The organism is Roseibium sp. RKSG952 (genome assembly GCF_009711355.1).
In genome coordinates this window covers 1-57,076 of record NZ_SMMF01000948.1, presented here as the reverse complement: position 1 = coordinate 57,076, position 57,076 = coordinate 1, and the positions used below count along the sequence as shown (strand labels likewise).

Sequence of the window (57,076 nt, the reverse complement as noted above, 5' to 3'; positions counted from 1 at the left end):
TGTAGCCGTATTCGAGTGTAAAGCTCTCGGAACCGCTTGTATCGGTCATGTACATGCTGGTGTAGGACCTAAGAATACCGAATTCTGTTTGGGTCCGTGAATCGAGATAGAGATAACCGCGGGCCCGGAATTCAACCCCGTCGTCGTCCCGCTCCGACCAGTCATTCGGGGCATCGCCAAAGTTCTTGAAGCGAAAGTCCGCCCGGACCCGTCCGCCGACGCGTAAGCAGGTATCGGTGCCTGGAATGTAATAGAACCGGTTCCCATAGACGTCGCAGATCCGGACATAGTCGGCCGGTTCGGGGGCAACTGGAAGATCGGCGGCAAATGCGGGCGCACTCAGCGCTGCAGAGCCAATCGTGGCCAAGGCAAGAATATGTGCACGCATGCGCTTGCTCCAGATATCACAGCGCCGTCCGCTGAACGGCACCTCCAATGGTTGCGCTCACGGTAGGTCTGGAGTTGTGACGTTTCTATTGCAGAAGGTGTCTCGCCGGGAGAGATGCACGAGCTGGCCGGGCGTTGTTGCGCCTAGGCAACATAAATCGCATTTATGACAATGTTAAAAATACAATTTCTTGAATGAGCCGAACTGGGAATTGCGGCATATCCTCCTGAGCCCAAAACGCTTCAACGCCGGTCTTTGAAAAAATCCTTGAGCAACTCGGCGGATGGTCTGTCGCAAATCCCTGCATAGGTCTCGGGCGCGTGGTGACAGGTTGGCTGGCAAAAGAACCGTGGCCCATGGTCGACCGCGCCCCCCTTTTCGTCTCCCGCCCCGTAATAGAGGCGCCGGATACGGGCAAAGGAAATGGCCGCTGCGCACATCCCGCAGGGCTCAAGCGTTACATAGAGGTCGCAGTCGGGCAGCCGCTGGCTCGAGAGTTTGCCGCAGGCTTCCCGGATTACCAATATTTCGGCATGGGCGGTCGGGTCGTTGAGTTCCAGTGTCCGGTTGCCATTCCGCGCAATGACTGCGCCGCGATGCACAATCACGGCTCCGACCGGGACTTCCCGGCGCTGACCGGCCTTCTCGGCTTCGGCCATCGCAAGTTCCATGAAAGTTTCCTTTTTTGCAGTCATGAAAATCCGGAAGTCCTTGTGTTTTAACCTTCAGAGCGCCAATCACACCGCATAAACCAGTTTTGTTCGACAGCAAATCCGTCCGATCCTGTGTTTAAAGATTTTCCCAAAGGCCGGCATCTGCTATGAGGCGGTCATGGCATCAGATAAAATCTTCAAAAAGGGCACTTCCAAACGGGTGCCGACCGGACCGCGTGTGAAAACTGCGGACAAGCGCCACAAGGCGAAACCTGCGACCGCGCGCAAACCGGCGCCGCAACCCGATATCGGGCCTGGCCGGGACGGAGAACGCATCGCCAAGGTGATGGCGCGCGCCGGATTGTGTTCGCGCCGGGACGCGGAAACATGGATTCTGGCGGGCCGTGTGGAAGTCAACGGAAAGACGCTGGATACGCCGGCGGTCAATGTCGGAGAACGGGACCAAGTCGTTGTGGACGGCGAACCGCTGCCGATGCGCGAAAGAACCCGGCTTTGGCTCTACCACAAGCCGCGCGGGCTTGTGTCCACGAACAAGGACCCTGAAGGACGCCCGACGGTTTTTGACAAGTTGCCGAAGGATCTTCCGCGGGTTCTGACGGTAGGCCGGCTCGACATCAATACCGAGGGGTTGTTGCTGCTGACCAATGATGGCGGTCTGTCGCGTGTGCTGGAGCTGCCGACAACAGGCTGGCTGCGCCGGTATCGCGTCCGGGCCTTTGGCCAGGTAACCCAGGAACAGCTGGATGCGCTTGCGGACGGCGTTGCGATCGAGGGGGTGCTGTACGGTGCCATCGAGGCATCGCTCGACAAGATCCAGGGCGACAATGTCTGGCTGACGGTCGGGTTGCGCGAAGGCAAGAACCGGGAGGTCAAGCGGGTGCTGGAGCATCTGGGGCTTTCGGTGAACCGCCTGATCCGTATCTCCTTTGGTCCGTTCCAGCTTCTTGACCTTGATGACGGCGACGTTCGGGAAATCCGAGGCCGGGTCTTGCGGGACCAGCTCGGTGAAAAACTGGCAGAAGAAGCAGGCTGCGACTTTGACGCGCCGATCCTGAATGCAGCACCGGAAAAACCCGCTCAACCGGAGAAAAAGGCGCAACGGCCGGGCGGCCGCGGGCAGCCCAAAAAGCGCGACGGAGCAGGCAAGGGTCATTGGTTGACGTCAAAGGAAGGACGTGAAGGGACCCGGCCGAAGGGCGGCGGCAAGGCGGGCTTCAAGGACCGCAAACCGGCACGTTTTTCAGGTCCGCGTGAAGACAGTGCGCCGAAACGGCCCGCACGGCGAATCTGGGGGGAAGACGGCCTGATTGAAGACAAGCGCCAGGGACAAGATCAGCCCATGCGCGGAAACGACGATCGGTCACGTCCATCCGATACCAAGCCGCGCGGGAGACGCGGGTGAGGATTGTTGCCGGCCGGTTCAAGGGAACCGCAATCGCCGCGCCGAAGACGGACAAGACCAGACCGACCAGTGATCGGCTGCGTGAAACCATCTTCAACATTCTGGCTCACGGACTGGGTGTCGAGCTGGAAGGCGCGCGCATTCTGGACCTGTTTGCCGGAAGCGGCGCTCTCGGGTTTGAGGCGGTCAGCCGGGGCGCGCGGCATGCGACCTTTATCGAGGAAACCACAGCTGCCCGCGGCGTGATCCGGCAAAACCTTGAAACACTGGGCCTAAACGGGGCTTGCAAGATCTTTCGAAGGGATGCCACCCGCCTGGGCAGTGCCGGAACGATCGAGCCATTCGACATCCTGTTTGCCGATCCGCCCTATGGCAAGGGCCTTGGCGAACAGGCGCTGGCGTCGGCACTTGCGGGCGGCTGGTTGAAAGAGACAGCCGTTTGCGTTCTGGAAGAACGGGCCGGAGCAGCGATTGAGTTGCCGCAGGGCTTTCGCGAGCTGGACCGCAGATCTGCAGGCGACAGTCAGGTTCTGTTTTGTGAGAGGGTGTCGTCGGGCTGACGCCTTCTGCTGCCTAGCCGCCGGTCGGTTGCATGACGTACACCGTTTTTGCTGTCGGGAGCCGGTCACGTCTGGAAATCAGCAAGGGATCCGTTGCCAGTTCGATCTGGTATCCCGCAATACTGGCGCGTGATGTGAAAGCCTCCAGAGAACCGAAAAAGTGAAAATGCATCGGGATGACCAGTGACGGCCCGATATCCTCCAGGACTTGCATCAGGCTTTCCAGCCGCAAGGTTGAGGAATTGTCAACCGCCGCGAACACGATGTCGATCTGCCCCAATCGCAGAAGGTCCTCTTCTGTTAGCCGATGATGCAGATGGCCAAGATGAGCGATGCACAGGTCGGCAATCTCGAAGACAAAAATCGAATTGCCAAGCCGCCTGGTCTCGCCGTCCCAACCACGAATATTTGTTTGAATATTCCGGATGCGGACGTCGTCAATGATCACATCGTGGTCGATCGGTCCCCCCGCAAGGTTCCAGCCCATCAGGACATGCTCGATTTCCGGCTCGGGATTGAGCGTGTAGTGTGTGCTATGGGCGCCATTCATGGTCGCAACCGTTGGGGGAACGCGCGGTTTGACGCTGTCATTGTAGTCGGTTGCGATCCGGACGCCTTTTGGGGTTTCGATCTCGAATGTGGAATGGCCGATATATCGGATCTGGACTTCATTTGGGGCAAGTGCGGCCTTGATCACGCGCGGGGCAAATGGATCACCGGCCACCAATTGGCAGACAGCGAAGGCCTGGGACGATAGCAGGACAGCGAACAGGAAACCCGCGGCCGCCCAAAATATGTCCCGCAAACGAATGGTCTTCGCAACACGTAATGCAACCATGGTGCCGTCCCCTCCGAACCAAACCTGACACCTAGTGTCATCAGCGAGACTGGCAAGAATTCGAGGGCATGAACAGGACAAAAGCAGGACAAAAGAAAGTGGCAGCCAGTTCCGAGCTTGATCAGGTCATGAACAGGGCTGCCAGTTGGGGGCTGGCGGGAGGAAGAACCTGCCCCTTAAACAAATGCCCGCCGATTGTTACGTCTGGGGACGTTCCATGCTGGTTCTCAGGATTACAGGTCCCGGATAGGAATTGGCCCGGCGAATCCGGATGCCACAACTGCAGCATCTGTCAATTCAATCTGAGTATCGCACAGTTTGTCCGGAATGTGCGGCGTAAAATAAACATGATTGTATTAAGTAATAAAGTCATTGGTATTCGGGGGAGGGGAGTTTTTTCCTTTCCAGAACACTCAGGGCATGATCGATTTTTCTTTTCGCAATGTCACGCAACGGTTCGGCCTTGGAAATGATCTCCTCGGTTTTCATAAAATCCAGAACGCCGATGCTGTCCTTGATTGGTTGAAGCAGAATGTCCGGCCGTCTGCGCTTGAGTTTTTCCTGCATGATGGATTGCATGAGGATCTGCGTTGATCCGAAGATGGCGTCCATCCTCGTCGGTATGTTGCGGCCTGATCTGGGAACCGGCTTGCCGACCACATCGACCGCCACAACAAAATCGCAGTCCGAAGGCAACCGGTCGAAGGGAAGCGGATTGGCAACGCCGCCATCGACCATGACACGGTCGTTCAGCTTGACCGGCCGGAAAATGGCCGGAATGGCGATGGACGCGGCAACTGCCGGGTGCAAGGCCCCTGCGTTTATGTCTATTTCCGCGCAGGCATAAAAATCCGTGACCAGCACGGTCATGGGGATCTCGAGCATGTCAAAGTCTGCCGGTAAATGATCGCCAACGAACACCTCCAGCACTTTTAGAGGGTCGAACTGGACCGGATCGCCGGTGAACAGCTCCTGAAACCGTTTGGGGCGCAATTTCCACATCCTCCCGAGAACAGAGTTCCGGTCGGCAAATGTTTCAATCGCGATCTGCTTGATTTCGGAGCCGGTCTTTCCCGACGCATAGGCCGAGCCGATGATCGCCCCGATGGACGCCCCGGCAATCGCCGATGGCCGTAGCCCGAGGTCGTCGAACGCTTCAAGGACCGGAATATGCGACATGCCTCTTGCGCCGCCGCCACCCAGTGCCAAGCCGATTTTTGGTCCGGACATGTTTCCCTCGACAACCCTTCGCTACCAACACAGCCCTCGGACTATGTGGCGATTCATGGCCGGACAACAACTCTGATCGTGCGAATTGTTCAAAGTACGGAATATATGTCTGCAGGAGCGGAGGACAGCCAGTCCGTCATTTCGTCAAAGGGCATCGGTCTGGCAATCAGATATCCCTGCACGGAGAAATTCCCCATCATGCGCAGGCGTTCAAACTGGGCCCGCGTTTCGACCCCCTCGCACACCACGTTGATGTTAAGCGACCGTGCCAGGTGCACCAACTGATTGACAACAACCTCCTTTTTGCTGTCCTTCAAGAGCTTATCTGTAAACGACCGGTCGACTTTGAGGCCGTTGATCGGCAAGTCGGCGACGTGAGACAGCGAAGCAAATCCGGTCCCGAAGTCATCGAGTTCGATGTGCATCCCGAGGCGGTGCAGTGCTTCCAGTGTTTTGGTGTTTTCAGCTTTTTCGTCATCGAGAAACACTGATTCAAGTACTTCGGCCGTAATCCGTTCCGGCCCGACGTCGTGTTTCTTCATGGCTTCCGAAAAATCGCTGAGCAACGTTCCCGACACGAGATGCAGGGGTGAAAGGTTTATGGCGATTCGGCCGAAATCGAGGTTCATGTCCATCCATTTGCGCGCGGCGGACAGCGCCTTGTTGATGACCACTTCCCCGACAAGCAGTGCAAGGTTCGATTTTTCCGCAACCGGAAGGAAAGCTGCGGGCAAAAGCACACCGCGGTCAACGTGTTGCCAGCGCAACAGCGTCTCAACTCCGGTGACTTCGCCCGTTCTAAGGTTGACTTGCGGCTGAAAAACCAGAAACAGCTCGTTGCGGTGGAGTGCGGAGCGCAATTCCTGCTCCAGGCGTGTCTCGGCCTGGCTCTTGTTTTTCAGTTCTTCCGTATAAAAGAACCAACGATCCTTGCCTTCCTCCTTGGATTTGTAGAGGGCAAGGTCGGCATGCGCGAGCAGGGTCTCAAACGTTTCTCCATCTTGCGGGCACTTGGCAATTCCCATACTGACGGACGGCCAGACTTGGTTGCCTTCGAATTCCATGGGTGCGCGCATGATCAGGTTGAGGCGTTCGCACAGCTCTTCGGGTTCAATCCTGGAGTTTTTGACGACAATAACGAATTCGTCGCCGCCCCATCGGTAGACCCGGCCCATGTCGGTGCAACAAATCCGCAGCCGCTCGCCCGCTTCCTCAAGACAACCATCACCGGCCACATGGCCATAGGTGTCGTTGATCCTCTTGAAGTTGTCGATGTCGAGATGGATGATGAAGTCGGGTTTGTCTTTTGCATCAGACGCAAACAGGTGCTTGGCATCGCGTTGGCAGGCTGCGCGATTGGGCAGTTGGGTCAGGGCATCAAAATAGGCCATCCGCTCGGCTTCTTCCTTGGAAGCCCGGATTTCCAGTTCGCGTGCGGTTCGCTCGGTCAGGTCATTTGCAATTGCGATCATCAGTGTCTTGCTGCGATCCTTGTGCAGCTGGAAGCGGACTTCGACCGGATAGGTCGACCCGTCCTTCCGGCGCTGCAATCCTTCCACATTCAACAGGGGAACGGTCCCGTCAAAAGCGGGTTCGATCATCTCGCGAAACGAGCGTTCCGTGTGTCTGGGGCTGATTTCCCAAGCCTGGAGCTGGCTCAACTCCTGTGCCGGGTAGCCAAGATTCTTTCTTGCGCATTCATTGGCATATTCGATCCGGAACGTGCTCGCGTTCAGGATGTATATTTCGTTGAGCGAGGCTTCCAGAATGTTTGCAAGCATCTGGTTTTGCTGCTGGGCTTTCTGGCGGTCGGTGATGTCGTGAACCGTTCCGAACAGGGTCTTGGCCTTGCCGGTTTCATCGGCAACAACGTATCCTCTCAAATGAACAAAGCGTGATGCTCCGTCTTCGGCCAGGATCTGATGCTCGAAATCGAAGTCTGAAAGCGTGTCGACCGCTTGCTGGATGGCCTGTTCCACCATAGTTCTCTCGGCCGGGGGTATCATCCGGTAAAGCGCTTTTCTGGCGCTGACCGGATCTGTGTCCATGGGAATGCCAACGATCCGGTAAAGCTCCTTCGACCAGAAAAGTTCGCCTGTCTGCAAGTTGCGTTCGAAGCTTCCGACCGAGGTGATCCTCTGGGCTTCCTGGAGGAGGTTCCGGTGATATTCGAGGTCGGCTGTGTCCTCTGCGACTTCCCTTTCAAGCTTTTCCTGGACAGCGATTACCCTGGTTTCGACCGATCTGATCAATGTCCTGAAACAGAACCATCCAAGGCCGGCAAGAACCAACGCACCGAATAAAGACAACCCGGCGCTCCAGACGAATCCGCGGAAAGGTTCGGTGATATCCTGCAGAAAATAGATCGAAGTCGCCTGCGTTCCGTCGGATAGGTTGACCGGCAGCGCATGAAGATATTCAACGCGGCCCTGTTGAAAAAATACCCGGTCAAGGATGCCCGGTTTTTCCGGCTGGTGTTTGATTGTCTCCAGCGCCGCTTCCGGTATCGGGTTCCCTTCCGCAGATTGAACAAGAAAGCGGCCAGCCGGGATCCAGTCTGTGGTGTTGGAGAGGCTTGTGTCGTGTGCTGCAAGCGAGCTTGCGTCGATAACCTTGATGACGTCTGTATTCAGGATCGGGCCGAGTGCAGTCAACGGGTATGTGATATCAAGGTCAAGTTGGAGATAACCGATTGGAGATCCTTCAATGAACCAGGGTTTGACGACCGTGATCGCAGGCATGGCATTGCCGCCGTATTCCAGACCGTGAACCGTTCGTCCGAGAGATTTTGCGCGTTTTGCGAGATATGAACTCGCAGACGGGGTATTGGGTTCCTCGACATTGCCGGAATAGCGGACCGAAAGGTCCTTGTCATAGAGTGTGAACCGTGTGGTATCGTCTTGTTGCAAGGCCGGAAATGTCGCGGTCAGGATCCTTTGCAGATCCTCGCGATTGTTTCCGGCCATGGCGATGGCTGCAGCCTCGTTGACCGAAAGGGCATTCAGGGTTCTTTCCAGATTCTGTGAAATGGAAGCTCCTTGGAGTCTCAGGTAGTGGTCGGCCTCCGGCACCGTGCTGTCCACCGAGGCACGAAGATGCCAATACTCGTTGAAACTGTTTTGCGTACTCAGCGCGGCAAGGCCGACTGCCAGGAACAATAAAAAGATTGCTTGTACGGGTTTGGAGAACCGGCGGCCGTTTTCGCCCCACAATCCCAAAAACGCATTCAGTTTTGAGTTTGAAGGCATGTTTTCTGGTTGTTTTTTATCTGAGCTTCGTTCACCGGGGCTCAAAGCACTCTCCCAAAACCGCGCCGCTAGCCCTTGGTGCCGTTGTCAAATCCGGCATGCGGCCGCGTCATGATTGTTCGGCTTATGTCTTGCCTGTTCTTGATGCACTCTTTCTGCGTGTGAGGAAAATTACATGCAAGTGTATCAGTAGGGAACGGCGAATCTCATGAAGCGCCAAAAATATTTTCCGGTGAGATGGCTTAAAAAGTAACTATAAGGCAATTTTACAATATAAGATCGTTTTGCAGTCTCTTGATTTTTGCCAAGAAATAAATTTTGGAAAATTTTCGGGGTTGTTAACTAATATTTGTTGTAGGGAATATTCTGTATTTTCAGGATTTAGGCGCTTTTCAGAAACGGTAGTAGATGTTCCAGAGTCTGATCAGGATTTTCTTCTGCCAGGAAATGGCCGCCTGCCAACGCATGTCCTGTCACCTTGGTGCACCAGTTCTGCCAGATCTGGAGAGGGCTTTCGGTCCCCTGTGCAATCCCCGCCTGTCCCCATAGGACCAGGGTCGGCGCAGCTATCCGTTGGGCATTGTCCATTGAAGTCCGGTCGTGATTCTCGTCGATGGTGGCTCCGGCCCGGTAGTCCTCACAGGTCGCAGCGATTCTGCCCGGTTCCTGAAAGAATGCTTCATAATGCTTGAGCGCGTCCTTTGAGAACGCCCCGAGGCTTTTGTCGCCGGTCCAGCTTGAAAGCTTGTGGTGAAGAAATCCGATCGGGTCCTTGGATATCATGTCTTCCGGAAAAGGGGCCGGTTGCGCCAAAAACAACCAATGATAAATCTTCAGGCCAAAAACGCGATCGAGTTTGGCCCAGTAGTCGAGTGTTGGAACTATATCGAGCACCGCGAGAGCCGAAACCTTTTCGGGGTGATCGAGGGCCATCCGGTAGGCGACACGCCCGCCGCGGTCATGCCCGGCAACCGAGAACCGTTCGTGGCCCAGGGCGTCCATCACCTGGCAAAGTGCGGCGGCCATGCTGCGCTTGCTGTAAGGCGCGTGATCGTCAGTCAGGGGTGGGATTGTGGACTGGCCGTAGCCGGGCAGATCAACCAGAACAACCCGATGGCTCTCGGCAATGCTGGGGGCGACACGGTGCCAAATTGCATGGGTTTGCGGATAGCCATGGATCAAGAGCACTGGTGGACCTTCGCCGCCGGTCCGGCAATAGATCTCGCCGAGAGAGGATGAAATCCTGGACACATCGAACGCGGGATACAGTTCGGGAAGGTTTTTTCGCATTTGGTTCTCCACGCCGCCGGGCCTCTCGCGTCCCGGCGGCTGGATATTTCATGCGCTGAGGCTTGACCGCCGGGCGGTTACTTTGCCCCGGTTGCAATTGCGCGCCAACCGATATCTGTGCGGTAAAATCCTTCAGGCCAGCGGATCTTGTCGATGGCTGCATAGGCGCGCTGCTGCGCTTCTTCGACTGTCGTGCCGAGTGTGGTGACATTCAGTACGCGTCCGCCATTGGCGAGAATGGCGCCATCCTGTTCCCTCGTCCCTGCGTGAAATATCTCGACATGCGGAGAGGCTGCCGCATCCTCCAATCCGGCGATATGGGTGCCCTTGTCATATGTGCCAGGATACCCCTTTGCCGCCATGACCACCGTGAGGGCGGCCTCATCACGCCAGCGCGCACTGACCTTGTCGAGCGTGCCGTCGACGCTTGCCAGCATCAATGTGACGATATCGTCCTTCAGGCGCATCATCAGGACCTGGCATTCCGGGTCACCAAAACGTGTGTTGTATTCGATCAGTTTCGGCCCGTCTGCCGTGATCATCAGTCCGGCAAAAAGAACGCCCTTGAACGGCGTTCCCCGATCTTTCAGAGCTTTGATCGTCGGGAAAATGATGTCCTGCATCGTTTGCTCAACAATCGTATCGGTCATGACCGGCGCTGGTGAATAGGCGCCCATGCCACCGGTGTTGGGTCCCTCGTCGCCATCAAATGCCCGTTTGTGGTCCTGAGCGGTGGCGAGTGGCAAGGCATGGTCGCCGTCTGAAAGAACAAAGAAGCTGGCTTCTTCGCCGGTCAGAAACTCCTCAATCACCACGGCGGCTCCGGCAGATCCGAATTTGCCGTCGAAACAGGCATCCACCGCGTTCATTGCCGTCTCAACGGTCTCGGCAACGACGACGCCCTTGCCGGCAGCCAGACCATCTGCCTTGACCACGATCGGAGCACCTTGCTGTTCAATGTAGACCTTTGCATCGGCTGCATTTTCAAACCGTTGATAGGCTGCGGTCGGGATTGAGGCCTCGTCGCAAACGGCCTTGGTGAAGCCTTTCGATCCTTCAAGCTGCGCGGCCGCCTTGCCGGGGCCGAAGGCCTTGATGCCGGCCTGCGCGAGATCATCGACCAGTCCGTCTACCAAGGGCCCTTCGGGTCCAACCACCACAAGGCCAATGTCATTGTTTTTGCAAAAGCCGATCACAGCGCCATGGTCAGACGCGTCCAAATCGACGAGTTCGGCAAGGGATGCAATGCCCGCATTGCCCGGGGCAGCAAAGAGTTTGGTCAGAAGCGGAGAGTTGGAAATGGCCCATGCCAGGGCATGTTCGCGACCACCTAAGCCGATGAGGAGAATGTTCATGGGACGTCCGATTTCTGGGGCACCGGGCAAGGTGCAAAAGGGCGATGCTGTTCCGGGGGGGGGGACCCCCGCGCGGGCGGCTTAGCATCGGCTGGATGTGGCGGCAACCGTTGATCCTTGATGCGGTGAGATTTGGCAAGGGGAACGCTTTTGAAGACGGAACTGATCCTGGCAGGGCCGGCCTATCGGCGTCATGCTCAAGCCCTGCTTGAAAAGGCTTTTGCGTCCGCCGGTGTTGCTTTCACCAAGAGACACAGGTCGGCGTTCAATCTCCTTTGTGTGGATGCGCCAAGGGGCCGTGTGTTTCTGCTCGGCCGGGGAATGCGGATGTTTGGCGTTCTCGTCGTGACGTTTTCACAATCCGTGCTGCACGGGGGACAGATTGGCGTACTTGAGGTGCAGTATCTTGATCCGGCTGGTGCCGATCCGGCAAGCGCGGCGGATGAGGCTTTCCAGCTGTTGATTGAGGAGCTGCAGGCCATAGGGTTGTCGCCCTTGTGGTGCGGCAGTCTCCATTCGCACCCGGCGGCGCGTTTCTCAAACGTCAAAACATGAACGTGGCAACGCGGCTGGAGTTCATTCGGGAAATACCGCCCCCAAAGCCCCCGGAGGACGAGGGGGGCTTGAGAATTGGTCTGAAGCGGCTGTTTGACTGATCGGAACATGCCCTCTGGGACAGTCTGCAAGGCTCGCCCCGGACAGGCGGCCGGCAGAGTTGCCGCCTTGCCATGGACGCTTTGTGCCTTTGGACACGGAAAACAGACCTATTCCGGCGGCGGAGGGGGAGGTGCGCCGGGTTCAAAGGCAGCAGGAGGCACTTCACCTGCGGGCAGTGGAGCGCCGGGTTCCAGAAGTGGTGCGCGATCAGGTTGAAGCGGTGCACCGGGTTCAGCAAGACGCGGCTCGCCTGCTTCCGGCGGTCCGGGAGGTGCGGGACGAGGTGGTGCACTGGCTGACGAAGCGGATTCCCCAAGAGCCGGTGTTCCAACCGGTGCCGGGTTGACGGCCTTGGGACCCACCGGAGCCATCAGATCTGTCGCGGCTGCAGGCATTGGGAGTGTCATACTGGTGCCAAGAGCGGTTGCCCCGAGTACAAGGCCGGTCAGAAGAGCGGCTGTATACTTGCGGGGACGGATGGGACGCCGTTGAATGGTTGCAATGCGAAAAACCATGAAGACCTCGCCGAAAGCAGGGGCACGTGATTGCGGCTCGTGGCCAGATCGAACCTCGATGCAAACGCTATCAGGTTAGGTCGATCCGATACACACTGGCATTTTAGGCATGGCAAAGGTTAAAAGCCGAAAGGAGATTGAGATCGACAACGTCTTGGCGTTTCAGGGGGCACATGTTTTTTTCCACGAAGGATACCGGTCCGGTCGCGGATGCGGTCAAACAGCATTGGGTTGATACCCGGCTGCCGGTCTGGGCTCGTCCCTATGCGCGCCTGGCGCGGTGGGAGCGTCCGATCGGATGGTGGCTGTTGTTGTGGCCTTGCTGGTGGTCGGCGGGGCTTGCAGCAATTGCCGCAGGCAATCCCTATCCCGATCCCTACCATCTGGTGCTCTTCTTTGTTGGTGCGGTGGCGATGCGCGGAGCAGGCTGCACCTACAATGATCTTGTTGATGTCGATATCGACGCGCAGGTCGAGCGGACCCGGTCGCGGCCAATTCCGGCCGGGCAGGTGACAAAGACACAGGCCAGGATCTTTCTGGTGTTGCAAGCCCTTGTGGGGCTTGTTGTCCTGCTTCAGTTCAACGCGTTTTCGATTTTCCTGGGGTTGGCTGCCCTCATTCCGGTGGCTGTTTATCCATTTATGAAACGGGTAACGGATTGGCCGCAGCTTTTCCTCGGGTTGGCCTTTTCCTGGGGAGCGTTGATGGGATGGTCCGCCGAATTCGAGTCCCTCGGATGGGCTCCGGTCTTGCTTTATATTGGCGGGGTTTGCTGGACCATCGGCTACGATACAATCTACGCGCATCAGGACAAGGAGGACGACGCTCTCGTTGGCGTCCGGTCGACGGCCTTGCTGTTCGGCGACTGGACCCGCTTGGCCATGATCGGTCTCTACGCGCTCACCACGGTGCTGTTTGCCCTGGCGGCTGCCATCGCGGATGCGGGACCCGCCGCCTTTATCGGAATTGGCGCAGGTGCATTGCATCTCGCCTGGCAAGCGATCCGGCTTGATATCGATGATCCTATGGAGTGTCTGAAACTGTTTCGTTCCAACACCACATATGGCTGGATCGTTTTTGCAGGATTTGTTGCCGATGCCTTTATTGGGTGGTTGTAAGACGGGATTACGTTTCCATACCAGTGCGCGCGAAACACATGCGAAGTGAGTGGTGTGGTCCGGGCCGGGTTCACGAACGCGCGATAATCTCTCGCCCGCCACAATGCGAGCCGGGCCTGGAGGAGAGGTGGCCGGTGCGGCGGGCAACAAGAAATCTTGGCCGGCGGCCGGTAATCAGCCGCAGCTTGCGCCTCGGTGCGGGTGCGCCAGATGCCTTTGCGCTGAACGCGTCTATCGGTTTGATCCTGCTGCCGTCCGTACAAACGAGCATCGGTAACTCCAGCGCGCGGGCCCATGCAGACCAGATGTGGGCGAGTTCTTCCGGCCGCTCGGATTTTGAAAGCAGGATCGAGAGTGTGTCGTCTCGATGTTTGAGCACCAGCTGTGCCGTGACGTTCTTGCGTTCGCTCTCCCGTGTCAGCTTGACCAGAATTCCTTCGAACATTTCCAGGGGGATCATCCGATCTTCCTCGTGCGCCATCAAATTGGCGCGAATACAGATGCGATCGCGCTCGAAGGTGATCGATTTTTCACTGAATGCGCCTTCTTCATTGAATCGGATACTTGTTACAACATTTTTTGGAAGACTTGTTGGTGGCAAATCTTGAAAAAAACTTGGTGTTTGTTCGTGGTTTCTGAAAGGATCAGCTTGACGTCTCAAGTTATCACTCCGTTAATCCCGTGTGACTGTTCTTGGATCTCGAGAATGAGGTGAATTTAGGGGGGGAGTGTGTTCATTGGTTTAACGATTACAGTTAACAAATTCTAATCATTAACAGGGTTACTTGAGTCTGACTCGCCGTTTCAGGGATTGTTAACTATGCGGTCCGGTTCGAAGAACTGCTGGACCGCTTGCCGCCGGGCCGTGCGGGCCTTAAACAGGTCGCAGAAATGAAAGGCGGAACTCATGTCGGACCAGCTCGATCAGTCGAAACTCGAAAACCAGGCCGCGCTTTTGGTCGAAGCGGCCACACGCGCTGGCGCGGATGCCTGCGATGCCGTGGCTGTCACCGGGGTGTCGATCGGGTCCTCCATTCGCAATGGCAAGGTCGAGGAGACGGAACGGTCCGAGGGAGAAGATTTCAGCCTGCGTGTGTTTGTCGGCAACCGCACGGCAGTTGTCTCCGCCAACCAGATCTCCGATCCGGACACTCTTGCACAACGGGCCGTTGCCATGGCCCGGGTTGCGCCCGAAGATCGTTTCGCCGGGCTTGCCGACAGTCACAGACTGCTTCATGAAATCCCGACCCTGGAACTTCTGGACGATACCCGGCCGACAGCGCAACAACTGACCGACATGGCAATGGCCGCGGAAGAGGCCGGGCTCCAGGTCGAGGGCGTGACCAAATCCGGTGGGGCGAACGCATCCTGGCGCGTTGCAGGCATGGTTCTGGCAACGTCACATGGGTTTACGGGATCCTATCAGTCCTCCCGGTTCGGTCTTGACATGACGGCGATTGCCGGCGACGGCACCTCGATGGAGCGGGATTACGATTTCGACTACCGGACATTCCTGGAAGATCTGGACAATCCGGAAGCAGTCGGCACCCGGGCCGGTCAACGCGCCGTGAAGCGGATCAATCCGGAAAAAATCTCTACGCGAACGACAAATGTAGTCTACGAAGCACGCGCGGCGCGAAGTCTGGTGGGGCATTTTGTCGGGGCGATCAACGGTGCGTCGATCGCCCGGGGCACCAGTTTTTTAAAGGACGCCATGGATACGCAGGTCTTTGATCCGTCGATCCGGATTACCGACGATCCCTTCAAGCGCCGGGGGGCGGCGACACGTCCATTCGACGGGGAGGGAACAGCGTCTCCGGTGCTGGATCTGATCGATCAGGGAAGGCTGACGAGCTGGCTGCTCGACGGTGCGACTGCGCGCGAACTTGGGCTGGAGCCCAATGGCCGCGCCCGCAGGGCAGGGGGCGGCACCAGTCCGGGAAGCACCAATCTGACCATGCACCCTGGTGAAAAAACGCCTGAAGACATGATGGCAGAGGTTGGCACCGGGCTGTTGGTTACGGATCTGATCGGTCATGGCGTGAATGGTGTGACGGGTGATTATTCGCGCGGGGCCTCGGGCTTCTGGTTCGAGAATGGTGAAATCGTCGGGCCTGTCAGCGAAATCACCATTGCGGGCAACCTGAAGGACATGTTTGCACGGATGGTTCCCGCCAACGACCTCGATGCCCGGTATTCGGTTGCAACGCCCTCCATTCTGATCGAAGGATTGACCCTTGCCGGAAATTGACGCGGTTCGGGACACCCCGGATCGGGACCTTCTGGAACAGGCTGCGCGTGAAGCAGGCGCACTTGCGCTGACCTATTTTGGGAAGGAGCCGGAGACCTGGCTCAAGAACAACACGTCCCCGGTTTCGGAAGCGGATCTGGCGGTCGACCGGTTTTTAGAGGATGCGCTTGGCAACGCGCGTCCGGACTATGGCTGGTTGTCCGAGGAATCGACAGACCAGCCGCATCGGCTGGACAAGGAGCGGGTGTTCATTGTTGACCCGATCGACGGGACGCGCGCGTTTCTGGCAGGTGGGGATGAATGGACGGTCGCGATTGCGGTGGTCGAAGGTGGTGTACCGCAAGCGGCTGCCGTCTTTTGTCCGGTCCGCGGCGAGATGTATACGGCGGTGTCCGGGGGGGGCGCATTTCTGAATGGCCAGAAGCTTCAGGCATCCGGCAGGGCAGCCATCAACGGGGCACTTTTGTCCGGGCCGCATTCGATTTCGGCCAATCGGGAGGTGCTGGCGGCGGGTTTTGTGCGCACCGGGTACATCCGCTCGCTGGCCTATCGTTTTGCACAGGTTGCCTCTGGTGCGGTGGATGTTGCGGTCGCGCGCAAGGGGCCAAGCGATTGGGATCTTGCAGCCGCAGACCTTTTGGTGCAGGAAGCAGGCGGGCAGATTCGCGGTCTTGACGGAGCGCCGGTGGTCTACAACAAACCGGAAACACGCCATCCAGCCTTGATCGCTGCGCCAATCCCGTTGATCGGGGAGGCGGCACGCTTGATATCGCGGGTTGCCGGATCCTGACGGCGAAGCGGAAGCGAGGCAAGACCAATGAGTGACACACAACCGGCGAAGCAGCTGCTTCATCTCGTCTTTGGTGGTGAACTGGAGAGCCCGGAAGGGCTGACCTTCCGCGATCTGGAGGATCTCGACATTGTCGGTATCTATCCGAATTACGCGGAAGCCTATAAGGCGTGGAAAGCAAAGGCACAGGCGACAGTTGATAACGCCCATATGCGTTATTTCATCGTCCATATGCACAAGCTGCTGGATCCGGACGCAACAGCCTGAGGCGAAACCTTTCGCCGGGCGTTATGGACTATTGATAAATGATAAAAAACCTGGGACGGCACCCGTTGGTTGTTCAGGGCGCCGGATCTTTTTTGGCGGGATACCTCAAGCTGGTTCACGTGACCAACCGTATTGTCATTGATCCGCCTGGCATCTACCAGCAGCTGCCCGATGATTTGCCGATCATTGTCGCGATGTGGCATGGCCAGCACTTCATGATGCCGTTTACCCGGCCCGCGGGCTGGCCGGTTGACGTGATGATCTCCCGGTCGGCAGATGGTGAGATCAATGCCATTGCGGCGCAAAAACTCGGTCTTGGCCTCATCCGCGCCTCCGGAAGCCAAAAGGCCCATCAGATTTCGAAGCGCGGTGGCATGCGCGGCTTTGTCGAGGCGATGCGGGCGCTGAAATCCGGCCGGAGTGTCGCGATGACGGCGGATGTTCCCAAAGGCCCCGCGCGTGTTTCGGGGCTCGGGATCGTCCAGCTGGCAAAACATTCCGGACGGCCGATCGTGCCGTTTGCGGTTGCGACCAGCCGGTCCATCGAGTTGAATTCCTGGGACAAGGCAAGCATCAACCTTCCGTTCGGCAAAGCTTCCATAACCGTGGGAGGCATGATCAATGTGTCGAAGGACGTTGATGATAATGGACTGGAGACGGCGCGCATGGCGGTGGAAAACGGTCTGAACGAAACCACCCGGCGTGCCTACGAGCTGGTCGGCAGACCCGATGGGTGAGCGAAAGCCCCTGTTGTTGTCGTGTTATGCCCGGGCGGCGCGGTTGGCCCTTCCGTTCCTCCGGGTGTATTCATATCTCCGCATCCGGTCGGGCAAGGATGACCGTGAGCGTGCGGGTGAGCGTTTCGGCCGAACGCAAGAACTGCGTCCGGAAGTCCCCTTGGCATGGATCCATGCAGCCAGTGTCGGCGAAACGGCGTCGATCCTGCCGCTGATCGAGCGTCTGACCGAGGCCGGTTGGGGCGTGCTTTTGACCACTGTGACGAGAACCTCGGCCGAATTGGCGGCCAAGCGGCTGCCGTCAGGGGCGGTCCACCAGTTCGGCATCTACGATTCCCCCTCGGTCATTTCCCGGTTCCTGGATCATTGGCGGCCAGACCTTGCCATGACCGTTGAATCTGAAATCTGGCCGGCAACATTCCTGGCGGTCAAACAGCGCGGGATCCCGCTTGTGCTTTTGAACGGGCGCATGTCCGACAAGTCCTTCGGGTCCTGGAAGAAGTTGGGGGCGTCTGCAAAGGGGCTGTTTGGCTGTTTCGACCTTGTGCTGGCACAAAGCCCGGGCGATGCGGAGCGGTTTGACGAACTTGGTTGCCGGCTGGTCGAAACATCCGGAAACCTGAAATTCGATGCCCGTCTTGCGCCGCCAAACGAGGCCGAACTTGCCAAGCTGGAGCAGGACATTGGACAACGTTCCGTTTGGTTGGCAGCCCTGACCCATCCGGGGGAGGACGGCTACGTGCTTCAGGCGCATCGCAAGCTGCTTGAAGTCTATCCTGACCTTCTTCTGATCCTTGTGCCGCGTCATCCGGAACGGGCTGACAGCATCTTGTCACAAGCTTTGGCGCAAGGCCTTGCCAGCACAAAAAGGACGGAGGTGGCGTCTGTAGAGCGGTCTATACAGGCCTATCTGGCAGATACGGTTGGTGAGATGGCCTTGTTTTATGCGGTCGCGCCTTTTGCATTCCTGGGCGGATCATTTACGGACGCCGGCGGCCACAATCCGCTTGAGGCCGCACGCGCGGGAACCGCGCTGATCACCGGGCCGAACCTCCACAATCAAAGGGACATTTACTGGCTTCTCTCGAATGGCGAGGCCGTGATCCGGATTGAGGACGGGGATCAGCTATATGGCCGGGTGCTTGAACTGTTGCAAAAGCCCGAACTGGCCCGTGATATTGCCGGCCGGGCTCGAAAGATCGTGGAGACCGGGCAAGGGGCTCTGGAACGGACATTTGAGGCGCTCGCTCCGATCCTTGATCTTCGGGCAAGGTCCCGGTCATGATGAAATCCGCTCCTTCGTTTTGGTGGAAAAGCACACCGGGCCTTTGGTCTCGACTGCTGGCGCCGGTCGGGTTCGTTTACGGCACGATCACGGCGTGGCGCATGTTCCAGCCGCACAAGGCCAGATCAAAAGTGCCCGTGATATGTATCGGCAACTTTGTGGTTGGAGGAACGGGAAAGACCCCGTTTTCGATCAAGCTGGCGGAGTTGTTGATCCAACACGGCAAACGCCCGGCCTTTTTGCTCCGGGGGTATGGCGGCACCGAGCGCGGCCCGCTTCTGGTCGATCCCGAAAAGCACCACGCCGGTCAGGTCGGGGACGAAGCGCTCTTGCTGGCCGGGATTGCGCCGACGGTTATCTCTGCTGATCGTGTTCAAGGGGCGGCTCAGCTCGAAAAACGCGGGCCGGACATCATCCTGATGGATGACGGGTTTCAGAATCCGAGCCTGTTCAAGACCTTGTCGATCGTTCTGGTCGACAGGCATGTCGGGACCGGGAACGGCCGGTGTGTTCCGGCCGGGCCGTTGCGTGCGCCGCTCTCCCGTCAAATCCTGAAAGCCGACAGTCTTGTCGTGGTTGGTTCGCCATATTCCGATGCAGGGGCGGTCTCCGGCACAATCGGTCTGGCATCCAAACTGGGGCTGCGGGTGTTTCACGCGCAGCTCGTGCCCAAATCCGGTCCAGTGTTGGAAGGCAGATACATCGCCTTTGCGGGGATTGGCCGACCACAGAAATTCTTCGCGACTTTGGAAGAACGGGGTGTGGACGTCGTGGAGCAGATTGCCTTTCCCGATCATCATGCCTTTAGCGCAAAGGATGCGGGGCACCTGATCACGAGATCTGCGGACACCTGCGCGCGACTGATTACAACCTCAAAAGACATGATGCGGTTGCGCGGCATGACCGGCGATGCATTCCGGAAACTGTTGGAATGCACCGACGTCTTCGAAGTCGAGATGGAGATTGATGCCCCGGAACATCTCTTGCAGCTGATTGACCAAGCTGCAGCCGACAGCAAGAGTGCCGGACAAAAAGTCTAGTTTTCCTGATAGCGCTTGAGCGAAGCTGTTGCGTCGACATAGGCTTCCTGCCGCTCTACCGACCAGTATTTCAACTCATCAAGCGGAATGGCGACACCTGTAACGGCGCAACGAACAAAGGTTCCCGGCGTTTCGACCTGATAGTCCCCGTCGAGGTAGCGCACACGTGCTTCACTGGGAATCCTGGGATTTTCGTATCTGTTCATGGCCTGACATTCTTCAAGAGTTTTCGGGTTTTTAGGTACGCTCAGCCAGCAGGGCAACCCATCCCGGCAAATATCTTCTGCCGATTTCCGGCGGGCAATGACATTTCCGCCGATACACCTATCTTCTAACTCTAAATCATGTGCTTGCTCCTGTCCCTGTTTAAGTGGCAAAAGCAGGGCGAACCAACGGACATTCTAGGAGCCTCTCATGACCGACACGCCGATCGACCTGATTGAAGCTTCGGGCCTGGGGCTCGAGCGCGCCAGGAAAATCACCGAAGCTGCGCTTGGAGGAGCCGATGACGGAGAGTTGTTTGTCGAGTATCGTCAATCGGAAGGCCTGACCTTCGACAACGGCCGGCTCAAGGCTGCCAACTACGACACTTCTCAAGGCTTCGGGCTCAGGGCGGTTGTCGGAGATGCGGCTGGCTATGCCCATAGCGGGGACATCTCCGAGGCGGCCTTGAAACGGGCGACTGACGCAATCCAGGCCGTCAAGTCGGGGCATTCCGGCAGCTATGCCGCAGCCCCTGCGCGCACAAACCGGTCTCTTTACAGCGATATCAATCCCCTGGCCGCGCCGAATTTCGAGGACAAGGTCAAGCTTCTTCAGGAAATCGACGCGTTTGCCCGGGCGAGAGACCCGCGGGTCCGGCAGGTGACGGCGAGCCTGGCCGGAAGCTGGCAGGTGGTTCAGATCCTGCGCGCCGACGGCCATTTTGTCCGCGATGTGCGGCCCATGGTGCAGCTTCGGGTGAGCGTGGTGGCCGGGGACGATCAGCGTCAGGAAAGCGGTAGCCATGGCTGCGGCGGGCGCGAAGGGTTCGAGCGTTTCATCACGGAAGAAAACTGGCAGGCGGCCGTGGACGAGGCGCTGCGTCAGGCGCTGGTCAATCTCGAAGCCGTTCCGGCCCCCGCGGGCACGATGGATGTCGTTTTGGGTGCCGGATGGCCGGGCATCCTGCTTCATGAAGCGGTCGGGCATGGCCTTGAAGGCGACTTCAACCGCAAGAAGACATCCGCCTTTGCCGGGTTGATGGGAGAGCGTGTCGCTTCGCCCGGGGTCACCATTGTCGATGATGGGACAATCCCGGACCGGCGCGGGTCGCTGACCGTTGATGACGAGGGCACACCGGCTGCACGCACCGTGCTGATCGAGGACGGTATTCTGACCGGCTACATGCAGGACCGCCAGAATGCACGGCTCATGGGCATGGATCCCACCGGCAACGGCCGCCGCCAGTCCTTTGCCCATATCCCGATGCCGCGCATGACCAACACGGTGATGATGTCCGGCGACAAGGATCCGGCTGAGATCCTGGGGTCGGTCAAGGACGGGATCTATGCGGTGTCATTCAGTGGCGGCCAGGTCGATATCACGTCGGGCAAGTTCGTGTTTTCCTGCACCGAGGCCTACAAGATCGAAAACGGCAAGGTCGGGGCTCCGGTCAAGGGCGCCATGCTGATCGGTAACGGCCCGGACGCGCTGACCCGTGTCGGGATGATCGGCAATGACATGAAGCTGGATCCGGGCATTGGAACCTGCGGCAAACAGGGGCAGGGCGTGCCGGTCGGCGTCGGCCAGCCTTCGATGTTGATCAACGGTCTCACCGTTGGCGGGACCGCTGTTTGACGCGATTTCGGTGCGTGTCTGCGGAACGGGCCGGAGGCTTGACCGGGTTGGACTATGCTTGGGCTTTTTTTCTTTGCCTTGAGCAGGAAAAACTCGGGACAGGCAGTTGCGATTTCTCAACGAAATTGCGCTAAATCCCGGCTAGACTACCCACAAGAAAATCAGTTTGTCGGCGGGCCGCGTGCGGCCCGTTTCGCATCAGTCCGGGAATGAGCATGGCTGCGGAAAGCGCTCCTCCGTTTTTTAGTGAATCAATCATTCTGCTGGCAGCAAGTGTTGTCGCAGTGCCCTTGTCGAAGCGTCTCGGGCTTGGGTCCGTCGTTGGTTATCTGGCCGCAGGCGCTGCCATCGGACCGTTCGGGTTCGGCTTTTTCGGAAGTGGCGAATCGGTTCTGGATGTTGCGGAATTGGGTGTGGTTCTGCTTCTGTTCGTGATCGGGCTCGAGCTGGACCCCAAAAAACTCTGGCGCATGCGGCGTGACATTTTCGGGCTCGGAACCGCGCAGGTCGTGCTGACCGGGCTGGTCCTCAGCGGCATCGCCTTGCTGATCGGTACACCGCGCGATGCAGCCCTTGTGGCCGGATTTGGTCTGGCCTTGTCCTCGACCGCATTTGCGCTTCAGATCCTGCAGGAGCGCGGGCAATTTTCATCCGCTTATGGCCAAAGGGCATTTGGCATTCTGCTTCTGCAGGACATAGCGATTGTCCCGCTGCTGGCCATGGTGGCGATCCTTGCACCGGGCTCCGGTGCATCCACGAGCGGCGAAGTGTTCACGGAAGTGGTTACGATCCTTGGCGCCGTTGCGGGCGTTGTTCTGGCGGGCCGGTATCTCGCTTCGCCGCTGTTCTTGTTCCTCGCGGCCAGCCGTGCCCGTGAAGTGATGCTTGCGGCGGCCCTGCTTGTCGCCCTTGGCAGTGCCGGAGTGATGCACGCGGTGGGGCTGTCCATGGCCCTCGGAGCATTTCTGGCCGGTGTGCTGCTTGCCGAATCCAGCTTCCGGCACACGCTCGAAGCGGATATCGAGCCGTTCAGATCCCTGCTGATGGGGCTGTTTTTTGTTGCGGTCGGCATGACGCTGAATTTTCAGGTGCTTGCCGAAAACATCTGGTTTGTTCTTGGCGGCGTTGTGGTGGTCATGCTGGTCAAGGGGATCTTTCTTTGGGGTCTGGCCCGGATCACCGGATCCCCGATCACAGATGCCTTCCGGATCGCGGTCACCCTGCCGCAAGGCGGAGAGTTTGCCTTTGTCCTGTTCACCGCGGCCGTTTCGTTCCAGATCTTTGATTTCCAGACCGCCAACGTTTTGAACGCGGTTGTGATCCTGACCATGATCATGACGCCCGTCGCATGTTTGACACTCGACCTCGTGGCAGAGAGGTTGAAGGAGAAAGGGGTCGAGAACCCGGTTGTCGAGAGTTTCGAAGAGGCTGCGCCGACGGTCCTTGTCATCGGATTTGGCCGGTTCGGGATGATGGTGGCGCAGATCCTGACTTCGGAGGGGCTGGAGATCACGGCAATCGACAACCGCCCGGACCGGATTGCGGATGCGCGCAAGCTTGGCTACCGGGTCTACTATGGTGATGCGACCCGGTCCGATGTGCTGGCGGCTGCAGGAGCGGGAAAAGCCGCGCTGATCGCCATGTGTATCGAAAACGATCAGGTGATGGGCAAATCCATCGACCTGATCCGGCACGGGTTCCCGGATGCGCGCCTGTTTTGCCGCGCGACCGACCGTGCACATGCCATGGAGTTGACCCGGCAAGGCGTCGACTTCCAGATCAGGGAAACCTTCGAATCGAGTATCGCCTTCGGCCGCGCTGCTTTGGAGGCGCTTGGAACGCCTGCTGACCGGATCCAGGAGATCGAAGAGGATGTCCGGCGCCGGGATCGGGAACGGCTGGAATTGCAGCTCAAGCAGGGCATTCATGCCGGAAGCGACCGGCTGCATGCTGTGACGCCGCGCCAGTCACACAAAGCGCCAAACAATCCTGCCGGAGGACCGGACACCTGAGGGCGGTCCTGGCAAGAAGGAAGGCGGCGCTGCGCCCGCGCCACCTGAACAGGTTTTAAGGCAGGGCTTCGTAACCGGCTGAAAACCCTCTCAGGGAAATCGGAATGCCGATGCCTTCCTCCGGTGTTTGCCAGATGATGAAGGTTGCCTGATTGCCGGCCTTCATCTTGTCCAGAAGGTCATCCTCGAAGATGACTTCGGCGATGCAGCCATTCGGCAGGCAGCGGATAAACCCGGCGCGTCCGATGTCGGCGTCGTCCACCCTGAGACCCAGGCCATTGGGCAAAAGAACCCCGAGCGGTGCCAGAACCCGCAGTATCCTGGCCTGTTTTTCAGCCGTTTTCAGCACGATCACCGACAGGCCGACATTTTCCCGGTCTTCTGCGGTGACGTTCTGGATCAGGGCGCATTGTTCGCCGGAAGCACCCGGAGGCGTGTCGCACCGCATCTGCCAGTCGCCATGTGTCGACTTGATTTCGCCCTGGGAAAATGCGGTTCCGGGGGCTGCGAGCGGGAGCCCCACCGCGATCAGAGCCGTGGCAACAAACCTGAGCAGCCGGTGCAGTCCGGTTTTACCACCAGACCGGGCAGCAGAAGAGCAGGGGGCGGGGCGGATGAACAAGGCGTCCTCCAACATCTTATAATCGCTATTGTAACAAATAGGGGCCGCCGAATCACGACAGAACACGGGGATGGACTTTGCCGCATCGCGGTCGGCCTGACCAGTCCGCATCGGCGTCCAGGGACGTCAATTCTCGAGTTTGCACCGGTTTTGCGCCGTCATTGATATCGATCAATCTTTGTCAACACGATTCCACCGCCGGAATCGCTTCATACCCGTTGCAGATAGACGTTTCTTGTGGTTTTTGTGCGCCGGAAATGTGTCAGGGCAAGAGTGCGGCAGATCGCCGCTTACTCCTATCGTCCCGTCGCGCTAAGTCCGTGTTTGCGATTACAATTCCGCAACAAGAGCGGATTTCCGGCGGCTGACGGTTTGTTGAGCGGCGAAAACAGCCCATTGACCGGACGGGGACAGAACCGCTACGGGTTCGCGAAATTACGTATGCCGCCCAGCTGCGGCGGATGAGGGAAGGGAGCGTGGACGTGAAGTCGATCTTCAAACGTCTCTTGACTATGACAACGGCTACTGGTGCCAGCGCGGCTGCCGCCACCGCAGCATTTGCCAGTGATGGTGGTATGTCACCTTGGCAATTGGGGTTGCAAAATTCGATTTCAAGCGTGATGGATGACATTACGTGGTTCAATAGTTTCACATTGGTGATTATCACCGTCATTACGCTGTTCGTTCTGGCGCTGCTGATCTATGTGGGCGTGAAATTCCGCGCAGACCGTAATCCGGTCCCCTCGCGGACTTCGCACAACACCGCGATCGAGGTGATCTGGACTGTGGTTCCGATCCTGATCTTGGTCGTGATCGCGATTCCGTCGTTCCGCCTGCTCTACAAGCAGCTCGACATTCCGGAATACGACATGACCGTCAAGGCGACCGGCTACCAGTGGTACTGGGGCTATGAGTACACTGACGAAGGCATGAACGATCTGGAATTCAGCTCCTATCCGATCGGGGATACGAGTGATCCGGAAGCCGACAAGGCAGCGCGTCAGGAAGTTGCTGATGAACGGGGCGTGCCGCTGGCCGAAGTCCCGCGTTTGCTGGCCGTCGATTATGAAATGGTTGTTCCGGTCGACACCACCGTGCGCCTTCAGGTCACCGCCGCAGACGTGATCCACGCGTTCGCGATGCCTTCGATGGGCGTCAAGATCGACGCGATCCCGGGCCGTTTGAACGAGACCTGGTTCCACGCTCGTGAAACCGGTGTCTACTACGGCCAGTGTTCGGAACTCTGTGGTATCCTGCATTACTACATGCCGATTGCGATTCGTGTCGTGACGCCGGAGCAATACAAGCAGTGGGCAAACGCTGCCCAGGAAGATCTGGATGTTGCCAACAAGCAGCTGATGGCATCGATCAACGCTGAAAAGAACAAGAAGCTCGCAGCCGCCAAAGCGACCGGGCAAGAAACTGCCGCCACCAACTGACGCGGTTGGCGACGTAATTTGATGCCGCGCCGAAGATTGTCTTCCGGCGCGGTCAGGGCTTAACGAGGGAGCACTCAATGGCTGCGACCGATATACATGCAGCGCATGATCATCCGACGGGGTGGCGCCGGTATGTCTATTCGACCAATCACAAAGATATTGGTATCATGTATCTGTTCTTCGCGATTTTCGCGGGGATCGTAGGCGGCGCACTCAGCGTCGGTATCCGCCTGGAACTGCAAGAACCGGGCATGCAGATTTTCTCAAATCCGCACACATTCAACGTGTTCACGACCTCTCACGGTCTGATCATGATCTTCTTCATGGTCATGCCGGCAATGATCGGCGGCTATGCGAACTATTTCGTGCCGATCATGATCGGGGCGCCGGACATGGCGTTCCCGCGGATGAACAACATTTCGTTCTGGCTGCTCCCGCCGGCTTTCCTGCTTTTGATCCTGTCGCTGTTCGTCGAGGGTCCTCCGGGGGGGAACGGTGTTGGCGGTGGCTGGACGATCTATCCGCCCTTGTCGACCTCCGGCCAGCCGGGGCCTGCAATGGATCTTGCGATCCTGTCGCTGCACATTGCGGGTGCCTCGTCGATTCTGGGTGCGATCAACTTCATCACGACGATCTTCAACATGCGCGCGCCGGGCATGACCCTGCACAAGATGCCGCTTTTTGCATGGTCGGTCCTGATCACCGCATTCCTGCTGCTGCTGTCCCTGCCGGTTCTGGCTGGTGCCATCACCATGCTGCTGACGGACCGCAACTTCGGCACGACCTTCTTCGATGCCTCCGGCGGCGGTGACCCGGTCCTGTTCCAGCACCTGTTCTGGTTCTTCGGCCACCCGGAAGTGTACATCCTGATCTTGCCGGGCTTCGGCATCATCAGCCACATCATCTCCACCTTTGCCCGCAAGCCGATCTTCGGTTACCTCGGCATGGCCTACGCCATGGTTGCGATTGGTGTGGTCGGCTTCATCGTGTGGGCGCACCACATGTACACGGTCGGCATGTCGTCCGAGACCCAGGCCTATTTCGTGGCGGCCACCATGGTGATCGCGGTACCGACCGGTGTGAAGATCTTCTCGTGGATCGCGACCATGTGGGGCGGATCGCTTGAGTTCCGCACCCCGATGGTCTGGGCGATCGGCTTCATCTTCCTGTTCACCGTTGGTGGTGTGACAGGTGTGCAGCTCGCCAATGCCGGTCTCGACCGTGCTTTCCATGACACCTACTACGTCGTGGCTCACTTCCACTACGTTCTGTCACTGGGTGCCGTGTTCGCGATCTTCGCCGCCTGGTACTACTGGTTCCCGAAAATGTTCGGGTACATGTACAATGAGACGATCGGCAAGGCACACTTCTGGATCACCTTCATCGGTGTGAACCTGGTGTTCTTCCCGCAGCACTTCCTGGGGCTGAACGGCATGCCGCGCCGCTATGCCGACTATCCGGATGCGCTTGCCGGCTGGAACTTCGTGTCCTCCATCGGATCCTACATCTCGGCCTTTGCGGTCCTGGTGTTCATCTACGGCATTGTCGAAGCCTTTATGCGCAAGCGTGTTGCCGGCAACAATCCGTGGGGTGAAGGTGCAACGACCCTGGAGTGGACCCTGTCTTCTCCGCCGCCGTTCCACCAGTTCGAAACCTTGCCGCGCATCAGGTAATCTTGCGCAACAGGCGGCTTGCCGCCTGACGAAATCGCACCGCGCCGGATAGGGGCGCGGTGCACACCATGAAAAGGACGCCCCCCGTATCTGCCGAGCAGAACATGGCGGCGTTGAGAACAATAAGGGACGCGCCCATGTCGCTCGCAGAGCGCCAGGAACTATTGACAGACGATGCCACCTGGGATGGTGGCATGGGGTCGGTTGGGGACTATGTCGCGCTGTTGAAACCGCGTGTCATGTCCTTGGTCATTTTCACGGCCTTTGTCGGCATGATGCTGGCACCGGGAACGCTTCACCCGGTCTTGGCAGCTGTCGCCCTGTTGTGTATCGCCGTCGGCGCCGGGGCATCCGGTGCGCTCAACATGTGGTACGACGCGGATATCGACCGTGTCATGTCGCGCACGGCCAAGCGTCCCATCCCGGCCGGAAAGGTGACACCGGAGGAAGCACTGGCCTTCGGCATGACGCTCTCCATCGGATCCGTCGTTATCCTCGGGCTGCTCGTGAACTGGTTCGCAGGCGCGTTTCTTGCGTTCACCATCTTCTTCTATGCCGTTGTTTACACGATGTGGCTCAAGCGCTCGACGCCGCAAAACATCGTGATTGGCGGGGCAGCCGGTGCCTTTCCGCCCATGATCGGCTGGGCGGCGGTCACAGGCGATGTCAGCCTTGAAAGCTTTGTGCTGTTCCTGATCATCTTCATGTGGACACCGCCGCATTTCTGGGCGCTCGCGCTGTTCAAGAAGGGCGACTACGAAACGGCTGGCGTCCCGATGCTGCCGGTGGTGGCCGGCGAAACGTCGACCCGTCACCAGATTCTGGTTTATTCCCTTTTGCTGGCACCGATCGGTGTTGCGCCCTTCCTGCTGGGATATGCAAGCATTGCCTACGGTGTTGCGTCAGCCGCTCTCGGCGTAGCCTTCGTCTGGCTCGCCTATGACGTCTGGCGGAAGCGGGACGGCGACGTGGCACGCAAGGCCACCTTGCGCCTGTTCAAGTATTCGATTTCCTACCTGTTCCTTTTGTTCGCGCTTCTGTTTGTCGAAAGCATTGCCGGAAGGATCATGGGATGACCAAAAAGGCTGACAAGGGCGTGAAACTCACGCCAGAGCAGGCAAAGAAGCGCCGTGGGCGTTCGATTGCGATTGCATGCGTTCTCGGAGCGCTGGTTGTCCTGTTCTACGTGGTGACCATTGTGAAAATGGGTCCCGATATCATGAATCGTGCGCTCTAGAGGTGTTCGTGTGACTGAACAGAACCACAGCCAGAAGACTGCAAACCGGAGCAATGCCAAGGTTGCGCTTGCCTGCGCTGGCTTGTTCGCCGGAATGGTGGGTGCGGCTTATGCGGCGGTTCCACTCTACGATCTGTTTTGCCGTGTGACGGGGTTCGGCGGAACAACCCAGATCGCGGAAGCGGAAAGTGACCGGGTGATAGATCGCAAGATCACGGTGCGCTTCGATGGGAACGTCAACCCGAAGCTGCCGTGGTCGTTCAAGCCCGAACAGCGCTCTGTAACCCTTCGCATGGGTGAAACGGCTCAATTGGCCTACATCGCCCAGAACAACGGCGAGTTGGCGAATGTCGGGTCATCGACGTTCAACGTCACGCCGCTGGCCGCAGGCGCCTACTTCAACAAGATTGCCTGCTTCTGCTTTACCGAGCAGCCGCTCGAGACGGGTGAGCGCGTTGAAATGCCTGTTGTGTTCTTTGTCGATCCTGCGATGGATGAAGACCCTGAACTGGCGCACGTGAAAGAAATAACCCTGTCCTATACATTTTTCCCGGTGGAAACACCGACAAAACCGGTTGCAGCGCGTGTCGACGCGGCTGCCGAAACGAAACTATGACACCGCTGCAAAAACTCCGCGGTCCTGATTGCGTTGGGGAGCAAGCCAATGGCTGAGGCACACACCAAAAATCACGACTACCATTTGGTAGAACCGTCACCCTGGCCGTTTCTGGCGTCTGTCGGGGCATTCATTCTCGCGCTTGGCGCGATCGGCTTCATGCGCCTGGCGCAGGGTTCCGAATTTGTCCTGTTCGGCATCGACCTGACAGGCTGGGGCCTGTTCGCCGTCGGCATGCTGGTCGTTCTTTACACCATGTACGGCTGGTGGCGGGACACGATCCGCGAGTCGCGCGCAGGCCATCATACCCGCGTGGTCAACCTGCACCTGCGCTATGGCATGATCCTGTTCATTGCCTCCGAAGTGATGTTCTTCGTTGCATGGTTCTGGGCCTATTTCGATGCGGCCCTGTTCGCAGGTGAAGCGATCAACTACGCCCGCGCCGAAGCAACAGGTGGTGTCTGGCCGCCGGAAGGCATCGCGACATTCGACCCCTGGCATCTGCCACTGCTCAACACGCTGATCCTGCTGTGTTCGGGCACAACGGTCACCTGGGCGCACCATGCTTTGCTGCATGATGACCGTGACGGCGTGAAGTGGGGGCTGGCACTGACTGTGATGCTCGGCATCCTGTTCTCGATCGTTCAGGTCTATGAGTACACCCACGCGGCGTTCGGCTTCGGCGGCAACATCTACGGTGCGACCTTCTACATGGCGACCGGATTCCACGGCTTCCACGTCCTTGTCGGCACCATCTTCCTGGCTGTGTGTCTGGGGCGTGCGCTGGCCGGGCATTTCTCGCCGCAGAAACATTTCGGCTTCGAGGCCGCTGCCTGGTACTGGCACTTTGTCGATGTGGTCTGGTTGTTCCTGTTCGTCGCGATCTATATCTGGGGCGCAGGCGCACCGCCGGCACACTAACCAGTCCGGCACGATTGCAAATCAAGCGCCCGGCCGGGTTCGGTCCGGGCGCTTTGTTTTTTGGAACATGGCTGTAACCCCGGGAGGCGCGCATGGAAGACAAGGCACAGTTTCCGCCGGTCAATCCGTTTGTCTGCGGGGCGTCCGGCAAATGTCCCCGCTGTGGTCATGGAAAGCTCTTTGACGGGTTTTTGTCGGTGAGAAAGTCATGTGCCGCATGCGGCCTTGATCTGGACTTTGCCGACAGCGGTGACGGACCGGCCGTCTTCGTCATCATGATCGTCGGCTTTATTGTCGTTGGCCTGGTTCTGGCGGTCGAACTTTCCTATCAGCCACCGATATGGCTGCATCTGGTCCTGTGGTTACCGCTGACCGTGATCCTGGCTGCCGGAATCCTGCGTCCGCTCAAGGGCGTCATGATCGGGCTGCAATACAAGAACAATGCGAAGGAAGGTGAGCTTGACGGATAATACGACCGTCCAGGGGAAGTTCAGGTCCGCATGGCGGCGCGTGCTGTGGCCAGCGCTTGCAACGCTTGTTTGCCTTGCGATCCTGCTCAATCTGGGCTTCTGGCAGTTGGACCGGCTGGCCTGGAAGGACGACCTGATTGCCAAGGTCGCCGCCGACGTGAACAAACCGCCGGTACCCGCACCCGATCCACAGAACTGGGCTGCGGCAGATGCAGCGGCTTACGACTACCTGCATGTAAAGCTGACCGGCCATTTCGAAAGCGGCGCGGCTCTCTATTACACATCCCTGACCAAACCCAATGGGCACTTCGACGGCCCCGGCTACATGGTCTACGCGCCATTCCAGACCGAAGGTGGGTGGGTTGTGATGGTCAACCGGGGCTTCGTACCGCAAGGACTGTCGGAGGCTGACATGTCGGCTATTCTGCAACCTCCCTCAGGATCGGTCGGCCTGACCGGCCTGCTGCGGCTTTCGGAAAAGCCCAACTGGACGACGCCTGCGCCCAATCCGGACACCAGGATCTGGTTTGCACGGGACACCGATGCGATGGCCGATGCCCTTGGCATACCGCCCGCCCGGCTTGCGCCTTACAGCATCGATCTCGACGCCGGGTTCACCCCTGCGTCCGGGCTTCCTCAAGCCGGGGAAACCGTTGTCCGGTTCAAGAACGATCATTTGGGCTATGCCCTGACATGGTTCGGACTGGCGGCAACGCTTCTGGGCGTATTCCTGACGTATGCGTTGGCGATACTCAGACCGAGCCGTGAAGGGACGTAATAAAAGCGGGAGCCCCAAAAAAACGGGAGCACCGGGCTCCCGTTTCGTTCTCGTATTTGACCGGCTTCAGCCTACGTGTCTCTGACCGGGGTCAGTCTAGTTGAGCGCCTCGAGCACGGCTGCCGCACCGGTCGCATTCGCTTCGCCCGGGTTTTCCTCGACACTCAGGAAGGTCACTTCGCCGTCCTTTGCAATCAGGGCAAACCGCTGTGCCCGCGTGTGTCCGAAGATCGGCGCGTCGAGAGCCAGGCCTGCGGCCTTCGCGAAGTCGGCAGCCGTGTCGGCGAGAAAGGTGATGCCGCCAGAGCCGTTCGATGCCTTTGCCCAGGCATCCATCACAAAGACATCGTTCACGGACACCACGGCGATTTCGTCAACGCCCTTGGACTTGATGGTGTCGCCGTGTTCGATAAAGCCGGGAAGATGGTTCATGTGGCAGGTCGGGGTGAAGGCGCCCGGAACCCCGAACAGGACCACCGTCTTGCCGCCGAACAGGTCTTTGCTTGACACCTCTGCCGGCCCGTCCGCCGTCATGGTTTTGAAGGTTACGTCCGGGATTTGGTCCCCAACTTTAAGGCTCATTGCGAAATCTCCTAAACACACGGATTGCGGCACAAGGCCGCGACAACCGACATAGGGTCTTGGAGACGTTCGGGGAAGCGTGTTCCGGCAATTATTTCAAGCTGTCATCCGGCAGGTCGATCCGGGTCTCTGTTCCCCGCCCATCCTGAATCAGCACGAGGTCAAGATAGGTTTTGCCGTTTGGTCCCGAAAGAAGGCCGCTGCTTGACAGCTCCCAGATAGCGACGCCGTTCACGTGACTGCCGAGTTTGGGAACCCCGATATAGGATCCCTCGGGACCTGCAGCGAACAGTTCTACAGCATGAGAGTCGTCCGGAATATTGGCCGAGATGGATAGGGAAGGCTTGTCACTGGCAGAGTTACGGGTCACTTCGAATTGCCAAGAGGCTGTCTGGGACGCTGCTTGCGGGACATTTTCAAGGTCCCGCTCAATCAGCCGTCTTGCGAGCGAATCCTTCTCTAGCTCCGGCTTGAGCGTCACGGCAAAGCGCGCGTCACCGGGAACGCAGATCTCGTTGCACACGCCGAAGAACAGGTTGAGGTCAAGATCAAGCGGTTTGCCGGGGTCTTCCGGTTCGGCAAAGAAGGGCAGGACGATCCCGTCATGATAGACGATGGATGTCGAAAATCCGTCGTCATAGCGCTCCGGCACAGGATAGCGGATGTCGATATCAGCGAGGTTGGCAGACCCGTCCCAATCGAACTGCGGAGGGATCCCGGCTTCCCCGGGAAAGCGCCAATAGGTGTGCCAGCCCGGTTCAAGCATGAACTCGACGCCGCCGCGATAAGCGGTGCCTTCGCGTTCGCCGTCAATGATCAGGCGCACGGCACCACCCTTGACCTCGACCCAGTCTGTCGTAAGGGCAAGTGCGGGAACGGGCATCATCAGAAAGCCGATGGTCAGTGCTCGAAGGATCTTCTTTTTCATGCGGACTCCATAACCAATCCGCGTCGATCCGTCACGTCAACACGCGGTGGGGGTGCGTCATATCTGCGTTATGTTTTTGTGAGGTCCGGCCTCCATGCATTGTTTTTTGACAAGGCATTAACAACTGATGCTTCAGGCTGTACTCTTTTCAGAGGGCTCCTTCTGGTCCAAGTGACGGAGAGATGACTATGGCAAACTTGCCTGCAGCAGATTCCCTTGAAGGGAAATTCTTGATTGCCATGCCGAATATGGCGGATGGCCGTTTCGAGAATTCGGTCATCTACATGTGCTCCCATTCCGATCAGGGAGCGATGGGTCTGGTTCTCAATCAGGTTGCAAGGCACCTGTCGCTCAAGGATCTTTTGCTCCAGCTCGATATCCTGAATGATGAAACTGCCATCCGGTTGCCGTCAAAGGTCAGCAACATGAATGTGTTCAAGGGAGGGCCAGTGGAGGTCGAGCGCGGTTTTGTGCTGCATTCCGACGATTACGTGCTTGAGCAGTCAACGCTGGAAATTGCCAACGGGGTCTGCCTTACAGCAACACTTGAAATCCTTAAGGCAATTGCGGACGGATCCGGACCGGAGCATGCGATACTCGCCCTGGGCTATTCGGGGTGGGCGCCGGGCCAACTTGAAAAGGAAATTCAGGCGAATGGCTGGCTCACGAGCGATGCGGACAAGGCGATCCTGTTCGACACCGAGTTTGACAACAAGTGGCACAAAGCCCTGAGCGCGCTGGGTGTCGATCCGGCCATGCTTTATGGAGAGGCCGGGCACGCCTGAAGCGCCTTCATCAAGCCGGTACCGGACTGGTCGTCCACGTCAGGCGCGGCGAAACCGGCGTCCGCCAGCTTTCCGTGACATAAACTTTGCTGGCAACTGTCATGGAATTGTTTAAATCCGATCCCGATTGGACTAGGGTGGCCGCTCTGAAGGGCTGCCCTTCAAACAATAACAACTCACTTGGAGGCGAGTCCGCGGTGAAATACTTCAGTACGCGCGGCGAGGCACCGATTCTCGATTTCCCTGATGTACTTCTGCAAGGCCTGGCCCGCGATGGCGGTCTCTACCTGCCGGAAACCTGGCCAACGCTTGACGAGAAAACCATCGCGTCGTTTGCCGGCAGACCTTATTCCGAGGTCGCGTTCGAGGTGATCCGGCCGTTCATTGGCGGAACAATTGCCGATGACGTTTTGAAGCCGATGATCGAAAAGGCCTACGCGGGTTTCCGCCACAAGGCGGTGACGCCTTTGGTCCAGATCGACAACAACGCCTTTGTGCTGGAACTGTTTCACGGTCCGACCCTCGCCTTCAAGGATGTTGCCATGCAACTCCTCGGACTGTTGATGGATCACGTTCTGGAAGAGCGCGGACTTCGTGCGACAATCGTCGGAGCGACATCGGGGGATACCGGCGGGGCCGCGATCGAGGCGTTCCGGGGCCGGGCGCGAACCGACATTTTCATCCTGTTTCCCGATGGACGGGTCTCGTCCGTGCAGCGCCGGCAGATGACCACGCCGACGGATGACAATGTTCATGCGCTTGCCCTGACAGGCAATTTTGACGATTGCCAGTCGATCGTCAAAGGCATGTTCAACAATTTCGCGTTCCGGGACCGGGTGGTGCTCTCCGGCGTCAATTCGATCAATTGGGCGCGGATCCTGGCGCAGATTGTCTATTACTTCGTCTCCGGAGCTGCGCTTGGCGCACCGCACCGCCCTGTGTCCTTTACCGTGCCGACCGGCAATTTCGGCGATATCTTTGCCGGGTATGCCGCAATGAAAATGGGTCTGCCGATCGAGAAACTGGTCGTTGCGACCAACAGAAACGATATTCTCGCGCGCACGCTTTCAAGTGGAACCTATGAAATGCGCGGCGTGTCCGCGACCATGTCGCCCTCCATGGATATCCAGATATCCTCAAACTTCGAGCGGCTCTTGTCCGAAGTCTACAACCGTGACGGTGATGCCATTCGAGGGCTGATGAACCGGCTGACCCAATCCGGGCGGTTCGATATCGCCGATGGACCATTGGCGGCCATGCGTGAGCGTTTTGCTGCGGGAAGCTGTGACGAAACGGAAACTGCTGCGGCCATCAAGACAACGCTGGACCGGTCCGGGTATCTTCTCGACCCGCACACTGCGATTGGCGTTCATGTTGCCCAATCCCATCTGGACAGTGCGGCCCCGATGATCGTTCTGGGTACGGCGCATCCGGCAAAATTCCCCGATGCAGTCGAAGCGGTATGCGGTGTTAGGCCGGAGCTTCCCGAAAGCATGAAGCCGATGATGAGTGCCGAAGAGCACCAGACCATTCTCCCGGCTGAGCAGAGTGCGGTCGAGCAGTTCATTCAGGACCACGCCCGTGCCGTGGCGAGCGGGGTTTAAGGTCATGGAAGTCAGGGTCTCGACACTTTCCAATGGCATGACGGTCGTGACCGATCGCATGCCGCATCTGAAAACCGCAGCGCTCGGCGTTTGGGTCCGCACCGGCTCCCGTTCGGAGAATCCGCACCAGAACGGGATTACCCATTTGCTCGAGCATATGGCCTTCAAGGGAACGGCCACACGCACAGCCCGTCAGATTGCCGAGGAAATCGAAGCGGTCGGTGGCGAGCTCAACGCGTCGACGAGCATCGAGCACACCAATTACTATGTACGCGTTCTGGCCGAAGATGTTCCGCTGGCGGTGGAGCTTCTTGCGGATATTCTGCAGAATTCGACCTTTGACCCCACCGAGTTGAAGCGGGAGCAGCATGTCATCCTGCAGGAAATCGGCGCGGCGCATGACAGCCCGGAAGATCAGGCTTTCGATCTGTTTCAGGAAACCGCTTGGCCCGGGCAGCCGATCGGACGCCCGATCCTCGGAACGCCGGAAACAGTGCAGGGCTTTTCGTCCGAGGCCCTGAACGGTTATCTGACGGACCGCTACCGCGGACCGGAGATGGTGCTGGCGGCAGCCGGTCTTGTGGACCATGATGCCCTTGTAGAGCTTGCAGAGCGTCAGTTCAACGCGATCAATCCGGAGCCGGCGGCATCCGATTGTGATGCGCGGTATCACGGCGGCGAAAACCGCCTGGTCAAGGATCTCATGGAAGCGCAAATCCTGATCGGGTTTGAAGGGCGGCCCTACAAGTCTCCGGATTACTATGCGATCCAGATTTTGGCGTCCGTGCTCGGTGGGGGCATGTCGTCGAGGCTGTTCCAGGAAATCCGGGAAAAGCACGGCCTTTGTTATGCGATCTACAGTTTTCATTGGGCCTTTTCCGACACCGGGCTGTTCGGGTTGCATGCGGCAACCAGCGAAGAGGATATCCCCGCCCTGATGCCGGTTATTCTGGATGAACTGGTTGCGGCCGGCAGCACGATCCGCGACGAGGAAGTGGCCCGCTCGCGGGCCCAGATCCGGGCGGGCCTCATGATGGCTCTTGAAAGCCCGACTGCGCGTGCCGGGCAGATTGCCAGACAGATCCTTGTTCACGGCCGGGTCTTGCCGATGGATGAAGTGGCTGCCAAGATCGATGCGGTGACCGCTGCAGATATCCGGCGCGTTGCAAACGAGACATTCCTTGGAACAACGCCGACATTGACGACTGTCGGTCCCGTTGGTCAGGTCATGTCTGCCGATGCAATCGCGTCATTCTTGCGGACACCGCAATTGCGAACAGCTGCGATGTAATCATTGAGGGATCCGGGGGTACATGTCGCTACTGCGCTCATCGATCGTGCCTGAAACCGAGCACCGCCTCGAAGGGCAGGGTATTTACCTCCGGTATCCCACAATGAATGATTTCAAGGCATGGTCGGAGCTGCGGACGGAAAGCCGCAGATTTCTCAAGCCCTGGGAACCCTTGTGGCCGAAGGACGATCTGACAAAGGCAGGGTTCCGGCGCCGGTTGCGCCGGTATGCCCGCGACCGGCGGGATGGCAAGTGCCATCCCTTTCTCCTGTTTCAGGCCGGGACGGATGACTTGCTCGGCGGGCTGACCCTGTCGAATGTCCGCAGGGGCGTTTCGCAATCGGTGACGCTGGGCTACTGGATGGGGGCCGACAAGGCTGGCAAGGGGTTCATGTCGTCGGCCGTTTCGCTGGTGCAGCCGTTTTGCTTTGACGTTCTGGGACTGCACCGGATCGAGGCCGCCTGCCTTCCTCACAATGGCCCGTCCCTGCGCCTTCTTGAAAAAGCCGGATTCACGCGCGAAGGGTACGCGCGGAACTATTTGCTGATAAACGGTTATTGGCAGGATCACCTGTTGCTGGCATGTCTGGCGGAGGATTATGCTGCCAAGATAAAACCGGGGCCGGCGTCAGTCGGGGGCACTCTGAAAGAATTCTTGTGACACGCCGGTCAAGCCGGCGATGCGTCGGGACATGTTGAAATTGAAACTGCCACTCTTGCGCGGCCTTTTTGCGCGCCTGTCTGCAGCAATGATGCTGCTGCTTGTGTTTGCATGCGCCAATGCGGCGCAGGCTCTTGAACCGATACCGGTGCCGTTGGATGTCGAGGCGCTGGATTTGACCGGCGCCGTCGACCTTCATATCGAAGCCGGGCCGCGTCTGCAGGTCTCCACTGCGCCGGGGCCGGACGGGATCGTCCGGCGCATCGAAGTCCCTGCCAAGGATCCTGAAAACGCCAACTGGGCGGTGTTTGCGCTTGCAAACACAAGCGATGAGCAGATTGACCGTTTGCTGGTTGCGCCGTTTTTCAAGCTGGCCGGGTCAAGTATCTTCTGGCCGGATCTGGGCGGGTCGAGGATCGAAGCGATAACACCAAGCCAGGGGATTGCGCCGGTACGCCAGAAAAGCCTTGAAGCGGATGTGTTCCTGATCACTCTGGACCCGGGCGCCGTGGTGACCTTCGTTGCCGAGCTCAACTCACCCGAATTGCCGCAATTGAGGCTTTGGGAGCCGGATGTCTACAAGGAAACGGTAAACGCCTATTCGCTCTATCGCGGGATTATTCTGGGCATCTCCGGATTGCTGGCAGTTTTTCTGACAATCCTGTTTGTGGTCAAGGGAACGGTGATGTTCCCCGCAACAGCCGCCCTTGCCTGGGCGGTGCTTGCCTATCTGTGTATCGATTTCGGTTTCTGGGGGCTGGTCTTCAATCTGAGCCCGGGCGAGGATCAGCTTTACAGGGCAAGCGCGGAGGTGCTGCTGGCGGCAAGCCTGATCGTCTTCCTCTATGCCTACCTCAATCTCAACCGCTGGAACATCCACTATTCGCACCTTGCCCTGACCACGCTCATCCTTCTGCTCGGTCTTCTGGGGGTCGCCGTCTGGGATCCGTCCATTGCGGCCGGGGTTGCCCGCGTGTCGCTGGTCGGAATTGCAGCGCTCGGCTTCGTGACAATCCTCATTCTGGCCTTCAAGGGTTATGACCGGGCCATCATGCTGATCCCGACCTGGGTGCTGCTGATTGCATGGGTGATCGGTGCCTCGATGACGATCACCGGATCCCTGGCCAATGATATTGTGCAGCCCGCGCTTGGCGGGGGGCTCGTTCTGATCGTGCTTCTGATCGGTTTCACCGTCATGCAGCATGCCTTTGCCGGCGGGGCGATTGCACAGGGGCTGATATCGGATGTCGAGCGCCGGGCGCTGGCACTCACCGGGGCCGGGGACATTATCTGGGACTGGGATGTGGACCGGGACCGGATATTCACCGGCCATGAAGTCGAGGACCTGCTCAACCTGCAGCACGGGACGCTCGACGGTCCGGCGCGCGACTGGCTCGAGGTCTTGCATCCTCAGGATCGGGACCGCTTTCGCGCAACTCTTGACGCGGTTATCGATCAACGGCGCGGCAAGATCTCGCAAACTTTCCGGCTACGGGCCGAGGACGGGCATTTCCGCTGGTTCCTTTTGCGGGCCCGTCCGATCATCGGTGCTGATGCCGAGGTCATCCGCTGTGTCGGGACATTGCTCGACGTGACCGAGGAACGGACAGCGGAGGAACGCCTGCTCCATGATGCGGTTCACGACAATCTGACCGGACTGCCGAGCCGCGAACTGTTCATGGACCGGCTGCGTGCCGCGCTTGCCCAGGCGAAGGCCGACGGGGCGACAAAGCCGACCGTCTTGTTGCTGAACCTTGACCGGTTCAAGCAGGTCAATGACAGTATCGGATTGTCTGCCGGTGACAGCATTCTTCTGACCGTCGCCCGGCGCCTCGGACGTCTCATTGCAGAACAGGACGCCCTGTCCCGGGTCAGCGGCGATCAGTTTGGTCTGGTGCTGCTTTCGGAACAGGCGCCGGACCGGATCGTGGCCCTGGCCGACAGCCTGCGGAAAGCTGTACGGGCGCCAATCACTTTCGGCGATCGGGAGATATTCCTGACCTGCTCGGTCGGCATCGCACTCTACGAGACCGAAAAGCAGGCTGGTGAGGATCTGGTCGGAAATGCCGAAATCGCACTGAACCATGCCAAGCGCCTCGGCGGCGACAGGCAGGAGGTGTTCCGGCCCATCCTCCGGCCGCTTGGAAAGAACATTCTCGATCTGGAAAGCGATCTCAGGGACGCGATCCGCAAGGAAACGCTGGGTGTTGTCTTCCAGCCGATCGTCCGCCTTGAAGATCACACCATCGCAGGGTTCGAGGTTCTGGCCCGCTGGAACCACTCCAAGCGTGGCAAGATCACGCCGGCGGAGTTCATTCCGATTGCCGAGCAAACGGGCCTCATCAACGATTTGGGCCTCTACATGCTGGACAAGGGCGCCAATCAGCTGGCGTTCTGGCAACGGGAAATCAAGACCGAAGCACCGCTGTTCGTATCGATCAACATCTCGTCGCGGCAGCTCTTGAAGCATGACCTGATCAACGACGTGAAAGCAATCTTGTCCCGAACGTCGCTTGAACCGGGAACCTTGAAGCTGGAACTGACCGAGTCTCTTGTCATGTCGAACCCGGAGTATTCCGCGAAAGTTCTCGAGCGGCTGCGCAGTCTTGGAGCGGGTTTGTCGCTGGATGACTTCGGAACCGGGCACTCCTCGCTGGCTTATCTACAGCGGTTCCCGTTCGATACGATCAAGATCGACAAGGCGTTTGTTAAGGCAAATGACAAGGCTTCGCGTCCGGTGCTTCTGAGGTCGATCGCCGCGATGGGCCGGGATCTGGGCATGTCGGTGGTTGCCGAAGGGGCAGAAAACGAAGCGGACGCGCAGGAACTGTTCCAGCTTGGCTGCGAGTTTGGGCAAGGTTTCTATTTTGGCGAGCCGATGACAGCCGATGAAGCCAGCAAGATGCTCCGGAAAAAGGTGTCTGAACGCAATACGGCAGCCTGAAGGGACGGGTGCGCTTCGTCCCCTTGCCAGTGTCAGGGGACGATGATCCGGAGGTGATGAGACGCCGGTTCGATCGTGACCGGGGTGCTTCCAAAAGGGTCGCCGTCGATCTGGACGGCGGCCGGTTCGTGAGACATGAAAGTTGCCTGTTGGAAGCTCATCAACCTGACGCCCCGGGCGCGGTGAACCCGGCCCATCAGCAGGGCAAGGCCAAACCGCAAGGCTGACAGGGGATTGTCCTTTTCCAGCACGAGCAACTGCAAGCCGCTGCGCGTGACGGATGCGTTTGGCGCGACCTCGAACGGGCCGCCATAGAGCCGGCCGTTGGTGGCAACGGCCAATTTGCAGGTCAGGGACTTGCCGTCGACCGAAAGGGAGAGATCCGAGGAGCGCCGGGAGAAGCCGATCCGGATGGCGGTCAACACATAGGCCAGTTTTCCAAACCGGCGCTTCAGGGCAAGGGGCAGGGCATGGACCACCTCGGCGTCGAAACCGGATGAGGCCATCAGCACAAACGGGTGTCCATTGGCGAGCCCGGCGTGGAGCGGAACGGTGTGTCCTCCCAGGATCGCGTTCGCAATTCCCTCTGCCGTTCTTGGAAGCCGCAGCTCGAGTGCCAGAACATTGGCGGTGCCCGATGGGATGACCGCGATGTCGGGCGGGTTCGTGTGCGATTGCAATCCGGCGAGCGCTTCGTTGATCGAGCCGTCTCCGCCCGCAATCACGAGTGTACCTGCATCGAAAGCCGGATCCGCGCAAAGCTCGCCGATTTCGCCAGCATGCGTTGTCATATGAAGCCGGACAGTTTTCCCGCTGCTTGCGAGACGGCGGCGCACCTCTTCGAGCAATGCCGGGCGGTATCCGCCCGATGTCGGATTGGCCATGATCAGGATCTGTTCAGAGGGGCTGCCCTGGCTGGCAAGCCCGGTCTGTTCTAAAGGGTCATCGCTTTCAAGCAGCGCCCTCAAGGCAGATCCTCCATCTGGTGACCACCATTCTTGTAAGGCTCCATGCCCTGCCGCGCGAGTTCATCGGCGCGTTCGTTTTCCGGGTGGCCTGCGTGTCCCTTGACCCAGTGCCAGCTCACATCGTGACGCTGGCGGGCGGCGTCCAGCGCCTGCCAGAGATCGGCGTTCTTGACCGGCGACTTGCTGGCGGTCTTCCAGTTGCGCCGTTTCCAGCCCTCCAGCCACTCGGTGATCCCGGACCGGACATAGGTGCTGTCTGTATAAAGGTCTACGGCACAGGCCCGTTTAAGAGCGGTGAGGGCTTCAATAGCTGCCGTCAATTCCATGCGGTTGTTGGTTGTTTCGGGTGCGCCTCCGGACAGCTCCTTTTCATGCTCTCCGAAGCGCAGGATCGCGCCCCAGCCACCTGGTCCTGGATTTCCCGAACAGGCACCGTCCGTATAGATTGTTACCCGGTTTTCGCTGGTCATTGTGCCAATCCATAAGCTGTCGCGGTTTTGACGTCCTGGTGAAAGCGCAGTTTCTTCAGGTACTCGACCGGGTCTTTCGGCGTTACCAGGGCGCCTTCCGGAACGCTGAGCCAGTCGTAGAGACGCGTGAGCAAAAACCGCAAGGCGGCTCCGCGGGCCAGCAAGGGCAGGGCGTCGAATTCGTCCGGGGTCAGTGGCCGGACACTGTTATAGCCATTCAGCAATGCCCTTGCCTTGGTGACATTGAACGAGAGATCGCTCTCGAAGCACCATGCATTGAGGCAGATCGCGATATCATACGCAAAAGCATCGGTGCAGGCGAAATAAAAGTCGATGAGGCCCGACAGCTTGTCATTCAGGAAGAAGACGTTGTCCGGAAACAGATCCGCGTGGATCACGCCGACCGGCAATGCGTCCGGCCAGTTGCGCTCGATCGTGTCGAGTTCGCGTTCGATGATAGCGGCCAAACCCGGATGGACCGTGTCGGCCTTGCCATTGCACTTTTCGAAAAGCGGACGCCAGCCAGCAACCGACAGGCTGTTGGCCCTGCTCATGCCGAAGTCCTGACCGGCGAGATGAAACTCGGCCATGGCCTGGCCGAGCGCACTGCAATGGTGGGTAGCCGGCCGGCGCACCCACATGCCGTCAAGAAAGCTGATGATGGCCGCAGGCCGGCCCGCAAGCGTGCTTAGAATGTCTCCCTGCCGGTTTTCGACCGGGACGGGGCAGTTCAGTCCCCGGGCTGCGAGATGGCGCATGAGTCCCAGGAAAAAGGGCAGGTCCTGCGGGTCGACGCGCTTCTCGTAAAGCGTGAGGATGAAATATCCCTGTTCCGTATGAACAAGGAAATTGCTGTTTTCGACGCCTTCCGCGATGCCCTTGAAGGACATCAGCCGGCCAATCGCGTAGGTGTCGATGAAGGAGGACAGCTCCTCATCGGTAACATCCGTGTAAACTGCCATGTGACTATCCGGCTGCCGGCTTTGCTTGTGCACCGAAGTCGCGCAGCTCCCGCGGCAGGTTGAAAACGATGGTTTCTTCAGCGGTTCGAACACTCTCTACCGCAACGTCGAATCGCTCGGCAAAGGCTGCGATGATTTCTTCGATCAGCGTTTCCGGGGCCGAGGCGCCCGCGGTCAACCCGAGAGTGCGGATGTTCTCGAACTTGGACCAGTCGATATCGCTGGCGCGCTGGACAAGGTCTGAAACCCGGCAGCCTTCCCGTTCGGCCACTTCGCGCAGCCGCTGCGAGTTCGAGGAGTTGGGCGCGCCGACCACGATCATGGCGTCAGCCTTTGGAGCAACCGCCTTGACGGCTTCCTGCCGGTTGGTGGTCGCATAGCAGATGTCTTCCTTGTGCGGGGCGACAATATCCGGGAACCTGTCGCGCAGTGCCGCGACAATTCCCGCCGTGTCGTCGACCGACAAGGTGGTCTGGGTGATGAACGCGAGCTGGCGGCCGGTTTTCGGCTGGAACGTGCGGGCGTCCTCTTCCGTTTCGATCAGGGTGACGCTGCCTTCTGTAAGCTGGCCCATGGTGCCGATCACTTCCGGGTGCCCGGCATGGCCGATCAGCAGGATTTCCCGGTCACGGCGGTGATGGATCTCTGCTTCCTTGTGCACCTTGGAGACAAGCGGGCAGGTGGCGTCGAGATAAAACATGTTCCGCGAACGTGCGTCATCGGGCACCGATTTCGGCACACCATGCGCGGAAAAAATCACCGGACGATCGATGTCTGCGGCCGGGATCTCTTCCAGCTCCTCGACGAAAACCGCGCCTTTTGCCTTGAGACCATCGACCACAAACCGGTTGTGCACGATCTCGTGGCGGACATAGACCGGGCTGCCGTATTTCTCGAGCGCGAGCTCGACGATCTGGATGGCCCGGTCAACACCGGCGCAGAAGCCGCGCGGCGCGCATAACAGCACGGTGAGTGGCGGTTTTTCGGTCTGGTCGCTGGTCATCTGCATCCTGTCCGTTGTCATGGGACCGCAATAACCGGCACAGCCCCCCTTCTGTCAAGGAGCAACTCCGCGAGTGTATGTCTCACTCTCGCCAACTTTAACAGCACCTGCTATGAAGCTGCGCTCTAAGGCGATGATATTTGGGTGATTATATGATGCTACGTCGCGAATCCGCGCAAGGTTCACAGGCCGGCCGCAAGGCCATGATCGCCGTTGCTGCGGCCGGAACATTGGCTCTCATGGGATGCAGCACAGGCGCGTCGGTGGCGGACAAGGTCATCTCGGGCGGACGGGGACCCATCGAAGTCTCACCTGATGCCTTTGCGACGCCGGTTTATTGTCCGCCGCTCCAGTTGCAGGCGAACTCCTATCTCATCATGAAGTACCAGCGGGGCCGCGAAGACCAGCCGGAAGGGCTGCTCTACCAGGCGACGTTGAGCGACTGGGCCCGGTCCTGCACGCGGGAAGGCAATGGCCAGACCAGAATCAAGCTTGGTCTGTCCGGCAGCGTCACCCCGGGTCCGGCCTGGAAGGGCGGGGAAGTCGTTCTTCCGCTCGAGGTCGCCGTTCGCGACAACAATCCGGATGACAAGCCGCTGATCGACAGGAAGATTTCCGTGCCCGTGACCCTTGGCGAAGGGGCCCCTGCCGAAAACTGGACCCTGGTCGAGGACAGTTTTGTCGTGCCGCGTGATCAGCAGATGAAAGTGGTGTTCGGCTTTGAGGCGGACCGCCGCCGCCGGTAAAAATTGTCCCCACCCGAGCCGGAGACCATGCCGGTTATTGACAAGGGTGCGTCGGCAGGAAACAATTGCGCATCCGTCCGGGTCGTTCCCGGAGGGGTGGCATGCCGGATCGGGATCACCTGATCAGGCAACCAATGTGATCGCGGGAGAGGCCGGGTGAAAAGATCCCGGCGCCGAAGGAGCAACCGCCCCGGAAACTCTCAGGCAAAAGGACCGCGGCGCTACAACGCTCTGGAAAGCAGTTTTTCCCGCATGCCGGGAAATGGCTCACCGAAGGAGTAACCGTTTGCCGGTCGCAGGCGGGAAATCTCTCAGGTACTCGGACAGAGGGGGCGCAGACGGAGCAATCCGTGTGCTGCGCAACCCTTCAGCCGAGGAGCCTTCATGGCGAGCCTGGATGCCGCGAGCGATCTGAAACAAACCCCTCTTTACGACCTCCATGTCGAGCTGGGTGCCAGGATGGTACCCTTCGCAGGCTACGCAATGCCCGTGCAGTACAAGGCCGGGATCATGACCGAACACCTGCACACGCGCTCAAGGGCCGGGCTGTTCGATGTCTCCCACATGGGGCAGGCCTTTTTGATCGGGCCGGACCATGAAACCACGGCGAAAGCGCTGGAGGCGCTGACCCCGTCGAATTTCGTCGAGCTTGGTCTGGGACGGCAGCGCTACACTGTCCTTCTGAACGATGAAGGCGGGATTATCGACGACCTCATGGTCACCCGCTCGGTTTCGCCCGAAGACGATGGCCGGTTGATGCTGGTGGTCAATGCGGCCCGCAAGGAGGTCGACTATGCTCACTTTCGCGCCAAACTCCCGGTAAATGTCCGGTTGGAGGTGGTCCAGGACCGTGCACTGATTGCCGTCCAGGGACCGGAGGCCGTGGCTGCCGTGGCAGCGCATGCGCCAAAGGCGGCTGAGCTCGGGTTCATGTGTGCCGCCTCCATGGAGTTCGACGGCATTGACTGCCATGTCGCGCGTGCCGGTTACACAGGCGAGGACGGCGTTGAAATGTCGGTTCCGGCAGGTGCTGCGGAGGCGATTGCCCGTGCCCTGCTGGCTGACGACCGGGTCGCGCCCGTCGGACTGGGCGCCCGGGACAGCCTGCGGCTTGAGGCCGGGCTTTGCCTATATGGCCATGACATCGACGAGACGACCTCGCCGGTGGAAGGGGCAATTACCTTTTGCATGCAAAAGCGCCGCCGCGAGGAGGGCGGTTTTCCCGGCGCCGAGCGCATTCAGGCCGAGTTGAAGAGCGGCCCGGGCCGGGTTCGCGTCGGGCTGCGGCTTGAAGGCAAGGCTCCGGCTCGCGAAGGTGCTGGTATCCGTCTTGAAGATGGAACGCCGATTGGCACCGTGACGTCGGGCGGCTTTGCGCCGAGCGTCAAGGCCCCGATCGCCATGGGATATGTGGCCGCCGGTCACGCAGCCCCCGGCACGAGACTGAACTTGATCGTCCGCGGCCGGGAGCTTCCCGCTGTGGTTTCCGAAATGCCGTTCGTTCCGAACAACTATTTCCGCAAGAACAAATCCTGACATTTCCAGAGACGAGACTGAACATGACGACTTACTATTCCAAGGATCACGAGTGGATTGCCGTTGACGGTGACATCGCAACGGTCGGCATCACCAACTACGCGCAAGAGCAGCTGGGCGATGTGGTCTATGTCGAACTTCCCGAAGTGGGCAAGACGGTTGCACAGGGCGACGAGGCGGCTGTGGTCGAATCGGTCAAGGCGGCCAGCGAAGTCTATGCGCCGATCGACGGCGAAGTCACCGAAGCCAATGACGGGCTCGCCGACGAACCGGCCAAGGTCAACGAAGACCCGGAAGGCGGCGCATGGTTCATCAAGCTGAAGATCGGCAATTCCGGTCAGCTCAACGAGCTCATGGATGAAGCGGCCTACAAGGCCTATGTGGAGACGCTTTGAGCATGGCTCGGCATATCTATACGGCCGAGATCAGCTGGACCTGCTCGGGCGACTTTGCCACAAATGCCTATTCGCGCGGTCACAGCTGGCGCTTTGACGGCGGTGTAGAGGTTCCGGCCTCCGCATCGCCGGTGGTGGTGCCGTTGCCCCATTCGGTTGCGGAAGCCGTCGACCCGGAAGAAGCGTTTGTTGCAGCCATTTCCTCCTGCCACATGCTCTGGTTCCTGGATCTTGCGCGTCAGAACGGTCTGAACATCGAGGCCTACGAGGACAAGGCGGAAGGCGTGATGGCACGGGTTGCCCCGCGCAAGATGGCCGTGACCGAGGTGACGCTGAAGCCGGTCCTGACCATCCGCGCGGCGGAAGCGCCTTTGCCGGAACTGATCGAAGACATTCATGAAAAGGCGCATGAGCTTTGCTTCATCGCCAATTCCGTCAAGAGCGAGATCAAGGTGGAGCCGCAGCCGGTTCGCCTGATCGCTCCGTAACCTGAAGGGAGCCGCACACATGCGCTACCTACCATTGAGCGAAACCGATCGCGCCGACATGCTGATGCGTGTCGGGGTGCCGTCCGTTGATTCGCTGTTTGCCGACATTCCCGAAAAGGCCCGGTTGAACGGCCTGCTGGATCTGCCGGAGCGTGCCGGTGAAATGCAGGTCGAGCGGCAGCTTTCGGCCATGGCGGCCAGGAATGTTGCCGCCGGATCCGTCCCGTTCTTCGTCGGTGCCGGTGCCTACAAGCATCACGTGCCTGCAACGGTCGACCACCTAATCCAGCGTTCCGAGTTTCTCACCTCCTACACACCGTATCAGCCGGAAATCACCCAGGGCACCTTGCAATACCTGTTCGAGTTCCAGACTCAGGTGGCGCAATTGACGGCAATGGATGTGGCCAACGCCTCCATGTATGACGGCTCGACCGGAACGGCGGAAGCCGTGCTGATGGCCCACCGTGTGACCCGGCGCAAGAAAGCGGTGCTTTCCGGCGGTCTTCACCCGCAATACCGGGATGTGGTCGAAAGCCTCACGGAAATGGCCGAGGACGAGGTGGCGAGCCTGCCGGCCGACCCGATGGGCACAGAAGACATCCTGTCGCAAATCGACGACGAAACCTCCTGTGTCGTCGTGCAATCGCCGTCCTTCTATGGCCAGCTGATCGATCTGAAACCGATTGCCAAAAAGGCCCATGAAAAGGGCGCGCTGCTGATTGCGGTCTTCACCGAAGTCGTCTCCCTCGGGCTGATCGAGCCACCGGGAGCGCAAGGGGCCGATATCGTGGTCGGCGAGGGCCAGTCCATCGGCAACGGCCTCAATTTCGGCGGGCCTTATGTCGGCCTGTTTGCAACCCGTCAGAAATATATCCGCCAGATGCCCGGACGTCTTTGCGGCGAAACGGTTGACGCAGAGGGCAAGCGCGGGTTCGTCCTGACCCTGTCGACCCGTGAGCAGCACATCCGCCGCGACAAGGCGACCTCCAACATCTGCACCAATTCGGGCCTGTGCTGTCTCGCCTTCACGATCCACATGTCCCTGCTCGGGGAAGCTGGATTGACGAGACTGGCGCGGATCAACCATGGCAACGCGGTGAAGCTGAAGAAGCTCCTGAGTGAACTGCCGGGCGTGGACGTCCTGAACAGCGCCTACTTCAACGAGTTTACGGTCAGACTGCCGAAATCGGCCGATGGCGTTGTTGAGGCTCTTGCTCAAAAAGGCGTTCTCGGCGGTGTTCCGGTCTCGCGTCTGGAGCCCGGCAAAAAGGACCTTGAAAATCTGCTGGTTGTCGCCGCGACCGAGGTCAACACGGACGAAGACCGCGCAGCCTTCGCTGCGGCGCTGAAGGAGGTGCTGGCATGAGCATGAACACGCAAGGCCGTCCGACCGCTCCGGGCGAATCGGAAACCGGCTTCCGGCCGAAAACCTTTACTGGCAACCGGGCGCTCGACATGGAAGAGCCGCTGATCTTCGAGATTGGCGGTCTGGACACAACCGGCGTTGATCTGGATGAGCCGGATGACTTCAAGGCAGAGCTTGGAGGCCATCAGCGCCGTGCGCCGATTGATCTGCCCGGGCTTGCCGAACCGGAAGCCATGCGCCATTACGTCCGCCTGTCGCGCAACAATTATGCGATTGACAGCGGCCTTTATCCGCTCGGTTCCTGCACCATGAAGCACAACCCGCGGCTCAATGAAAAAATGGCGCGGCTGCCGGGTTTTGGCGACATCCATCCCTTGCAGCCGGTGTCGACCGTGCCTGGCGCTCTGGAGCTGATCAGCGATCTGGCTCACTGGCTGATGACAATGACCGGAACCAAGGCCGTTGCCATGAGCCCCAAGGCGGGCGCCCATGGCGAGCTGTGCGGCATGATGGCGATCAAGGCGGCCCATGAGGCGGCCGGACGGGATCCCAAAATCGTGCTGGTGCCGGAAAGTGCCCATGGCACCAACCCGGCAACGGCCGCCTTGCTCGGCTACAAGGTCGTTGCCATCGGCGCCAAGGACGACGGCACCGTTGATCTTGAGGCGTTGAAGCAGACCATTGAAAAGCATCAGGGCAACATTGCCGGGATCATGCTGACCAATCCCAACACCTGCGGATTGTTTGAGCGCGATATCATAGAGATTGCCGAATTGATCCACGCGGCAGATGCCTATTTCTACTGCGATGGCGCCAATTTCAACGCGATTGTCGGCAAGGCGCGTCCGGGTGACCTCGGCGTCGATGCGATGCATATCAACCTGCACAAGACCTTCTCGACACCCCATGGCGGCGGCGGGCCGGGCTCCGGACCGGTGGTCCTGTCGGATCGGCTGGCCCCGTTTGCGCCCTTGCCCTTCATCCGCAAGGGGGAGGGCGGCCTTGAGCTGGCGGAAACCGGATCCGATCTGGTGGATGGCGAAAGGCCGTTTGGCCGCATGACCGCGTTTCATGGCCAGATGGGCATGTATGTGCGGGCAATGGCCTACATGCTGAGCCACGGGGCGGACGGTTTGAAACAGGCATCCGAGGATGCGGTTCTGAATGCGAACTATGTGCGTGTGGGTCTGCAGGACCTGATGAGCCTGCCCTATGGCGAGCGGCCTTGCATGCATGAAGTCCTCTTCGACGACAGCTTCCTGAAGGACACCGGCGTGACGACGCTCGATTTCGCCAAGGCGATGATCGACGAAGGCTACCACCCGATGACCATGTACTTCCCGCTGGTGGTTCACGGCGCAATGCTGATCGAGCCGACGGAATCGGAAAGCCGGGCATCGCTCGATCTGTTCATTGCAACCATGCGGGATTTGGTGATGAGCGCGCAACGCGGCGAGACGGACCGTTTCTCCGGAGCGCCCTACCTCGCGCCGCGCCGCCGTCTTGACGAGACCGCTGCTGCCCGCAAGCCGGTTCTGAAGTGGACAGCGCCGGAACCGGCCGAAATCACCCCAGTCGCTGCCGAATAGGCGGCTTGCCGAAACACGAAAATGAAAAGCCCGGCGGCCTGCCGGGCTTTTTCGTGTGAATTGCCCGGCAGTCCGGTGAGCGTGCCTTGAAAGAAGTGATTGCACTTAAAAAGTGTATTATATTTAATGATATCAACAATAAATTGTATTTATTGCAATTCTGCCTATATGAGTGTGTGTCCGAAGGGAACTGCGTCAATTTCAAGTTAAGGAGAGGTGTCATGGCAGAGGTCTCAAGAAATGTCATTTACACATTGGGTCTTGATCAAGCATATGGTGCGGATGGATTTGCTCCGTTCACGCATGTGATCGCCGGATTTCTCATGTTCGATGTGAATGAGCAACAACAACTGGTCGTCAATGGGAGTCCTGAATTCACCAATTTCACCGGAACCTCAGGTTTGATCAGCAGTTTGCGTCAGATGGGAATCAAGGTGATGTTCTCGGTTGGAGGGCAAACAGCCACCACCAGTGGTTGGCAAGCGGCAGCTGCGGATGTCAATGCTGCGGCCAAGGCACTTGTTGACTATGCGGAGCACTGGCAGCTTGATGGCTTCGACATTGACTGGGAAGACTATATCAACGGGCCGCAATATGATTGCGTTGCGTTCCTGTCCGGGATCTCGAGTGCCTTGAAGGCATTGCGGCCGGCCTATCTTGTGTCCCACGCGCCTCAGGCTCCCTATCTCTATCCTGGGTGGTCCGATTTCAAGGACGGGCTTTATCAAGGCGTCATGGCAAAGGCGGGAAACAACATCGACTGGCTTAATATCCAGTACTACAACAACCCTTGGTATGTCGGACAGGGAGCGGCCGAGCAGCAGCAGAAAGTGGCCGGTTTCTCGGGGACGCCTGTGTTCCCTTCCAGCATTGTTGGGCTCGTGGATGGTTCCGGCAATCCGGAGGGCTATAAATTGCCGCCTGAGAAACTTGTTCTCGGCCATCCGACTACACAGGCAAATGACGAGGTCAGTCCTCAGCAGCAAGACACCGCCTATTTGCCCGCGCAGACCGTTGCCGATGATCTTGTAACCCCGCTTGTCTCGAAATACGGGACCAGCTTCGGGGGCGTCATGGGGTGGCAATACTGGGCAGCCTACAGCAGCGATCAGGCCGAAACGGCTTGGGGGGACACCATGGCAAAGGCGCTCGGATTGAAGGTTCCGGCCTGACCGGAGCGGGGACGTCAGTGAGAAGTCACTTGTTGCGGTGCCCGGCGTGGTTATTTGGCTGCCTGCATGACCGGATCTGATGCTTTTGGCAACCACCTGCGAGCAATCGTTTTGACGGGCAGCTCGAAAAGCGGCTGAGGGCCAGCAGTCCGCATGTATATGAGTGTGGCCAACCCGGATCGCACCAGTGCCTGTCTGCGATGAGCTAGGGGCTTGTCAAAAGGCTGCACCGTCGCCCGCTCCGGCCCCTTGCGCTTCCGGAAGTCATCCGTGTCCTCGTGCGGGGGATCCATTGATGTCGAAGCAGCTGCTGAATGCATCCATTGATCCGAGGTAAGCCGCCGGTAGCAGCCGGGCCAACCCGCTGAATATGTGAAGTCGACAACCCCGGCGATTGTGCCGGGGTTTTTGTTTGACAATTAGAATGTCATTATGACAATATAATTGTCAATATGGAGATACGTTTGAACAAGACGAGAGAACTATACGAGATTATCCGGTTGATTCGGCCGGCCCACCGGCGGCTGGCGCGGGCAGTTGAGGCGAATCTCCGGGAAACCGGCGTCTCTGTCGGGATGCGTGCGGTGATGGAGGTGCTCGAGGAAGCCGGGCCGTTGACCGTTCCGGACATTGCGCGAAACCTGTTTCTGGCGCGTCAGCAAATCCAGTTGCTGATCAACGATCTGGAACAGATGGCGCTGGTCGAACGGCAGCCGAACCCGGCGCACAAGCGCTCTCCCCTGTTCACCCTGACGTCTTCGGGGCAGGACAGCTTCGGTGAGATCCGGGCCCGCGAAAATGACGATATGGATGCGGTCTGCGATCTGTTTACGAGCGAAGAGCTGCAGTCCACCCAAAGGGTTCTGTGCGCCATGCTCGATCATTTTGCCGAATTCGAGGACGACCCGGACCGCCCGAGAAAACTCGAATAACCGGAAGTATCAGGAGGAAAACATGATCTGGTGGATCGTTGGATTGTCGGTTCTTGCATGTGTGGCCGCTGCTCTTGGTTATTGCGCTTGCGTCTTCCGCCGGCTCGAGACGCCGACAAAAGGGAAGCTGATCAACAGCCAGGAGAGGGGTGCACGCGCACTTCTTGTGATTGATGTTCAGGAGGATTTTACCCGAAATAACGGCAAGCGGGCTTTTGATCCGGAGATGCGGGACACGGCGCTCGACATCATGCGCCTTGAAATTGCCCAAGCGCGGGCAAGTGGCGACGAGGTGATTTTCATCAAGAACATCTTCCGGGACCGCCCGGTCATCTGGGCGATGAAGCTCGCCGCCGATGGCATTGGAACCCCGGGGCGGGAAGGTCTGCGGATCGACCGGAGTCTCGACACGGCAGAGGCGCGGGTCTTTGAAAAGGCGGTCGGGGATACCTTTTCCAACACCGCATTTGAAACCTATCTGACAGAGCGGAACATCGGACATCTCAGGCTTGTCGGGCTTGATGCGTGTTATTGCGTCCAGTTGACAGCCAAGGGGGCCCTGAACCGCGGCTTCTCGGTCGAGATTGTCGAAGCGGGTTTGATCACGGGCACACCGGAAAAGTGGCCTGATATCCGCTCCGAACTGCAAGGGTTGGGTGCCCGCCTGTCTGAAAGGACACAAAAAGCCGCTTGACAACATGTTGCGTCTGGCGCAATTAGGCTGTCATGAGCAAGAACTCCGCAGCCTCCTTCGCGTATTTTTATTACGTCACCGACATATCGGCGGCTGCGTAGGATCTTGTCTTTCTCCTAGACCTCTCAAAAGCCGCCGCGTCAGGCGGCTTTTTGGTTTCAAGGGCTCCTGGCGGGAAAACCGGGAAGCTCAACATGACACTTCACATGATCGAAGCCGGGAAGCCGGAAACCAAACTCAAATCCGAGGCGCTGCAGGTGCTTCTGGAGCGCGGTCTCGTGCATCAATGCACGGATCTTGAGGCGCTGGACAAGACGCTGAGCGAAGGCCCGGTCACCGCCTATGCCGGTTTCGATGCGACCGCCGGCAGCCTTCATGTCGGGCATCTGATGCCGTTGATGACCCTGCGCTGGCTGCAGCGTCTCGGGCACCGGCCGATCGTGGTGCTCGGGGGCGGAACCTCCCAGGTGGGCGATCCGAGCTTCCGCAATGAAACACGCCCGCTTCTGGAACAGCGCCAGATCGCGGCCAATATCGCCGGCATCCGGCGCTCGGTTGAGAGGCTGGTCGACATGAGCGGTCCGGACGGTGCGCTACTGGTCGACAATGCCGAGTGGCTGAACGAGTTCAAATTCCTGGAATTCCTGCGCGACTACGGATCGCAATTCACGGTCAACCGGATGATGTCCTTTGACAGCGTGCGGTCGCGGCTGGACGCGCATGTGCCGCTGACCGTTCTGGAGTTCTGCTACATGATGCTGCAGGCGGTCGATTTTCTGGAACTCGCCCGCCGTCATGACTGCAGTCTTCAGATCGGCGGTTCCGACCAGTGGGGCAACATCGTCAACGGGGTCGAGCTGGGCCGCAAGGGGGACGGGCGTCAGCTCTTCGGGCTGACCGTGCCGCTTCTGACAACCGCAAGCGGGTCGAAGATGGGCAAGACGTCAGCCGGTGCCGTGTGGCTGCACCCGGAGCAATTGTCGCCCTTCGGTTTCTGGCAATTCTGGCGCAACACGGCCGACGCGGATGTGCCGCGGTTCTTGCGCCTGTTTACGGAATTGCCGATCAACGAGGTCAACCGTCTGTCCGCCCTTGAGGGCTCGGAACTGAATGAGGCCAAGAAAATTCTGGCGACCCAGGTCACCAGCATCGTGCACGGCCCGGAAGATGCGCGCGTCGCGCTGGAGCAGGGGGACGCCCTCTTCTCCGGTTCCGAAGACCTTGCCGAACCGACGCACCATATGGGCCTCAACCGGCTCGCCAACGGTCTCGGGTTGCTTGAGGTGATCGTCGCCACCGGATTTGCGATCAGCAATGGCGAGGCCCGGCGCCTGGTGGAAGCCGGTGGGGTCCGCCTCAATGGCCAGATTGTCGACGACCCGCGCCGCCAGATCGCCAGCGGCGACCTCAGGGCCAGGGACCGCCTGGCGCTTGCAGTCGGCAAGCGGCGCAAGGCGCTGGTCGCGTTTGAGTAACCGGGTCAAGAGGATGGCGTGGCCCGCCCCGCCATCTTCTCGTTTCAGGACAATATTCAGATGAAGCTCATGATCATTGAGCGGACGAAAAGGGATTGTTCAGCCGGAGTTTCGAACATCGTTTCCGGGAAATACTGAATATTCGTCTTAATTGTCATCGTATGCGAACGGCCTTTGGGGGCCAGATTGATGGCAATTGATTGCGGCAGCTGACCAAGTTGCATCAGTTGGCCGAGCAGGCCTGGAAAATAGTTTTCATAGAAACCTTCGGTTTGGTCCCGAACCAGAAGCGCATGACCCGTATGGGTATCGGTTGCACCTGCATTGGACGCATCCACGACTCCCATCGGTTGGTAATAATTGTTTGTAATATGCTGATCACCGCCGAAAAACGTACCTTTCAGTGCCCCTTCATTCACATAGACGACGGAATTGTTCAGGTTGTTGGCTCGAGTGTTGTTGTGGGTTGCAATTTGGTTTGTTGTTCGCGTTTGCCCTTGCAAATTGGCGATTGCGGTGGAAATACCGGTCGCTGTTGTGCCCAACTGGCGGAAAACGATATTGTTGTTGCCCGTTTCGTTGTTGTTGAAAGTCTGTGTTCGGTCCCAACGTCCCGTGTATATCCCGACAATTCGGGATGCGCTGCGGAACGCGGCAAACCCGTCCCGGTGTAGCGGGCGCAGCCTGATGAAGGAGCCGGTGCTATCCATGTAATACGTACTTGGAATGCGCGTCCGGTCGATCGTAAGCGTGTTCATGTCGACAGTTGCGCTCCCAAACAGACGATTGACGGGGCTGATGGTGGCAATTGGCATCGCAGTTGGCATTTTGTCGGTCCTTTCCAGCGCTAAGATAGTCGGGGCCGTTATCGGCTGGGGCATTTTTGCTTTAGCGGGAATGGTCTGTTGTCAGGGGTGGCCCAATCAGCAAAACCTCAAGCACAGAGACGGCCATTCACACGTCCTGCGGGCCCAGAAAACTAGCCTTTCCCGGAGGACGCTTGGCCGGACAATTCGTGACACAACTTTTAGGTAAAAGAAAACCCCGTAGCTCTTAAGGGTGAGCCCGGGGCAAAAAGGGGCGCGGGGAGCGCGAGGCCATCCTGCTTATGCGTGCAGGCGGGATCTGATTTCCTGACGGAAACTGTCAATCGGCTTGCGGGACCGGCCCGCCTGAACATGCCAGAAGGTCCAGCCGTTGCAGGACTGCTGGCCTTGCACCAAGGCACCGACCTTGTGGATCGAACCGGTGTGGTCGCCTGATTTCAAAGACCCGTCGGCCCGCACAATGGCGACATGCTTGCCACGTGAACAGGTCAGGCGGGTTCCGGGTTCGAGCATGCCGGTTTCCAGAAGCGAGCCGAAGGGAATGCGTTTCTCGGCGCGCTTCCCCTTTTGCATTTCGAGGCTTGCAGCTTTCCCCGGCTCGATTGCAGCAATTCGCTGTGTGGCCGCGTTGATATAAGCCTGTTCGCGCTCGACCCCGACGAAATTTCGTCCCAGCTTGCGGGCGACCGCGCCGGTCGTGCCGGTACCAAAGAACGGATCCAGGACCACGTCGCCCGGTTTCGAGGAGGCCGTCAGCACCCGGTAAAGCAGCGCTTCGGGCTTTTGTGTCGGGTGGACCTTTTCGCCTTCCTCCGATTTCAACCGCTCGGAACCCGTGCACAGCGGCAGGTGCCAGTCGGAACGCATTTGCAGGTCGTCATTGAAGGTTTTCAGGGCGTCATAATTGAAGGTTGGTTTCGCGTTCCGGGACTTGGTTGCCCAGATGATCGTCTCATGGGCATTGGTGAACCGTTTGCCGCGAAAGTTCGGCATCGGGTTCGACTTCAGCCAGATGATGTCGTTCATGATCCAGAAGCCGAGATCCTGCAGGATCGCGCCGACGCGGAAAATATTGTGATAGGACCCGATCACATAAAGCGACCCGTCCGGTTTCATCACCCGCCGGACCGCCAGCAGCCAGGCCCTTGTGAAGGCGTCATAGGCGTCGAAACTGGCGAACTGGTCCCAGTGATCGTCACAGGCATCGACCTTGGAGTGGTCCGGCCGCAGCAGGTCCCCGCCAAGTTGCAGATTATAGGGCGGATCGGCAAACACGAGGTCGACCGATTGGGACGGCAGTTTTTCAAGAGCGGCCACGCAGTCGCCCTTGATGATCGTGTTCAGCCAGTCCGGCTGCGCATCAAACTCTGTCTGGGGGAGGGGTGCCGCAGCGGACACCCCAGTACGCAGTACACTCATTGCGACGCAATACCTCACGCAATTTCCACGGTCATGGTTACCGGGTTTGGTAAATCAGCCGTTAAATACGTAACGGAAATATTTGTATAGAATCAATGTTTTGTTTACGTTGGTAAATATTTTACAATAAGTTAATGCGTTGATCAGGCCGGAAGCGACGGAATTCTGCTGATTTCGCTCCTTGCGTGGCCGGAAACTGCTGGCCATTCGTTAAGGATGGCCTGAATCTGTTTCTGGTTTTTTTGCTCGCACGAGCTTCTGAGCAAGGGGTTTGCCAGTCGCCGGTGTTCGCCGCCTATCGGATATGGCCGTTTTCAATCCGGGGTGAATTCAAGCGCGAAGTGCAAGACAGTGTAAGCTTCTCAATCCCTTATGGCGAACCGAATGCAGCCGCTGCCTTGTTGCATTTCGCGGCTGACTCCACCGTGCCATTCCGCTCAGTGGCTTTCGATGCGCGTCCGGCGCTCGAACCGGCGCAACAGCAGGGAGAGTGAAATGGTCATCACCAGATAGAGCAGGGCAACCACGTTGTAGGTCTCGAAAAAGCGGAACGAACCGGAGGCGTAGACCTTGCCGAGCTGGGTGATGTCGGCCACGCCGAGAACGGAAACGAGAGAACTGTCCTTGATCATGGCGATGAAATCATTTCCAAGGGGCGGCAATATGGTCCGTAGTGCCTGCGGAAAGATGATCAGCCGGAAGCGCAGCCAGGGTCCCATGCCGAGTGCTTCCGCAGCCTCGATCTGTCCCTTGTCGACCGCCTGAATGCCTGCCCTGAACACTTCCGCGATAAAGGCGGAATAGCCGATCATCAAGGCGAGGATGGCCCGCCAGATCAAGGGGAAGTCGCGGGTGCGGATCGGGTCCAGTCCAAGCGCGTCCAGAACGGCATTGACGGCTGCGACAAGCATCGGGGTGCCGACAAAGGCGATGTAAAGCAGAAGGACGAGGATCGGCATGACCTGCCCCCACAATCTCGGACCATTC

Annotated in this window: 54 protein-coding genes, 1 pseudogene and 1 riboswitch (1 of these 56 cut by a window edge); of the genes and pseudogenes, 35 read left to right on the top strand and 20 right to left on the bottom strand. The window is 58.8% G+C overall.

Going from position 1 to position 57,076, the window contains the following annotated elements:
* On the bottom strand, positions 1-388 hold the start of the coding sequence (locus tag E1297_RS31850) for a porin (RefSeq protein WP_155145153.1). Its footprint begins 782 nt before the window's first position; only the first 388 of its 1,170 coding nucleotides appear in the window; the start codon lies at positions 386-388; its stop codon lies beyond the left edge, outside the window.
* A 242-nt stretch (positions 389-630) separates the two neighbouring features.
* The gene (locus tag E1297_RS31845; protein ID WP_155145151.1) at positions 631-1,083 is read right to left on the bottom strand and encodes a nucleoside deaminase; all 453 of its coding nucleotides are present in this window, start codon (positions 1,081-1,083) and stop codon (positions 631-633) included.
* A 265-nt stretch (positions 1,084-1,348) separates the two neighbouring features.
* On the opposite strand from E1297_RS31845, the pseudogene E1297_RS31840 reads away from it, so the two are divergent.
* Positions 1,349-2,353: pseudogene (locus E1297_RS31840) on the top strand (pseudouridine synthase); the annotation flags it as partial.
* A gap of 107 nt (positions 2,354-2,460) precedes the next feature.
* Positions 2,461-3,024, top strand: a complete 564-nt coding sequence (rsmD, locus tag E1297_RS31835) for a 16S rRNA (guanine(966)-N(2))-methyltransferase RsmD (RefSeq protein ID WP_368669762.1) — start codon at positions 2,461-2,463, stop codon at positions 3,022-3,024.
* Positions 3,025-3,037: 13 nt separating this feature from the next.
* On the opposite strand, the gene E1297_RS31830 is transcribed toward rsmD, so the two are convergent.
* The 5 genes from E1297_RS31830 to purD form a co-directional block, all read right to left on the bottom strand.
* Entirely contained in the window at positions 3,038-3,862 is an 825-nt protein-coding gene (locus tag E1297_RS31830) for an MBL fold metallo-hydrolase (RefSeq protein ID WP_155145147.1), read from the bottom strand.
* 369 nt (positions 3,863-4,231) lie between these two features.
* A complete protein-coding gene (locus E1297_RS31825; protein WP_155145145.1) occupies positions 4,232-5,092 on the bottom strand; it encodes a patatin-like phospholipase family protein in 861 nt (286 codons plus the stop codon).
* Positions 5,093-5,181: 89 nt separating this feature from the next.
* Positions 5,182-8,340 (bottom strand): bifunctional diguanylate cyclase/phosphodiesterase, encoded by a 3,159-nt coding sequence (locus E1297_RS31820; RefSeq protein WP_155145144.1) that lies wholly within the window; start codon positions 8,338-8,340, stop codon positions 5,182-5,184.
* Between the two features lie 381 nt (positions 8,341-8,721).
* Positions 8,722-9,630: an alpha/beta fold hydrolase gene (locus tag E1297_RS31815; RefSeq protein WP_155145141.1), complete on the bottom strand. Its 909-nt coding sequence runs from the start codon at positions 9,628-9,630 to the stop codon at positions 8,722-8,724.
* A 77-nt stretch (positions 9,631-9,707) separates the two neighbouring features.
* A complete protein-coding gene (purD, locus tag E1297_RS31810; RefSeq protein WP_155145139.1) occupies positions 9,708-10,985 on the bottom strand; it encodes a phosphoribosylamine--glycine ligase in 1,278 nt (425 codons plus the stop codon).
* A 150-nt stretch (positions 10,986-11,135) separates the two neighbouring features.
* Between purD and E1297_RS31805 the strand changes: the two genes are divergently transcribed.
* Positions 11,136-11,540: a hypothetical protein gene (locus E1297_RS31805; RefSeq protein WP_155145137.1), complete on the top strand. Its 405-nt coding sequence runs from the start codon at positions 11,136-11,138 to the stop codon at positions 11,538-11,540.
* Positions 11,541-11,749: 209 nt separating this feature from the next.
* Here E1297_RS31805 and E1297_RS31800 read toward each other — a convergent pair whose 3' ends face one another.
* Positions 11,750-12,157, bottom strand: coding sequence for a hypothetical protein (locus E1297_RS31800; protein WP_155145135.1), 408 nt, complete (start codon positions 12,155-12,157; stop codon positions 11,750-11,752).
* Positions 12,158-12,330: 173 nt separating this feature from the next.
* On the opposite strand from E1297_RS31800, the gene ubiA reads away from it, so the two are divergent.
* On the top strand, positions 12,331-13,275 hold the full coding sequence (ubiA, locus tag E1297_RS31795; protein ID WP_155145133.1) for a 4-hydroxybenzoate octaprenyltransferase: 945 nt from the start codon (positions 12,331-12,333) through the stop codon (positions 13,273-13,275).
* A gap of 70 nt (positions 13,276-13,345) precedes the next feature.
* On the opposite strand, the gene E1297_RS31790 is transcribed toward ubiA, so the two are convergent.
* Positions 13,346-13,876, bottom strand: a complete 531-nt coding sequence (locus tag E1297_RS31790) for a DUF6101 family protein (protein WP_244327961.1) — start codon at positions 13,874-13,876, stop codon at positions 13,346-13,348.
* A gap of 306 nt (positions 13,877-14,182) precedes the next feature.
* Between E1297_RS31790 and E1297_RS31785 the strand changes: the two genes are divergently transcribed.
* Genes E1297_RS31785 through lpxK form a run of 6 tightly spaced genes read left to right on the top strand, consistent with a single transcriptional unit; the run spans position 14,183 to position 19,645 of the window.
* Entirely contained in the window at positions 14,183-15,526 is a 1,344-nt protein-coding gene (locus tag E1297_RS31785; protein WP_155145129.1) for a TldD/PmbA family protein, read from the top strand.
* Positions 15,513-16,316 carry a 3'(2'),5'-bisphosphate nucleotidase CysQ gene (locus E1297_RS31780; RefSeq protein WP_155145127.1) on the top strand — a complete coding sequence of 268 codons (804 nt, stop codon included), beginning with the start codon at positions 15,513-15,515 and terminating at the stop codon, positions 16,314-16,316. The genes E1297_RS31785 and E1297_RS31780 overlap by 14 nt, the downstream gene beginning before the upstream one ends.
* A 27-nt stretch (positions 16,317-16,343) precedes the next feature.
* A complete protein-coding gene (locus E1297_RS31775) occupies positions 16,344-16,583 on the top strand; it encodes a DUF4170 domain-containing protein (RefSeq protein WP_155145126.1) in 240 nt (79 codons plus the stop codon).
* 38 nt (positions 16,584-16,621) lie between these two features.
* Positions 16,622-17,320, top strand: a complete 699-nt coding sequence (locus tag E1297_RS31770; protein ID WP_155145123.1) for a lysophospholipid acyltransferase family protein — start codon at positions 16,622-16,624, stop codon at positions 17,318-17,320.
* On the top strand, positions 17,313-18,605 hold the full coding sequence (locus E1297_RS31765; protein ID WP_155145122.1) for a 3-deoxy-D-manno-octulosonic acid transferase: 1,293 nt from the start codon (positions 17,313-17,315) through the stop codon (positions 18,603-18,605). Before E1297_RS31770 ends, E1297_RS31765 begins: the two co-directional genes overlap by 8 nt.
* A complete protein-coding gene (lpxK, locus tag E1297_RS31760) occupies positions 18,602-19,645 on the top strand; it encodes a tetraacyldisaccharide 4'-kinase (protein WP_155145121.1) in 1,044 nt (347 codons plus the stop codon). Before E1297_RS31765 ends, lpxK begins: the two co-directional genes overlap by 4 nt.
* Here the strand turns inward: lpxK and E1297_RS31755 are convergent.
* A complete protein-coding gene (locus tag E1297_RS31755; protein WP_155145119.1) occupies positions 19,642-19,851 on the bottom strand; it encodes a DUF2093 domain-containing protein in 210 nt (69 codons plus the stop codon). The two genes, lpxK and E1297_RS31755, sit on opposite strands and share 4 nt — an antisense overlap.
* 208 nt (positions 19,852-20,059) lie before the next feature.
* Between E1297_RS31755 and tldD the strand changes: the two genes are divergently transcribed.
* Both tldD and E1297_RS31745 read left to right on the top strand, forming a co-directional pair.
* The gene (gene tldD / locus E1297_RS31750) at positions 20,060-21,484 is read left to right on the top strand and encodes a metalloprotease TldD (RefSeq protein WP_155145117.1); all 1,425 of its coding nucleotides are present in this window, start codon (positions 20,060-20,062) and stop codon (positions 21,482-21,484) included.
* A gap of 215 nt (positions 21,485-21,699) precedes the next feature.
* The gene (locus E1297_RS31745) at positions 21,700-23,496 is read left to right on the top strand and encodes a monovalent cation:proton antiporter-2 (CPA2) family protein (RefSeq protein ID WP_155145115.1); all 1,797 of its coding nucleotides are present in this window, start codon (positions 21,700-21,702) and stop codon (positions 23,494-23,496) included.
* A gap of 55 nt (positions 23,497-23,551) precedes the next feature.
* Here E1297_RS31745 and E1297_RS31740 read toward each other — a convergent pair whose 3' ends face one another.
* The gene (locus tag E1297_RS31740; protein WP_244327960.1) at positions 23,552-24,028 is read right to left on the bottom strand and encodes an invasion associated locus B family protein; all 477 of its coding nucleotides are present in this window, start codon (positions 24,026-24,028) and stop codon (positions 23,552-23,554) included.
* 572 nt (positions 24,029-24,600) lie between these two features.
* Between E1297_RS31740 and coxB the strand changes: the two genes are divergently transcribed.
* From coxB to E1297_RS31705, 8 genes are all read left to right on the top strand, one after another.
* Positions 24,601-25,557, top strand: coding sequence for a cytochrome c oxidase subunit II (coxB, locus tag E1297_RS31735; RefSeq protein WP_368669760.1), 957 nt, complete (start codon positions 24,601-24,603; stop codon positions 25,555-25,557).
* 77 nt (positions 25,558-25,634) lie between these two features.
* Positions 25,635-27,230: a cytochrome c oxidase subunit I gene (gene ctaD / locus E1297_RS31730; RefSeq protein WP_155145107.1), complete on the top strand. Its 1,596-nt coding sequence runs from the start codon at positions 25,635-25,637 to the stop codon at positions 27,228-27,230.
* Positions 27,231-27,424: 194 nt separating this feature from the next.
* Positions 27,425-28,306 carry a heme o synthase gene (locus tag E1297_RS31725; RefSeq protein WP_244327958.1) on the top strand — a complete coding sequence of 294 codons (882 nt, stop codon included), beginning with the start codon at positions 27,425-27,427 and terminating at the stop codon, positions 28,304-28,306.
* Entirely contained in the window at positions 28,303-28,467 is a 165-nt protein-coding gene (locus E1297_RS49270) for a hypothetical protein (RefSeq protein WP_196223452.1), read from the top strand. Before E1297_RS31725 ends, E1297_RS49270 begins: the two co-directional genes overlap by 4 nt.
* Positions 28,468-28,477: 10 nt before the next feature.
* Positions 28,478-29,083, top strand: coding sequence for a cytochrome c oxidase assembly protein (locus E1297_RS31720; RefSeq protein WP_368669759.1), 606 nt, complete (start codon positions 28,478-28,480; stop codon positions 29,081-29,083).
* A 48-nt stretch (positions 29,084-29,131) separates the two neighbouring features.
* Complete coding sequence (locus tag E1297_RS31715) at positions 29,132-30,004, top strand: cytochrome c oxidase subunit 3 (RefSeq protein ID WP_155145105.1); 873 nt, start codon at positions 29,132-29,134, stop codon at positions 30,002-30,004.
* A gap of 92 nt (positions 30,005-30,096) precedes the next feature.
* Positions 30,097-30,474: a DUF983 domain-containing protein gene (locus tag E1297_RS31710; protein WP_155145103.1), complete on the top strand. Its 378-nt coding sequence runs from the start codon at positions 30,097-30,099 to the stop codon at positions 30,472-30,474.
* Positions 30,464-31,252, top strand: a complete 789-nt coding sequence (locus tag E1297_RS31705) for an SURF1 family protein (RefSeq protein WP_209016117.1) — start codon at positions 30,464-30,466, stop codon at positions 31,250-31,252. Before E1297_RS31710 ends, E1297_RS31705 begins: the two co-directional genes overlap by 11 nt.
* A 96-nt stretch (positions 31,253-31,348) precedes the next feature.
* On the opposite strand, the gene E1297_RS31700 is transcribed toward E1297_RS31705, so the two are convergent.
* The gene (locus tag E1297_RS31700; RefSeq protein ID WP_155145100.1) at positions 31,349-31,834 is read right to left on the bottom strand and encodes a peroxiredoxin; all 486 of its coding nucleotides are present in this window, start codon (positions 31,832-31,834) and stop codon (positions 31,349-31,351) included.
* Between the two features lie 91 nt (positions 31,835-31,925).
* Entirely contained in the window at positions 31,926-32,762 is an 837-nt protein-coding gene (locus tag E1297_RS31695; protein WP_155145098.1) for a protein-disulfide reductase DsbD domain-containing protein, read from the bottom strand.
* 188 nt (positions 32,763-32,950) lie between these two features.
* Here E1297_RS31695 and E1297_RS31690 point away from each other — a divergent pair, with 188 nt between their 5' ends.
* The 5 genes from E1297_RS31690 to E1297_RS31670 all read left to right on the top strand — a co-directional run bounded on the left by E1297_RS31690 (position 32,951) and on the right by E1297_RS31670 (position 40,047).
* Positions 32,951-33,547 (top strand): YqgE/AlgH family protein, encoded by a 597-nt coding sequence (locus E1297_RS31690; RefSeq protein WP_155145096.1) that lies wholly within the window; start codon positions 32,951-32,953, stop codon positions 33,545-33,547.
* A gap of 197 nt (positions 33,548-33,744) precedes the next feature.
* Positions 33,745-35,151: a threonine synthase gene (thrC, locus tag E1297_RS31685; protein ID WP_368669758.1), complete on the top strand. Its 1,407-nt coding sequence runs from the start codon at positions 33,745-33,747 to the stop codon at positions 35,149-35,151.
* A gap of 4 nt (positions 35,152-35,155) precedes the next feature.
* The gene (locus E1297_RS31680; RefSeq protein ID WP_155145093.1) at positions 35,156-36,442 is read left to right on the top strand and encodes a pitrilysin family protein; all 1,287 of its coding nucleotides are present in this window, start codon (positions 35,156-35,158) and stop codon (positions 36,440-36,442) included.
* Between the two features lie 22 nt (positions 36,443-36,464).
* Positions 36,465-37,103, top strand: coding sequence for a GNAT family N-acetyltransferase (locus E1297_RS31675; RefSeq protein ID WP_155145091.1), 639 nt, complete (start codon positions 36,465-36,467; stop codon positions 37,101-37,103).
* Positions 37,104-37,191: 88 nt separating this feature from the next.
* The gene (locus tag E1297_RS31670; protein ID WP_209016126.1) at positions 37,192-40,047 is read left to right on the top strand and encodes an EAL domain-containing protein; all 2,856 of its coding nucleotides are present in this window, start codon (positions 37,192-37,194) and stop codon (positions 40,045-40,047) included.
* Between the two features lie 32 nt (positions 40,048-40,079).
* Here E1297_RS31670 and E1297_RS31665 read toward each other — a convergent pair whose 3' ends face one another.
* The 4 genes from E1297_RS31665 to ispH are packed head-to-tail and all read right to left on the bottom strand — an operon-like array spanning position 40,080 to position 43,450.
* A complete protein-coding gene (locus E1297_RS31665; protein ID WP_209016115.1) occupies positions 40,080-41,015 on the bottom strand; it encodes a diacylglycerol kinase family protein in 936 nt (311 codons plus the stop codon).
* Complete coding sequence (gene rnhA / locus E1297_RS31660) at positions 41,012-41,485, bottom strand: ribonuclease HI (protein WP_155145087.1); 474 nt, start codon at positions 41,483-41,485, stop codon at positions 41,012-41,014. Before rnhA ends, E1297_RS31665 begins: the two co-directional genes overlap by 4 nt.
* A complete protein-coding gene (locus E1297_RS31655; RefSeq protein WP_155145086.1) occupies positions 41,482-42,447 on the bottom strand; it encodes a homoserine kinase in 966 nt (321 codons plus the stop codon). The genes rnhA and E1297_RS31655 overlap by 4 nt, the downstream gene beginning before the upstream one ends.
* 4 nt (positions 42,448-42,451) lie before the next feature.
* Positions 42,452-43,450, bottom strand: coding sequence for a 4-hydroxy-3-methylbut-2-enyl diphosphate reductase (ispH, locus tag E1297_RS31650; protein WP_196223451.1), 999 nt, complete (start codon positions 43,448-43,450; stop codon positions 42,452-42,454).
* A gap of 155 nt (positions 43,451-43,605) precedes the next feature.
* Between ispH and E1297_RS31645 the strand changes: the two genes are divergently transcribed.
* From E1297_RS31645 to tyrS, 10 genes are all read left to right on the top strand, one after another.
* Positions 43,606-44,196 carry a hypothetical protein gene (locus E1297_RS31645; RefSeq protein WP_209016114.1) on the top strand — a complete coding sequence of 197 codons (591 nt, stop codon included), beginning with the start codon at positions 43,606-43,608 and terminating at the stop codon, positions 44,194-44,196.
* A 133-nt stretch (positions 44,197-44,329) separates the two neighbouring features.
* A riboswitch (glycine riboswitch) is annotated at positions 44,330-44,422 on the top strand.
* Between the two features lie 158 nt (positions 44,423-44,580).
* The gene (gene gcvT, locus E1297_RS31640) at positions 44,581-45,732 is read left to right on the top strand and encodes a glycine cleavage system aminomethyltransferase GcvT (RefSeq protein ID WP_155145082.1); all 1,152 of its coding nucleotides are present in this window, start codon (positions 44,581-44,583) and stop codon (positions 45,730-45,732) included.
* Between the two features lie 23 nt (positions 45,733-45,755).
* Positions 45,756-46,127: a glycine cleavage system protein GcvH gene (gene gcvH, locus E1297_RS31635; protein WP_155145080.1), complete on the top strand. Its 372-nt coding sequence runs from the start codon at positions 45,756-45,758 to the stop codon at positions 46,125-46,127.
* 2 nt (positions 46,128-46,129) lie between these two features.
* Positions 46,130-46,615 (top strand): OsmC family protein, encoded by a 486-nt coding sequence (locus E1297_RS31630; RefSeq protein ID WP_155145079.1) that lies wholly within the window; start codon positions 46,130-46,132, stop codon positions 46,613-46,615.
* Between the two features lie 19 nt (positions 46,616-46,634).
* Positions 46,635-47,981 (top strand): aminomethyl-transferring glycine dehydrogenase subunit GcvPA, encoded by a 1,347-nt coding sequence (gene gcvPA, locus E1297_RS31625; protein ID WP_155145077.1) that lies wholly within the window; start codon positions 46,635-46,637, stop codon positions 47,979-47,981.
* Complete coding sequence (gene gcvPB, locus E1297_RS31620) at positions 47,978-49,570, top strand: aminomethyl-transferring glycine dehydrogenase subunit GcvPB (RefSeq protein ID WP_155145075.1); 1,593 nt, start codon at positions 47,978-47,980, stop codon at positions 49,568-49,570. The genes gcvPA and gcvPB overlap by 4 nt, the downstream gene beginning before the upstream one ends.
* Before the next feature lie 221 nt (positions 49,571-49,791).
* Positions 49,792-50,742, top strand: coding sequence for a glycosyl hydrolase family 18 protein (locus tag E1297_RS31615; RefSeq protein WP_155145073.1), 951 nt, complete (start codon positions 49,792-49,794; stop codon positions 50,740-50,742).
* Positions 50,743-51,206: 464 nt separating this feature from the next.
* Entirely contained in the window at positions 51,207-51,674 is a 468-nt protein-coding gene (locus tag E1297_RS31610) for a MarR family winged helix-turn-helix transcriptional regulator (protein ID WP_209016113.1), read from the top strand.
* Positions 51,675-51,696: 22 nt separating this feature from the next.
* A complete protein-coding gene (locus E1297_RS31605) occupies positions 51,697-52,368 on the top strand; it encodes a cysteine hydrolase family protein (protein WP_196223450.1) in 672 nt (223 codons plus the stop codon).
* Between the two features lie 194 nt (positions 52,369-52,562).
* Positions 52,563-53,843 carry a tyrosine--tRNA ligase gene (tyrS, locus tag E1297_RS31600; RefSeq protein ID WP_155145067.1) on the top strand — a complete coding sequence of 427 codons (1,281 nt, stop codon included), beginning with the start codon at positions 52,563-52,565 and terminating at the stop codon, positions 53,841-53,843.
* 56 nt (positions 53,844-53,899) lie between these two features.
* Here the strand turns inward: tyrS and E1297_RS31595 are convergent, their stop codons facing one another.
* The 3 genes from E1297_RS31595 to E1297_RS31585 form a co-directional block, all read right to left on the bottom strand.
* Positions 53,900-54,670: a hypothetical protein gene (locus E1297_RS31595; RefSeq protein ID WP_155145065.1), complete on the bottom strand. Its 771-nt coding sequence runs from the start codon at positions 54,668-54,670 to the stop codon at positions 53,900-53,902.
* Positions 54,671-54,949: 279 nt separating this feature from the next.
* Complete coding sequence (locus tag E1297_RS31590; protein WP_155145063.1) at positions 54,950-56,089, bottom strand: site-specific DNA-methyltransferase; 1,140 nt, start codon at positions 56,087-56,089, stop codon at positions 54,950-54,952.
* Positions 56,090-56,526: 437 nt separating this feature from the next.
* The coding region (locus E1297_RS31585; protein ID WP_155145061.1) for an amino acid ABC transporter permease at positions 56,527-57,076 on the bottom strand (550 nt) is incomplete at its 5' end.

What these genes read in the sequence shown, in the direction of transcription:
- tldD (WP_155145117.1), top strand. Translation starts at nt 20,060, where the DNA reads ATGACCGACACGCCGATCGACCTGATTGAAGCTTCGGGCCTGGGGCTC.
- E1297_RS31695 (WP_155145098.1), bottom strand. Translation starts at nt 32,762, where the DNA reads ATGAAAAAGAAGATCCTTCGAGCACTGACCATCGGCTTTCTGATGATG.
- E1297_RS31590 (WP_155145063.1), bottom strand. Translation starts at nt 56,089, where the DNA reads ATGAGTGTACTGCGTACTGGGGTGTCCGCTGCGGCACCCCTCCCCCAG.
- ctaD (WP_155145107.1), top strand. Translation starts at nt 25,635, where the DNA reads ATGGCTGCGACCGATATACATGCAGCGCATGATCATCCGACGGGGTGG.
- gcvPB (WP_155145075.1), top strand. Translation starts at nt 47,978, where the DNA reads ATGAGCATGAACACGCAAGGCCGTCCGACCGCTCCGGGCGAATCGGAA.
- ispH (WP_196223451.1), bottom strand. Translation starts at nt 43,450, where the DNA reads ATGACCAGCGACCAGACCGAAAAACCGCCACTCACCGTGCTGTTATGC.
- E1297_RS31700 (WP_155145100.1), bottom strand. Translation starts at nt 31,834, where the DNA reads ATGAGCCTTAAAGTTGGGGACCAAATCCCGGACGTAACCTTCAAAACC.
- E1297_RS31680 (WP_155145093.1), top strand. Translation starts at nt 35,156, where the DNA reads ATGGAAGTCAGGGTCTCGACACTTTCCAATGGCATGACGGTCGTGACC.
- E1297_RS31785 (WP_155145129.1), top strand. Translation starts at nt 14,183, where the DNA reads ATGTCGGACCAGCTCGATCAGTCGAAACTCGAAAACCAGGCCGCGCTT.
- E1297_RS31630 (WP_155145079.1), top strand. Translation starts at nt 46,130, where the DNA reads ATGGCTCGGCATATCTATACGGCCGAGATCAGCTGGACCTGCTCGGGC.
- lpxK (WP_155145121.1), top strand. Translation starts at nt 18,602, where the DNA reads ATGATGAAATCCGCTCCTTCGTTTTGGTGGAAAAGCACACCGGGCCTT.
- E1297_RS31645 (WP_209016114.1), top strand. Translation starts at nt 43,606, where the DNA reads ATGCTACGTCGCGAATCCGCGCAAGGTTCACAGGCCGGCCGCAAGGCC.
- E1297_RS31830 (WP_155145147.1), bottom strand. Translation starts at nt 3,862, where the DNA reads ATGGTTGCATTACGTGTTGCGAAGACCATTCGTTTGCGGGACATATTT.
- purD (WP_155145139.1), bottom strand. Translation starts at nt 10,985, where the DNA reads ATGAACATTCTCCTCATCGGCTTAGGTGGTCGCGAACATGCCCTGGCA.
- E1297_RS31715 (WP_155145105.1), top strand. Translation starts at nt 29,132, where the DNA reads ATGGCTGAGGCACACACCAAAAATCACGACTACCATTTGGTAGAACCG.
- E1297_RS31605 (WP_196223450.1), top strand. Translation starts at nt 51,697, where the DNA reads ATGATCTGGTGGATCGTTGGATTGTCGGTTCTTGCATGTGTGGCCGCT.
- gcvPA (WP_155145077.1), top strand. Translation starts at nt 46,635, where the DNA reads ATGCGCTACCTACCATTGAGCGAAACCGATCGCGCCGACATGCTGATG.
- E1297_RS31815 (WP_155145141.1), bottom strand. Translation starts at nt 9,630, where the DNA reads ATGCGAAAAAACCTTCCCGAACTGTATCCCGCGTTCGATGTGTCCAGG.
- rnhA (WP_155145087.1), bottom strand. Translation starts at nt 41,485, where the DNA reads ATGACCAGCGAAAACCGGGTAACAATCTATACGGACGGTGCCTGTTCG.
- E1297_RS31655 (WP_155145086.1), bottom strand. Translation starts at nt 42,447, where the DNA reads ATGGCAGTTTACACGGATGTTACCGATGAGGAGCTGTCCTCCTTCATC.
- E1297_RS49270 (WP_196223452.1), top strand. Translation starts at nt 28,303, where the DNA reads ATGACCAAAAAGGCTGACAAGGGCGTGAAACTCACGCCAGAGCAGGCA.
- E1297_RS31775 (WP_155145126.1), top strand. Translation starts at nt 16,344, where the DNA reads ATGAGTGACACACAACCGGCGAAGCAGCTGCTTCATCTCGTCTTTGGT.
- E1297_RS31690 (WP_155145096.1), top strand. Translation starts at nt 32,951, where the DNA reads ATGGCAAACTTGCCTGCAGCAGATTCCCTTGAAGGGAAATTCTTGATT.
- E1297_RS31675 (WP_155145091.1), top strand. Translation starts at nt 36,465, where the DNA reads ATGTCGCTACTGCGCTCATCGATCGTGCCTGAAACCGAGCACCGCCTC.
- E1297_RS31725 (WP_244327958.1), top strand. Translation starts at nt 27,425, where the DNA reads ATGGGGTCGGTTGGGGACTATGTCGCGCTGTTGAAACCGCGTGTCATG.
- E1297_RS31595 (WP_155145065.1), bottom strand. Translation starts at nt 54,670, where the DNA reads ATGCCAACTGCGATGCCAATTGCCACCATCAGCCCCGTCAATCGTCTG.
- gcvT (WP_155145082.1), top strand. Translation starts at nt 44,581, where the DNA reads ATGGCGAGCCTGGATGCCGCGAGCGATCTGAAACAAACCCCTCTTTAC.
- E1297_RS31765 (WP_155145122.1), top strand. Translation starts at nt 17,313, where the DNA reads ATGGGTGAGCGAAAGCCCCTGTTGTTGTCGTGTTATGCCCGGGCGGCG.
- ubiA (WP_155145133.1), top strand. Translation starts at nt 12,331, where the DNA reads ATGTTTTTTTCCACGAAGGATACCGGTCCGGTCGCGGATGCGGTCAAA.
- E1297_RS31770 (WP_155145123.1), top strand. Translation starts at nt 16,622, where the DNA reads ATGATAAAAAACCTGGGACGGCACCCGTTGGTTGTTCAGGGCGCCGGA.
- E1297_RS31800 (WP_155145135.1), bottom strand. Translation starts at nt 12,157, where the DNA reads ATGGTTTTTCGCATTGCAACCATTCAACGGCGTCCCATCCGTCCCCGC.
- E1297_RS31820 (WP_155145144.1), bottom strand. Translation starts at nt 8,340, where the DNA reads ATGCCTTCAAACTCAAAACTGAATGCGTTTTTGGGATTGTGGGGCGAA.
- E1297_RS31615 (WP_155145073.1), top strand. Translation starts at nt 49,792, where the DNA reads ATGGCAGAGGTCTCAAGAAATGTCATTTACACATTGGGTCTTGATCAA.
- E1297_RS31710 (WP_155145103.1), top strand. Translation starts at nt 30,097, where the DNA reads ATGGAAGACAAGGCACAGTTTCCGCCGGTCAATCCGTTTGTCTGCGGG.
- E1297_RS31825 (WP_155145145.1), bottom strand. Translation starts at nt 5,092, where the DNA reads ATGTCCGGACCAAAAATCGGCTTGGCACTGGGTGGCGGCGGCGCAAGA.
- gcvH (WP_155145080.1), top strand. Translation starts at nt 45,756, where the DNA reads ATGACGACTTACTATTCCAAGGATCACGAGTGGATTGCCGTTGACGGT.
- E1297_RS31670 (WP_209016126.1), top strand. Translation starts at nt 37,192, where the DNA reads ATGATGCTGCTGCTTGTGTTTGCATGCGCCAATGCGGCGCAGGCTCTT.
- E1297_RS31755 (WP_155145119.1), bottom strand. Translation starts at nt 19,851, where the DNA reads ATGAACAGATACGAAAATCCCAGGATTCCCAGTGAAGCACGTGTGCGC.
- E1297_RS31745 (WP_155145115.1), top strand. Translation starts at nt 21,700, where the DNA reads ATGGCTGCGGAAAGCGCTCCTCCGTTTTTTAGTGAATCAATCATTCTG.
- tyrS (WP_155145067.1), top strand. Translation starts at nt 52,563, where the DNA reads ATGACACTTCACATGATCGAAGCCGGGAAGCCGGAAACCAAACTCAAA.
- E1297_RS31845 (WP_155145151.1), bottom strand. Translation starts at nt 1,083, where the DNA reads ATGACTGCAAAAAAGGAAACTTTCATGGAACTTGCGATGGCCGAAGCC.